This is a genomic window from Nocardia sp. NPDC020380 (assembly GCF_044386975.1).
Lineage (GTDB): Bacteria > Actinomycetota > Actinomycetes > Mycobacteriales > Mycobacteriaceae > Nocardia.
The window spans coordinates 1-57,671 of the sequence record NZ_JBIRVQ010000012.1 but is presented as its reverse complement, the minus strand read 5'-3'; the positions used below and the strand labels follow the sequence as shown (position 1 = coordinate 57,671).

General features: G+C 68.9%; 35 protein-coding genes and 1 pseudogene (1 of these 36 running past the window's edge). 30 read left to right on the top strand and 6 right to left on the bottom strand.

Translation table 11 applies throughout. The features are described 5' to 3' along the window. From ACH438_RS30945 to ACH438_RS30915, 7 genes are all read left to right on the top strand, one after another. On the top strand, positions 1 to 1,993 hold the 3' portion of the coding sequence (locus tag ACH438_RS30945) for a malate synthase G (RefSeq protein ID WP_397011602.1). It extends 209 nt beyond the left edge of the window; 1,993 of the gene's 2,202 nt are visible here — the last part of the coding sequence; its start codon lies beyond the left edge, outside the window; its stop codon occupies positions 1,991 to 1,993. 177 nt (positions 1,994 to 2,170) lie between these two features. Next, entirely contained in the window at positions 2,171 to 3,355 is a 1,185-nt protein-coding gene (locus ACH438_RS30940; protein WP_397011600.1) for an ROK family transcriptional regulator, read from the top strand. A 22-nt stretch (positions 3,356 to 3,377) separates the two neighbouring features. Beyond that, on the top strand, positions 3,378 to 4,724 hold the full coding sequence (locus ACH438_RS30935) for an ABC transporter substrate-binding protein (protein ID WP_397011598.1): 1,347 nt from the start codon (positions 3,378 to 3,380) through the stop codon (positions 4,722 to 4,724). Further along, a complete protein-coding gene (locus tag ACH438_RS30930) occupies positions 4,699 to 5,658 on the top strand; it encodes a carbohydrate ABC transporter permease (RefSeq protein ID WP_397011596.1) in 960 nt (319 codons plus the stop codon). The genes ACH438_RS30935 and ACH438_RS30930 overlap by 26 nt, the downstream gene beginning before the upstream one ends. 2 nt (positions 5,659 to 5,660) lie before the next feature. Next, positions 5,661 to 6,557, top strand: coding sequence for a carbohydrate ABC transporter permease (locus tag ACH438_RS30925; RefSeq protein ID WP_397011594.1), 897 nt, complete (start codon positions 5,661 to 5,663; stop codon positions 6,555 to 6,557). Then, positions 6,557 to 7,843 (top strand): 6-phospho-beta-glucosidase, encoded by a 1,287-nt coding sequence (locus ACH438_RS30920; RefSeq protein ID WP_397011592.1) that lies wholly within the window; start codon positions 6,557 to 6,559, stop codon positions 7,841 to 7,843. The genes ACH438_RS30925 and ACH438_RS30920 overlap by 1 nt, the downstream gene beginning before the upstream one ends. A 2-nt stretch (positions 7,844 to 7,845) precedes the next feature. Beyond that, complete coding sequence (locus tag ACH438_RS30915; protein ID WP_397011590.1) at positions 7,846 to 8,871, top strand: N-acetylglucosamine kinase; 1,026 nt, start codon at positions 7,846 to 7,848, stop codon at positions 8,869 to 8,871. Between the two features lie 4 nt (positions 8,872 to 8,875). On the opposite strand, the gene ACH438_RS30910 is transcribed toward ACH438_RS30915, so the two are convergent. Beyond that, positions 8,876 to 10,081 carry an NADH:flavin oxidoreductase gene (locus ACH438_RS30910; protein WP_397011588.1) on the bottom strand — a complete coding sequence of 402 codons (1,206 nt, stop codon included), beginning with the start codon at positions 10,079 to 10,081 and terminating at the stop codon, positions 8,876 to 8,878. A 94-nt stretch (positions 10,082 to 10,175) separates the two neighbouring features. On the opposite strand from ACH438_RS30910, the gene ACH438_RS30905 reads away from it, so the two are divergent. The 5 genes from ACH438_RS30905 to ACH438_RS30885 all read left to right on the top strand — a co-directional run bounded on the left by ACH438_RS30905 (position 10,176) and on the right by ACH438_RS30885 (position 16,883). Beyond that, the gene (locus ACH438_RS30905) at positions 10,176 to 11,522 is read left to right on the top strand and encodes an FAD-binding oxidoreductase (protein ID WP_397011586.1); all 1,347 of its coding nucleotides are present in this window, start codon (positions 10,176 to 10,178) and stop codon (positions 11,520 to 11,522) included. 132 nt (positions 11,523 to 11,654) lie between these two features. Further along, positions 11,655 to 12,437, top strand: a complete 783-nt coding sequence (locus ACH438_RS30900; protein ID WP_397011584.1) for an ABC transporter ATP-binding protein — start codon at positions 11,655 to 11,657, stop codon at positions 12,435 to 12,437. Then, positions 12,437 to 14,944: an ABC transporter permease gene (locus ACH438_RS30895; protein ID WP_397011582.1), complete on the top strand. Its 2,508-nt coding sequence runs from the start codon at positions 12,437 to 12,439 to the stop codon at positions 14,942 to 14,944. Before ACH438_RS30900 ends, ACH438_RS30895 begins: the two co-directional genes overlap by 1 nt. Beyond that, on the top strand, positions 14,941 to 16,251 hold the full coding sequence (locus ACH438_RS30890) for a sensor histidine kinase (RefSeq protein ID WP_397011580.1): 1,311 nt from the start codon (positions 14,941 to 14,943) through the stop codon (positions 16,249 to 16,251). Before ACH438_RS30895 ends, ACH438_RS30890 begins: the two co-directional genes overlap by 4 nt. Next, a complete protein-coding gene (locus ACH438_RS30885; protein ID WP_397011578.1) occupies positions 16,236 to 16,883 on the top strand; it encodes a LuxR C-terminal-related transcriptional regulator in 648 nt (215 codons plus the stop codon). Before ACH438_RS30890 ends, ACH438_RS30885 begins: the two co-directional genes overlap by 16 nt. On the opposite strand, the gene ACH438_RS30880 is transcribed toward ACH438_RS30885, so the two are convergent. Further along, on the bottom strand, positions 16,870 to 17,916 hold the full coding sequence (locus ACH438_RS30880) for an ABC transporter permease (protein WP_397011576.1): 1,047 nt from the start codon (positions 17,914 to 17,916) through the stop codon (positions 16,870 to 16,872). The genes ACH438_RS30885 and ACH438_RS30880 overlap by 14 nt on opposite strands. 193 nt (positions 17,917 to 18,109) lie before the next feature. Between ACH438_RS30880 and ACH438_RS30875 the strand changes: the two genes are divergently transcribed. Continuing rightward, positions 18,110 to 21,313, top strand: coding sequence for an arabinosyltransferase domain-containing protein (locus ACH438_RS30875; RefSeq protein ID WP_397011574.1), 3,204 nt, complete (start codon positions 18,110 to 18,112; stop codon positions 21,311 to 21,313). 9 nt (positions 21,314 to 21,322) lie between these two features. On the opposite strand, the gene ACH438_RS30870 is transcribed toward ACH438_RS30875, so the two are convergent. The 3 genes from ACH438_RS30870 to ACH438_RS30860 are packed head-to-tail and all read right to left on the bottom strand — an operon-like array spanning position 21,323 to position 24,507. Further along, on the bottom strand, positions 21,323 to 22,846 hold the full coding sequence (locus tag ACH438_RS30870; RefSeq protein WP_397011572.1) for a sensor histidine kinase: 1,524 nt from the start codon (positions 22,844 to 22,846) through the stop codon (positions 21,323 to 21,325). Then, positions 22,843 to 23,550 carry a response regulator transcription factor gene (locus ACH438_RS30865; protein ID WP_397011569.1) on the bottom strand — a complete coding sequence of 236 codons (708 nt, stop codon included), beginning with the start codon at positions 23,548 to 23,550 and terminating at the stop codon, positions 22,843 to 22,845. The genes ACH438_RS30870 and ACH438_RS30865 overlap by 4 nt, the downstream gene beginning before the upstream one ends. Positions 23,551 to 23,571: 21 nt before the next feature. Next, positions 23,572 to 24,507 (bottom strand): UTP--glucose-1-phosphate uridylyltransferase, encoded by a 936-nt coding sequence (locus tag ACH438_RS30860; protein WP_397011567.1) that lies wholly within the window; start codon positions 24,505 to 24,507, stop codon positions 23,572 to 23,574. 257 nt (positions 24,508 to 24,764) lie between these two features. Here ACH438_RS30860 and ACH438_RS30855 point away from each other — a divergent pair, with 257 nt between their 5' ends. Together ACH438_RS30855 and ACH438_RS30850 are read left to right on the top strand one after the other, a co-directional pair. Then, a complete protein-coding gene (locus ACH438_RS30855) occupies positions 24,765 to 26,654 on the top strand; it encodes a glycosyltransferase family 39 protein (RefSeq protein ID WP_397011565.1) in 1,890 nt (629 codons plus the stop codon). A 122-nt stretch (positions 26,655 to 26,776) separates the two neighbouring features. Then, positions 26,777 to 27,373 (top strand): annotated as a pseudogene (locus ACH438_RS30850) (phosphatase PAP2 family protein); the annotation flags it as partial. Between the two features lie 195 nt (positions 27,374 to 27,568). Here ACH438_RS30850 and ACH438_RS30845 read toward each other — a convergent pair. Then, positions 27,569 to 28,123 (bottom strand): GtrA family protein, encoded by a 555-nt coding sequence (locus ACH438_RS30845; RefSeq protein ID WP_397011563.1) that lies wholly within the window; start codon positions 28,121 to 28,123, stop codon positions 27,569 to 27,571. Between the two features lie 396 nt (positions 28,124 to 28,519). Here ACH438_RS30845 and ACH438_RS30840 point away from each other — a divergent pair, with 396 nt between their 5' ends. The 15 genes from ACH438_RS30840 to ACH438_RS30770 all read left to right on the top strand — a co-directional run. Continuing rightward, the gene (locus ACH438_RS30840) at positions 28,520 to 29,347 is read left to right on the top strand and encodes a type II CAAX prenyl endopeptidase Rce1 family protein (RefSeq protein ID WP_397011561.1); all 828 of its coding nucleotides are present in this window, start codon (positions 28,520 to 28,522) and stop codon (positions 29,345 to 29,347) included. A 12-nt stretch (positions 29,348 to 29,359) separates the two neighbouring features. Beyond that, positions 29,360 to 32,620, top strand: a complete 3,261-nt coding sequence (locus ACH438_RS30835) for a type I polyketide synthase (protein WP_397011559.1) — start codon at positions 29,360 to 29,362, stop codon at positions 32,618 to 32,620. After that, positions 32,604 to 38,030: a condensation domain-containing protein gene (locus ACH438_RS30830; protein ID WP_397011557.1), complete on the top strand. Its 5,427-nt coding sequence runs from the start codon at positions 32,604 to 32,606 to the stop codon at positions 38,028 to 38,030. The genes ACH438_RS30835 and ACH438_RS30830 overlap by 17 nt, the downstream gene beginning before the upstream one ends. Next, positions 38,027 to 41,020, top strand: a complete 2,994-nt coding sequence (locus ACH438_RS30825) for a type I polyketide synthase (RefSeq protein WP_397011555.1) — start codon at positions 38,027 to 38,029, stop codon at positions 41,018 to 41,020. The genes ACH438_RS30830 and ACH438_RS30825 overlap by 4 nt, the downstream gene beginning before the upstream one ends. Continuing rightward, positions 41,013 to 46,691, top strand: coding sequence for an amino acid adenylation domain-containing protein (locus ACH438_RS30820; RefSeq protein ID WP_397011554.1), 5,679 nt, complete (start codon positions 41,013 to 41,015; stop codon positions 46,689 to 46,691). The genes ACH438_RS30825 and ACH438_RS30820 overlap by 8 nt, the downstream gene beginning before the upstream one ends. After that, the gene (locus tag ACH438_RS30815; protein WP_397011552.1) at positions 46,688 to 48,508 is read left to right on the top strand and encodes a fatty acyl-AMP ligase; all 1,821 of its coding nucleotides are present in this window, start codon (positions 46,688 to 46,690) and stop codon (positions 48,506 to 48,508) included. The genes ACH438_RS30820 and ACH438_RS30815 overlap by 4 nt, the downstream gene beginning before the upstream one ends. Next, positions 48,505 to 49,626: a hypothetical protein gene (locus ACH438_RS30810; RefSeq protein ID WP_397011550.1), complete on the top strand. Its 1,122-nt coding sequence runs from the start codon at positions 48,505 to 48,507 to the stop codon at positions 49,624 to 49,626. The genes ACH438_RS30815 and ACH438_RS30810 overlap by 4 nt, the downstream gene beginning before the upstream one ends. Then, the gene (locus ACH438_RS30805) at positions 49,623 to 51,368 is read left to right on the top strand and encodes an HAD-IIIC family phosphatase (protein ID WP_397011548.1); all 1,746 of its coding nucleotides are present in this window, start codon (positions 49,623 to 49,625) and stop codon (positions 51,366 to 51,368) included. The genes ACH438_RS30810 and ACH438_RS30805 overlap by 4 nt, the downstream gene beginning before the upstream one ends. 7 nt (positions 51,369 to 51,375) lie before the next feature. After that, positions 51,376 to 51,609: a hypothetical protein gene (locus ACH438_RS30800; RefSeq protein WP_397011546.1), complete on the top strand. Its 234-nt coding sequence runs from the start codon at positions 51,376 to 51,378 to the stop codon at positions 51,607 to 51,609. 50 nt (positions 51,610 to 51,659) lie between these two features. Then, complete coding sequence (locus tag ACH438_RS30795) at positions 51,660 to 53,270, top strand: SDR family NAD(P)-dependent oxidoreductase (protein ID WP_397011544.1); 1,611 nt, start codon at positions 51,660 to 51,662, stop codon at positions 53,268 to 53,270. Further along, positions 53,233 to 54,207 carry an ABC transporter ATP-binding protein gene (locus tag ACH438_RS30790; protein WP_397011542.1) on the top strand — a complete coding sequence of 325 codons (975 nt, stop codon included), beginning with the start codon at positions 53,233 to 53,235 and terminating at the stop codon, positions 54,205 to 54,207. The genes ACH438_RS30795 and ACH438_RS30790 overlap by 38 nt, the downstream gene beginning before the upstream one ends. Next, positions 54,194 to 54,985 (top strand): ABC transporter permease, encoded by a 792-nt coding sequence (locus ACH438_RS30785; RefSeq protein WP_397011540.1) that lies wholly within the window; start codon positions 54,194 to 54,196, stop codon positions 54,983 to 54,985. The genes ACH438_RS30790 and ACH438_RS30785 overlap by 14 nt, the downstream gene beginning before the upstream one ends. A gap of 57 nt (positions 54,986 to 55,042) precedes the next feature. Continuing rightward, complete coding sequence (locus ACH438_RS30780) at positions 55,043 to 56,173, top strand: AbrB family transcriptional regulator (RefSeq protein ID WP_397011538.1); 1,131 nt, start codon at positions 55,043 to 55,045, stop codon at positions 56,171 to 56,173. Further along, positions 56,170 to 56,805 carry a LysR family transcriptional regulator gene (locus ACH438_RS30775; RefSeq protein WP_397011536.1) on the top strand — a complete coding sequence of 212 codons (636 nt, stop codon included), beginning with the start codon at positions 56,170 to 56,172 and terminating at the stop codon, positions 56,803 to 56,805. Before ACH438_RS30780 ends, ACH438_RS30775 begins: the two co-directional genes overlap by 4 nt. Positions 56,806 to 56,943: 138 nt before the next feature. Beyond that, positions 56,944 to 57,671, top strand: a 728-nt coding sequence (locus ACH438_RS30770) for a DUF222 domain-containing protein (RefSeq protein WP_397011534.1), incomplete at its 3' end; no start/stop codon positions are given.

Sequence of the window (57,671 nt, the reverse complement as noted above, 5' to 3'; positions counted from 1 at the left end):
CGCGGTGTCCGATTCGCGGCCCGCCGCAGCCGGCTACGACAAGGCTGCCTACAAGCAGTTCCTCACCGAGATCGGCTACCTGCGCCCCGAACCGGCCGATTTCCAGATCGGTACCGAGAACGTGGACGCCGAAATCGCCACCCAGGCCGGCCCGCAGCTGGTCGTGCCGGTGATGAACGCCCGCTTCGCCATCAATGCGGCGAACGCGCGCTGGGGCTCGCTCTACGACGCCCTGTACGGCACGGACGCCATCTCCGAGGAGAACGGCGCGGAGAAGGGCACCGGCTACAACAAGGTCCGCGGTGACAAGGTCATCGAGTGGGCCCGCAACTTCCTCGATGACGCGGTGCCGCTGATCACCGGTTCGCACATCGGTTCCACCAAGTACTCGATCGAGGACGGCGAGCTCGTGGTCGGCCTCGAGGACGGCACCGATATCGGCCTGGCCGATGCCGAGGCGCTCGTCGGCTACCTGGGCGATCCGGCGAACCCGACCTCGATCCTGTTGAAGCACAACGGCCTGCACATCGAGATCCAGATCGACCCGTCCTCCCCCGTCGGTTCCACCGACACCGCCGGTGTCAAGGACCTGGTGCTGGAGTCCGCAGTCACCACCATCATGGACTTCGAGGACTCGGTCGCCGCGGTGGACGCCGAGGACAAGGTGCTCTGCTACCACAACTGGCTGGGCCTGATGAAGGGCGATCTGGCCGAGCAGGTCAGCAAGGGCGGCAAGACCTTCACCCGCACCATGAACCCGGACCGCGTGTACACCGCGCTGGACGGCAGTGAGCTTGTGCTGCACGGTCGTTCGCTGCTGTTCGTGCGGAACGTGGGTCACCTCATGACCTCCGACGCCATCATCGACGCGCAGGGCAACGAGATCCCCGAGGGCATCCTGGACGGCCTGATCACCGTCCTGATCGCCAAGCACGCCCTCAACGGCGACACCAAGCTGAAGAACACCCGCACGGGTTCGGTGTACATCGTGAAGCCGAAGATGCACGGCCCGGACGAAGTGGCCTTCGCCAACGACCTGTTCGCGGCCATCGAAGGCGTCGTGGACCTGCCGGTCAACACCCTCAAGGTCGGCATCATGGACGAGGAGCGCCGCACCACGGTGAACCTGAAGGCGTCCATCTTCGCCGCCAAGGACCGCGTGGTCTTCATCAACACCGGCTTCCTGGACCGCACCGGCGACGAGATCCACACCTCCATGGAGGCCGGGCCGATGGTCCGCAAGGCCGAGATGAAGGCCCAGCAGTGGATCAAGTCCTACGAGGACTTCAATGTCGACACCGGCATCGCCACCGGCCTGCCCGGCAAGGCGCAGATCGGTAAGGGCATGTGGGCCATGCCCGATCTGATGGCCGACATGCTGGTGCAGAAGATCGCCCAGCCCAAGGCCGGCGCCAACACCGCGTGGGTGCCGTCGCCGACCGCCGCCACCCTGCACGCCACCCACTACCACCTGGTGGATGTGTTCAAGCGGCAGGCCGAGATCGCCAAGGGCGGCCCGCGCGCCACCGTCGACGAGATCCTGGAGATCCCGCTGGCGCAGCACACCGACTGGACCGCCGAGGAGAAGCAGCAGGAGCTGGACAACAACTCCCAGGGCATCCTCGGTTACGTGGTGCGCTGGATCGATCAGGGCGTGGGCTGCTCGAAGGTGCCGGACATCAAGGATGTCGGCCTCATGGAGGACCGCGCGACCCTGCGCATCTCGAGCCAGCTGGTGGCCAACTGGCTGCGCCACGGCATCGTGTCCGAGGCGGATGTCATTGCCTCACTGGAGCGGATGGCCCCGGTGGTGGACCGGCAGAACGCCGGTGACGCGAGCTACTTCGCCATGGCGCCGGACTTCAACGCCTCCATCGCCTTCCAGGCCGCGAAGGAGCTCGTGCTGGAGGGCACCAAGCAGCCCAACGGCTACACGGAACCCATCCTCCACCGTCGCCGCCGCGAGGCGAAGGCTGCCGCCAAGTGCGTGTAGTTCGCGCGGCCGAATAGGCTGAGCTGCAAAGAAATCCCCCGGTCGAGGTATCGATCGGGGGATTTCTTCGTTCCGGGGCGGAACCGTCGCGACGCTGCTACATTCCTCTGCAATGAACTGGAAACTTTCCTAACAGTTCATGACGAGATCACCCGGATGCGAAGTGAGAGTCGGTCTTTGACCTCCAGTCGACGCCCCCTGGCGGGCACCCCCAGCCTGTTACGCGCCATCAACGATCGCGCCGCACTCGAGCTGCTGCTCGCCGAAGGACCACTGTCCCGCACCCAGATCGGCGCGCGCACCGGACTGTCCAAGCCGACCGCCTCCCAGCTGCTGGCCCGCCTCGAGGAGAGCGGCCTGGTCGTCGTGGTGGGCACGTCGGCGGGCGGGCCGGGACCGAATGCGCAGCTCTACCAGGTGAATCCGGCCGCCGGGTATGTGGCGGGACTGGATGTGACCGCCGCCGCGGTACGGGTCGCCGTCGCCGATATCACCGGGACCACGCTCGCCGAGCAGGAGGTGAGCACCCGCGGCTGGGCCGCCGCCGGCACCATCGCGAAGGTGGCCGAAGCGGTCGCCGCGACGGCCGATCGCGCGGGCCTCACCCTGACCATGCTGCGCCGGGTCGTGATCGGAATAGGCGGTGCGCTGGACCCGGTCACCGGCCGGCTGCGCTACGCCACGCACCTGCCCGGCTGGCACTCCCCCCGGCTGATCGGCGAACTCGAAGATGCGCTCGGCGTACCGGTGTCGATCGAGAACGATGTCAATCTCGCCGCCCTGGCCGAGCAGACGCACGGCGTGGCGCAGGATTCCGAGGATTTCGTGCTGCTCTGGGTGGGCGAGGGCATCGGCGCGGCCATTGTCATCGGCGGCCGGCTGCATCGCGGATTCACCGGTGGCGCAGGCGAAGTCGGGTACATGCCGCTGCCCGGCGCGCCGATCGTGCACAATGTGCGGCGCAAGAACTCCGGCGGCTTCCAGGAGCTCGCGGGCGCCCCGGCGGTCCGCGCCCTGGCCCGGCAGCACGGCCTCACCGCACCCACGGCCGCCGAGGCCGTCGCCGCGGCGGTCGGAACACCCGGAGCGGGTGCGGCTTTCCTGTCCGAGTTCGCGGGGCGTTTGGCCCTCGGGCTCGCCGCCATCGTGTCCGTGGTCGATCCGCAATTGCTCATTCTGGCCGGTGCGGTACCGCGCGCCGGCGGCGAACCCCTGCGTGCCCTCGTCGAGGAGGCCCTCGCCGAGCTCGCCATACCCCGGCCGGTGATCCGGTCCAGTTCCATTGCCGGCGCGCCGATTCTGCGGGGTGCGCTCGAACGCGCCCTGGCGGCCGTCCGGGACGACGTCTTCTCAACACACTGATAGTCACCTCAGGAGAACACCCATGCGCGCCATGATCCGCCGCCGTACCAGCGCCGCCCTCATCGCCAGTGCCACCGTCGCCCTCATCGCCACCGCCTGTACCGGGCAGAGCGCCGGCGGTGGTGACGACGGCTCGGATGCCGGGAAGGACGTGACCATCACCTTCTGGCACGGCTGGTCGCAGGACAACGAGGTGAAGGGCATCAATGACAATGTGGCCGCGTTCGAGAAGGCGCACCCCAATATCCATGTGAACGTGGTCGGCAATATCACCGATGACAAGAGCCAGCAGGCGCTGCGCGCGGGCGGGCCGGACGCACCGGATGTGGTGTCCTCCTTCAGTACCGATCAGGTCGGCAAGTTCTGCTCGTCGAATGTGTGGACCGATCTCAATCCGCTGCTGCAGAAGTCCGGCATCGATCCGGCGAAGACGTTCCCGACGGCAATGCTGAAATACAGCCAGTTCCAGGGCAATCAGTGCTCGCTGCCGCTGCTGGGCGACACCTACGGGCTCTACTACAACAAGGCCGCTTTCGCCGCCGCGGGAATCAGTGCGCCGCCGAAGACCTTCAGTGAATTCGAGGCCGATGCGGTCAAACTGACCGTTCCGGCCGGCGACGGGTACAAGCAGCTCGGGTTCATGCCGAACTTCCACGGCTACGAGACGCTGCCGAGCCATTACCTGGGCCAGTACGGCGCAACGTATTTCGATGCCGACGGCAAGTCGACCATTGCCTCCGATCCGACGGTGGCGGCCATGTACACCTGGCAGAAGGACCTGGTGGGCAAGCTCGGCGGCTACGACAAGCTGGAGAAGTTCCGCACTACCTTCGGTGACGAGTTCAGCGCCAAGAATCCGTTCGAGACCGGCCAGGTGGCCATGTCCCTCGATGGTGAATGGCGCACCGCCTCCATCGCCCAGGACGGCGCGAACCTGGATTGGGCGACCGCGCCGTTCCCGGTGCCGGACGATCAGGCGGCCACCTACGGCCGTGGTTATCAGACCGGCACCATCATCGGTATCGCCAAGTCCAGCCGCAAACAAACGGCCGCCTGGGAATTCGTGAAGTTCCTGACCACCGACACCGATGCGGTGGTGAGTTTCGCCAATGCCATTCACAATGTGCCCTCCACCAATGCGGCACTGAATTCGCCGAAGCTGGTGGCGGATCCGAACTTCAAGACGTTCATCGATATCGCCAAGAACCCGAACTCCTCGACCACGCCCTCCAGCATCAATGGCGGCGCCTACATTCTGTCGCTGCAGAACTTCGGCTACGACTTCGAGTCCGGGCGCAAGACCGATCTGCAGGCGGGCCTGAAGGCGACCGCCAAGGAGATCGATGACGCTGTCGCGCAGGCGAAGTGAGCCCGCGATGCTGCGCCGCAAACGGCTGCGAGGCGCCGCCCGGAATGTGATGTTCCTGTCGCCGTGGCTGATCGGGTTCAGTGTCTTCTTCGTCTATCCGCTGGTGTCGACCGTCTATTTCTCCTTCATGAAATACGACGGCTTCACCACGCCCACCTTCACCGGACTCAAGAACTGGAAGTACGTGCTCACCGAGTACCCGCCGTTCTGGCAGGGCCTGGGGAACACGGTCTGGCTGGTGCTGGTCATGGTGTCGCTGCGGGTGGTGTTCGGGCTGGGCATCGGCATGCTGGTGACGAAGATCAAGATCGGGACCGGGTTCTTCCGGGCCGCGTTCTATCTGCCGTATCTCGCACCGCCGGTCGCCGCCACCATGGCCTTCGCGTTCCTGCTCAATCCCGGCACCGGTCCGGTGAATCATCTGCTCGGCGAGATCGGGCTGCCGCAGCCGGGCTGGTTCACCGATCCGACCTGGTCCAAGCCGGCGCTGACCATGCTCGGGCTGTGGGGCATCGGCGATCTCATGGTGATCTTCATGGCGGCGCTGCTGGATGTGCCGCGCGATCAGTACGAGGCGGCGCAGCTGGACGGGGCCGGAGCATGGAATCGCTTCCGCTACATCACCTTTCCGAACATCACGCCGATCATCCTGTTCGCCATCGTGACCGGGGTGATCCAGACCATGCAGTACTACACGCAGGCCATCGTGGCCGGGAAGGTCGCCAGCGGCAAGATCGGCGGCGCCGGTGAGGCATTCGAACCCGGATATCCGCACGGTTCCACCTGGACGCTGCCGCAGCTGATCTACAACCTGGGCTTCCAGCGCTTCGATACCGGCTCGGCGTGTGTGGTCGCGGTGATCCTGTTCGCCATGGCCATGGCCTTCACCTCGCTGCTGTTGCGACGCCGGTCCGGCTTCATGCGGGAGGACTGATCATGACCCTGACTTCGACTGCGCCGGTGCTGGTGACGGCTTCCGAACCGGCGGCGCGACCGCGCAGGTTCCGGCGCGCGGCCGTGCTGGATTTCGTAGCGGTGCACGCGCTGGCCATCGCGGCGGCGCTGGTGTTCGTGCTGCCGTTCGTGTTCGTCTTCCTGACCTCGGTCATGACCGATCAGCAGGCGCTGACCACGAATCTGTGGCCCGCGCACTGGAAATGGGGCAACTACGCCGAGGTCTGGCGCACCCCGGGATTCCTGACCTGGTGGCGCAATACGCTGGTGTACGCCTTCGCCGGTACCGCGCTCAGCATGGTGTCCAGTTTCCCGGTCGCCTACGCACTGGCCAAGTTCCGCTTCCGGGGCCGCCATCTCGCGCTCATGGCGGTTATCTCGATGATGATGCTGCCGCCACAGGTGACCGTGATCCCCATGTATCTGTTCTGGGCCAAGCAGTTGCATCTGTCGGGGTCGCTGTGGCCGTTGATCAGTCCCATGGCCTTCGGCGACGCCTTCACCATCTTCCTGCTGCGCCAGTTCCTGCTCACCATTCCCGACGACTATCTCGAAGCCGCCCGCATCGACGGCTGCGGGCACTTCCGCACCATGCTGCGAATCGTGCTGCCCATGGCGCGCCCGGCCCTGGCCGCGGCGGCCTTGTTCCAGTTCTTCTATTGCTGGAACGACTATTTCGGCCCGCAGATCTATGCCAGCGAGAATCCGGCGGCCTGGACGCTCAGCTACGGGCTGGAGTCCTTCAAGGGCGCACACCACACCAATTGGAATCTCACCATGGCCGCCACCGTGCTGGTGCTGGCTCCGGTGCTCGTCCTGTTCTTCTTCGCACAGAGGGCCTTCGTGGAAGGCGTGACATTGACAGGGGTCAAAGGCTGATGCCCGCACTGAAACTGGCCATCGTCGGCGGTGGCTCCACCTATACGCCCGAACTGATCGACGGGTTCGCCCGCCTGCGCGACACCTTGCCGATCGGCGAGCTGGTGCTGGTCGATCCGGACAGCGAACGACTCGAACTGGTCGAGGGCCTCACCCGGCGGATATTCGCCAAACAGGGCCACAACGCCCGGGTTTCGACCGCCGCCACCATTGCCGACGGGGCCCAGGACGTCGACGCGGTCCTGCTGCAACTGCGTGTGGGCGGGCAGGCCGCACGCGCCCAGGACGAATCCTGGCCGCTCGAATGCGGATGCATCGGACAGGAAACCACCGGGGCGGGCGGACTGGCCAAGGCGCTGCGGACCGTGCCGGTGGTGCTGGACATCGCCGAGCAGGTCCGCCGCGCCAACCCCGACGCCTGGATCGTGGACTTCACCAATCCGGTGGGCATCGTGACCCGTGCGCTGCTGGCGGGCGGGCACAAGGCCGTCGGGTTGTGCAATGTGGCAATCGGGTTCCAGCGCAAGTTCGCCGGGCATCTGGGCGTGGATCCGGAGCGGATCCGCCTCGACCACGTCGGGCTCAATCACCTGACCTGGGAACGCGGCGTCACGCTGCTCGATCATCCGGGCGCGGAGACCGGGCGCGAGGTACTGCCCGAACTACTCACCGATTTCGGCGACGCGATCGCCGGCGATCTGGGCATGCCACTGTCGCTGATCCGCCATCTCGGCGTGGTGCCCTCGTACTACCTGCGCTACTTCTATCAGCACGATGTGATGGTGGAGGAGCTGCTCGCCAAGGGCACCCGCGCCGAAGAGGTGGCGGCCATCGAGCGGCGGCTGCTGACCATGTACGCCGACCCGACCCTGGACACCAAGCCGGAACTGCTCGAAAAACGCGGTGGCGCTTACTATTCCGAAGCTGCCGTGCAGTTGCTCGCGGCGCTGCTCGGCACCGCGGGCGGCAGCGTCCAGGTGGTGAACACCCGCAATGACGGCATCCTGCCGTTCCTGCCCGAGGACGCCGTGATCGAGGTACCCGCCTGCGTCGACGCCGCCGGCCTGCACCCGCTCCCCCAGCGGCCGGTCGAACCGCTCTACCGCGGCTTGATCGCGCATGTCACGACCTACGAACAGCTCGCCCTCGACGCGGCCCTGCACGGCGGTCGCGACCGGGTCTTCGACGCGTTGCTGGCGCATCCGCTGGTGAGTCAGGTCGAACTCGCCGACGAGCTGACCGATCTGCTGCTCGCGCACAATCACGAACACCTGAGCTGGGCGTGAGCGTGAGCCTGACCGCACGCGAACAACTCTCGGGTGTACTCGCCATCGACGCCGGCAACAGCAAAACGGATGTGGCGGTGGTCGCGCTCGACGGGACGGTGCTCGGCAGCGCGCGCGGTGAAGGCTTCCGGCCCTATCGCGACGGCTCCGAGCAGGCGATCGAGAAGCTCGCGCCCACGGTGGCGGCCGCGGCCACGCAGGCCGGGCTCACCCCCGGCGCGGTGCTGACCAACCGGGTCAGCGCCTGCATGGCCAATGTCGATCTGCCCGTGGAGGAACAGCGTTACCGCGCGGCCATCGCGGCCCGCGGCTGGGGTGCGAGCGTCGCCGTCACCAACGACACCTTCGGCCTGCTGCGGGCGGGCACCGACGGCCCGCGCGGCATCGCCGTGGTGTGCGGCGCCGGAATCAACTGCGTCGGTTTGCTTCCCGACGGGCGGACCGCCCGCTTCCCGGCCCTGGGCAAGCTCACCGGTGACTGGGGTGGCGGCGGCAGCATGTCCTCGGAGGCCATGTGGCACGCGGCCCGCGCCGAGGACGGTCGCGGCGAGCCGACCGCGCTCTCGGCCGCTATTGCCGCGCATTTCGGTATGTCGGGCGCGAATGCGGTGGCCGAGGCCATCCATTTGGGCCGGTTGCCCGAACAGCGGCTGCACGAACTGGTCGCGGTCCTGTTCGCCACCGCCGAGGCGGGCGATCCCACCGCCCTGCAGCTGATCGACCGCCAGGCCGACGAGATCACCCGCCTGGCCGTGGTGGCCCTGGGCCGCCTGGATCTGCTGGCCGAGCCGGTCCCGATCGTGCTGGGCGGCGGGGTGATCGCGGCCCGCCACCCGCTGCTCATCGACAACCTGCTGACCCGTCTCGCCGCGGCGGCCCCGCATGCCGAGCCCCGAATCGTCGTCGCCCCACCGGTTCTCGGCGCGGCCCTGCTCGGCCTCGATCACCTGGCCGCGGGCCGCGCCGCGGAACGCCGCCTGCGCGCACACTATCCGACGGCCACCACCGAACCCGAGGCGGCCTGGTAACCCGCTAGGTCGTCCGATACGTGCGGGACAGGGCCTCGGCCTGAGGCACTTCGAGACGGTAGACGCAGCGCGTACCGCTGTAGATGGTGGGCATGCATTCGTTGCAGTGGATACAGGCCGATCGGAAGCCCGCGTCGGCCTGTATGCGCCGCAGCAGATTCGGCTCCCGCAGCAGGGCGCGGCCCATGGCGACGAAGTCGAAGCCTTCGGCCATGGCCCGCTGCATGGTGTCCAGATTCGTGATGCCGCCCAGCAGGATCAGCGGCATGGTGAGCTCGCGGCGGAACTGCCGGGCTCGTTCGAGCAGGTAGGCCTCCTGATACGGGTACTCCTTCAGGAAGATCCGGCCCATGGCGCGAAAACCCAAGCGCGCCGGGGTCGGCAGCGTCTTGGCGAAGGAACGGCGCGGGGCGCTGCCGTGGAACAGCAGCATGGGGTTCAGCAGGGAGCTGCCCGCGGTGAGTTCGAGTGCGTCCAGGTGGCCGTCGTCCTGCAGCCAGGCCGCCACCTGCAGGGATTCCGGCACGGTCAGCCCGCCCCGGACGCCGTCTTCCATGTTCAGTTTGGCCGTGACGGCCAGCCGCCCGCCCACGGCTTCGGCTACCGCGGCGGCGATTTCGCGGGCGAGGCGGGCGCGGTTCTCCAGGGCGCCGCCGTAGCGGTCCTTGCGGCGGTTGAGCAGTGGGCTCAGGAAGGAGCTCGTCAGATAGTTGTGCCCGAAGTGGATCTCCACCGCGTCGAAGCCGGACTGTTCGGCCAGGCGCGCCGCATTCGCGTGCGCCGCAATGAGTTCGCGGATCTGCGCCTCGTCGGGCACCTGCATTTTCTGCATGCCGAGCGGGCTGAACAGGGGGCTGGGCGCGAGGGCGGGCAGGCGATTGGAGGCCGCGTTCGCGACCGGTCCCGCATGCCCGATCTGGGCGCAGGCCGCCGCGCCTTCGGCGTGCACGGCCTCGGTGAGCCGGCGCAGGCCGGGCACGGCTTCGGGGCGCAGCCAGATCTGGTGCCGGTCGGTGCGCCCGCCGGGGGCGACCGCGCAGTAGGCGACCGTCGTCATGCCCACGCCGCCGGCCGCGACCTCGCGGTGGAAGGCGATGAGTTCATCGGTGACCAGCGCATCCGGTGTGCGTCCCTCGAATGTCGCCGCCTTGATCACCCTGTTCCGCAGCGTGATCGGACCCAGTCGCGCCGGCGTGAATACCTCCGTCATGGGCACAGCAAACCACCCGCCGGGCCAGAATTCAATCAATGATTGAAACATCGTCACAAAATGCGAATCGACTCCCCGAACTATCATGGCGACGGTGACCATCGCTTTCGACGGGCTGCCGCTCGAGATCGACACGCGGCCCGCGGTACTCGACCAGTTCACCGTCGACGAGACCGGCCGGCCCGGCGGCAGACCGCGCGGCGTGGTGTATCCCGCCGATCACGACCAGGTGCTCGCCGTGCTGCGCTGGGCCCGCGACACCAAGACGCCGCTCATCGCCCGCGGCGCGGGCACCAGCCTCGAAGGCCATCTACTGGCCCGCGGCGACGAGGTGGTCCTGGATCTGTCGCAGGCGAATTCGATCCTCGACATCTCCCCCACCGACTTCACCGCCACCGTGCAGCCCGGCGTCACCCGCACCCAGTTGAATACGGCCGCCGCCGAATTCGGCCTGCAGTTCACCGTCGACCCCGGCGCGGACGCCTCCCTGGGCGGTATGGCGGCCACCAATGCCAGCGGCACCACCACCGTGCGCTACGGCGGCATGCGCGCCAATGTGCTTGCGCTGCAGGCGGTCTTCGCCGACGGCACCGAGGCCCGGCTGGGTCGCGCCGTGCGCAAGTCCTCCAGCGGCTACGACCTCAAGGACCTGCTGATCGGTTCCGCGGGCACCCTCGGCATCATCACCGAGCTCACGGTGCGTCTGCATCCGATCCCGGAATTGATTCACTCCCTGCGCATCTCGTTCCCGACGGTGGCCGAGACCGTGGACGCGGCGGTCGAGATCCTGGGCATGTCATTGCCGGTGAGCCGGCTCGAACTCGTCGACGCGCCGAGCATGGCCGCCATCAATGCCTTCCGCGGCACCTCCTACCCCGAATCGCCGGCGCTGTTCATCGATACCGAATCCTCCTCGGCCGCGGCCGTGACCGCCGACGAGCAGGAGATCCAGCGCATCGCCCTGACCCACGGCGCCGTCGACATCGCGACGGCCCGCAGCTTCGGCGAACGGCACGCGCTCTGGGAGGACCGCCACAACCTCTACTTCGCGGTCAAATCCTGTAATCCGGGCCGCCGGTTCCTGATCACCGATACCGCGGTCCCCTTCTCCCAGATCGCCACCACGGTCGACACCACCGCCCGCCTCGGCGAGGAATACGGTCTGCACGTCACCATCGCGGGCCATATCGGCGACGGCAATGTGCACACCATCGTCCCCTACGCCGAGTCCGAAACCGAAGCGGCGGCGCAGTTCTCCGATCGCGTGGTGCGCCACGCCCTCGGCGTCGGCGGCACCGCGACCGGTGAGCACGGCATCGGGCTGACCAAGAAGAAGTACCTGCGCGCCGAACACGGATCGGCCGTGGACCTGATGACCGCCATCAAACACACCCTGGACCCGAACGGCCTGCTCAACCCGGACAAGATCCTCGACGCCTGAACACGAGGTAGAGAAAACTACACCCGGGATTCGCCACGCAGCGCCATATCCGGCGCCCGGGCAACTCCATAGCGTCGTACTCATCAGCATTTCCCGCGCCCGCGGGGACCATCCACTGATGAGGAGCGCACGATGCCAGCCAGAGCCGACGGCACCAACCGGTACGCGGTCCGCCTCGACGCCGTCACGAAAACCTATGGCACCGGCGAGAATACGGTCGCCGCGCTGCGCGGGGTGAGCCTGGGCTTCGCCACCGGGACCTTCACCGCCGTCATGGGACCCTCCGGGTCGGGCAAGAGCACCATGATGCACTGCGCGGCCGGACTGGATCGCCCGGACACCGGCGCGGTGTGGATCGGCGACCAGGAACTGGGCGAACTCGACGAGACCCAGCTGACCGAAATGCGCAGGGCCCGCATCGGATTCATCTTCCAGCAGTTCAATCTGCTGCCCGCGCTGACCGCGCGCCAGAACATCGAACTGCCACTGCGGCTGGCAGGGGCACGGGTCGATCGGGATCTGGTCGCGCGCGTGATCGACCGGGTCGGGCTGACGGCGCGGGCGGGGCATCTGCCCGGGGAGCTGTCGGGCGGGCAGCAGCAGCGGGTGGCCATCGCGCGAGCGCTGGTGACGCGGCCCGAGGTGGTGTTCGCCGATGAGCCGACCGGGGCGCTGGATACCCGCACCGCGGCGGAAGTGCTCACCCTGCTGCGGGAATCGGTGACGACGCTGGGGCAGACCATCGTCATGGTGACCCACGACCCGATCGCCGCCTCCTATGCCGACCGGGTGATCTTCCTCGCCGACGGGCAGCTCGCCGATGAGATCCGCCACCCGGACGCCCACACCATCGCCACCCGGATGACCCGCCTCGACTCGCGCGTGGCCGCCGCGACTCCGGCGGGGGTGCGCTGATGTTGCGCTTGTCGCTGCGCCTGCTGCGCTACCGCAAGACCGGTATCGCCGCCACCTTCCTGGCCCTGTTCTTCGGTTCGGCGATCGTCATGGCGTGCGGCGGGCTGCTGGAAACCGGAGTCCGCCTGTCGATTCCCCCGCAGCGGCTGTCCGGCGTGCCCATCGTGGTCACCGGGAACCAGAGCTACGACGGCGAATCGCTGACCGAGCGCCGGCGCCTCGACGCCGCCCTGGTCGACCGGGTGCGCGCGATTCCCGGTGTCGCCGAGGCGGTCCCGGATCTCTCGGTGCCCGCCGCTGTCCTGGTGGGCGGGAAGGTCGTCGGCGACGCCCAGGCCTACGGCCGTAATTGGTCGGCCGCGGCGCTGACCCCGTACACCCTCGCCGCAGGGACACCGCCGGTTGACCCGGCTGACGTCGTGCTCGACGCGCGCCTGGCCGCCGCGGCTCAGGTGCGAGTGGGCGACCACATCGGTGCCGTGGCGCGCGGGCAGTCCCTGCGCGTACACGTAACCGGTATCGCCGCAACAAATTCCGTGCCGTCGTCCGCGTTGTTCTTCTCCGATGCGGAGACCGCGCGGCTGACGGACGATGGCGGGCAGCTCGATGCCATCGGCGTGCGTCCGGCGCCCGGCGCGGATACCGCGACAGTCGCCGCGGCCGTGCGGCAGGTGGTCGGCGCCGACGGTGCGGTGTTCACCGGTGACGAGCGCGGCCGCGCCGAGTTCCCGGCGGCGGCCGGAGGTGGGAAGACGCTCACGATCCTGGCTTCGATCTTCGGCAGCTGGGCGGTGCTCATCGCCTTGTTCGGCGTCACGTCGATGCTCGGATTGTCCTTGCAGCAAAGGCAATTGGAGATCGCGCAGCTGCGGGCCATCGGGGCCACTCCGGGCCAGGTGCGCCGGATGATCCTCATCGAGACGCTGGTGCTGTCGGTGGTGGCCACCGCCCTCGCCGTGGCACCCGCCTACATGCTCGGCCGGGTCCTGCTCGATCAGCTCACCGGTAGTGGCGTGGTGTCCGCCACGATCGCCTTCCATCAAGGCGTGATTCCCGCTGTCACGGGTGCGGTCATCGCGGCGGTCGCGGCGCTGGGCGCGACCCTGGTGGCGGCGCGGCGTGCGGTGCGCACGAAACCGACGGCGGCGCTGAGTGAAGCGGTCGTGGAACGGCATTGGCTGACCCGGCCCCGGCTGTTGCTGGCTCTGCTGTTCCTGGCCGCGGGGATCAGCATGTCGGTGGTCACGGTGACCGTCATGACCGACGGACCGGCCTTGGCCAGCACCGCCGGGCCCGCCTCGGTACTGGTCGGCGTCGGCTTCGCACTGCTCGCCCCCGGGATCGTCGCCGCGCTGGCCCGGATCCTGCAGTGGCCGGTGCGTGCGCTCACCGCGTCGCCCGGTTTCCTCGCCGTACGTAATGCCAAGGTCCGCAATATCCGCATGGCCGGTGCCGTCGCGCCCATCGTGCTGCTGGTCGGCATCGCGGCGGGCACCCTCTACATGCAGTCGACCGAGAATGCCGTCAAGACCGGCACGTACGCCAAGAGCATGCTGGCCGATTTCGTCCTCGATTCCGGGACCGGCGGCTTCACGCCCGATGTCGTGTCGCGGGTGCAGGCGCTGCCCGGCGTGCGAGCGGCCTCGGAGCTGGTGACCACCTCCGGGTTCGTGGACGGGCACGGGTCGGACTTCACCTTCCGGGGCGTCTCCGCGGCGGGTGCGGCGCAGACGGTGTTCTTCCCTCAGGTCGCGGGTTCACTCGCGGATCTGCGCGGGGCCGCCGTCGCGATCTCGGTCAAGCAGGCGACCAGCTTCGGCGTCGGTATCGGCGACACCTTGCCGATTCATCTGGGCGACGGGACGGCGATCCGCGCGAATATCGTTGCCGTGCACGCCGATATCCCCAATGACGATGCCCTGTTCCTGCCCGCCGACCTGCTCGCGCGGCACACCACCGCGGGGCTGGCGACGCAGATCCTGGTGCGTGCGGCCGATGCGCGCGGACCGGATCAGCTCCGGCACGTCCTCGACGGTTTCGCCGCCACCATCCCGGGTGCGGCCGTATCGGATCGGGAGGGCCTGATCAGCAATAACTCCCGCGTCCAGCAAATCCTTGTTTCAGCGAACTATACAATTGTCGCCATGATCGTCGGATACGCTGCGATCACTGTCGTCAACTCCCTGGTGTCGGCAACCCGCACGCGCCGCAGGGAATTCGCGCTGCAACGACTGACCGGCTTCCGGCCCGGGCAGGTGCTGCGCATGCTCGGGGTGGAATCCGCCCTGGTCTGCTTGATCGCCATCGCGCTGGGCACGCTCGCCGCCGCGGCCACCGCGGTTCCCTACAGCTGGGTCAAGAGCGGATCGTTGATCCCCTCCGGCACTTTCGGCATCTACCTGGCGATTGTCGCCGGTGCGGTGGTGCTCACCCTCGCCGCCACCCTGCTCCCGGCCGCACAGGGTATGCGTCGGCCGCCGATCGAGACGGTGGGCGCCCCGGAATGACTTCCGGGCGACCCGACCCCGCGCCGCGCCGGGGTACCCGGTGGGGTGCGCTGCGCGCGCGGGCCGCGAGCGCGGGGATCGCCACCCTGTTCGGGGTGGTGATCGCCGGCGCGTCGGAACTGGGCCTGCTGCTGTTCGTAATCGGCGGATACACCCTCGCGCTCATGGTCGTCGGCATCGGCCTGGTGCTGCTGCCGGTCACCATGGCGGCGGTGCGCTGGCTGTGCGCGGCCGCGCGCTCGATCGCCGGACAGTACGGGGTGCGTATCGACGAGCCCTATCGGCCCGCGCCCGAGCCCTTCGGGGACGGCTTCGCCGGGCTGATCGCGCGCTGCCGCTGGCTGCTCACCGATCCGGCGACCTGGCGAGATCTCTTGTGGCTGCTGCTCAATGCGGTCGTCGGGCTGCTCTGCCTGCTGCCGGCGGCGCTGCTCTATTACGTGGGCGAGGGTCTGGTGCTCGCCGCCGGATTCTGGCGGCATCTCACCGCACGCGGTCATTCCCGCTGGTACGGACCGATTCTCGTGCACAGCCCAGCTACAGCGTTCGCCGCTGCCTGCTTCGCGCTCGTCCTGCTGGCGGTGTGGCTGTGGTTCGCGCCGCTGGTGTTGCGGCTGCACGCCCGCTTCACCGCTGTGCTGCTGCGGCCCACCGAGGCCGCCGAGATGGCCGCGCGCGTGCGGCATCTCACCGACACCCGCCGCGATGCCCTCGAGAGCCAGGCCGCCGAATTGCGCCGCATCGAACGGGATCTGCACGATGGCGCCCAGGCCCGCCTCGTCGCCATGGGACTCGCGCTCGGGGCCGCGGAACGACAGCTCGACAAGAACCCGGAAGCCACCCGGCGGCTCATCGCCGACACCCGCGCGGCCTCCGCGGCCGCCCTGGCCGAACTGCGAGATCTGGTGCGCGGCATACATCCCCCTGTACTCGCGGAGCGCGGATTGGCCGATGCGCTGCGCGCGCTCGCGCTGGCCAGCCCGCTCAGCACCCAAGTGCGAGTGGACCTGCCCGGCGAACCCTCACCTGCCATCGCGGCCGCGGTGTATTTCGCCGTCTCGGAGCTGCTGGCCAATGTGCTCAAACATGCTGCCGCCGAACACCTCGAGCTCGATGTCCGCCACCGCGAGGGAGTGCTGCGCGTGCGTGTCACCGATGACGGGCGCGGTGGTGCGGACACCGCCGGCGGCAGCGGGCTCGGGGGTATCCGGCGCCGCCTGGCCACCTTCGACGGAACCCTCACCGTGACCAGCCCATCCGGCGGCCCCACCGCCATCGATCTGGAGGTGCCATGCGTGTTGTCCTAGCCGAGGATCTGTTCCTGTTGCGGCAGGGGCTGATCACGCTGCTGGAGGCCTACGACTTCGAGGTCGCCGCCGCCACGGACACCGGCGACGGGCTGACCGGCATCCTGCTGGAACAGCGCCCGGACATCGCCATCCTCGATGTGCGGCTGCCGCCGACCTTCACCGCGGAGGGACTCACCGCGGCCCTCGCGGCCCGCCGGGAGCTGCCCGGACTGCCGGTGCTCATGCTGTCCCAGCACGTCGAACAGCTCTACGCGCGAGAGCTGCTCGCCGACGGGCGCGGCGGGGTGGGCTATCTGCTCAAGGAGAGCGTGTTCGAGTCCGAGCAGTTCATCGACGCAGTACGACGGGTCGCGGCGGGCGGCACCGCCATGGATCCGGGCGTGATCGCCCAACTGCTGCAGAGCAATTCGCGCCGCAGTCCCATCGATTCGCTCAGTGCGCGCGAACGCGAAGTGCTGGAGCTGGTGGCCGAGGGCTGGTCCAACAATGCCATCGCCGGACGGCTGGTGGTCACCGAAGGCGCGGTGGCCAAACACATCAGCAGCATCTTCACCAAACTCGACCTGACCGCCGATACCGATACCAACCGCCGCGTGCGCGCGGTCCTGGCCTACCTCAACTCGGACTGACCGCGGCCTCGGCGGCAGCGGCGGCGACGGACCTGCGGTGCTGCACCCACAGAAACACCGTGCAGGACAGCACGATCCACCCGGCCAGCACCAGGAACGGTTCTCGATGCTGGTGACCGCGGAAGTACACGGCGGTGTGCTGGGCGTTCATCGACGCACCCGGCGGCAGCCAGCGCCCGAGCACCCCGAGCACGGTGGGCAGCAGCGGCCACGACACCGCGCCACCGGAGGACGGATTACCCAGCACCACGATGAGCAACCACGTGGGAATCATCGCCCACCGCCCGAACAACGTGTTGAACATGGTGAACACCATGCCCGCGCAGAACATGGTGAGCGACAGGATGATCAGCGACTCCGGGAACCGCAGCCGGATCACGTGCAGCCCCCAGTCCACCACCGCGATCACCGCCAGCCCGCCCACTATCGCGTAGGCGGCGGTGAAGGCTATGCGCTCCAACGGTTTCAGCGCGGCCGCGTGCACCGTGAGCTGCACCCCGCCCATCATGCCGACGACTCCGGCGGCCAGCGTGATGTAGAACAGCCCGAGCCCGCGAGGGTCGCCCGATTGCAGGGGAATCAAATCCTGTACCCGCACCGGGCCCGCCGTGGTCGCGGGAATCTCCTGGGCGGTCTGGGCGAGCAATTCCGCGACGGAGGCCCCGGACGCGCTCGCGGTCGACACCTCGATACCGGCCGAATCCTTGTCGACGATCGTGAAGATCTCCTGCGCTTCGAGTGCGTCGCGCGCCTGGGCCGCGGTGGCGTAGTGCCGCATGGTCAGCGCGTCGTTCAGCGCATGATCCATATCCGCGAGAAATGTCCGCACCGGCGGATCGGTCAGTGGATCGACCACTCCGATCGGCAGATCACGCGGTGTCGGTTTGGCCATGGTGTAGGTATAGGAGCCCGCGAAAAGCGCCGCCGCGGCCGCGATGATGAAAACCAGAACGGTGGCCGGGAGATAGGGGCCGGACCGGAAACGCGCGAACCATTCCGATATCGAATGCCGCTGTTCATGCCTGCCGCGCATGCGCCTCCTGAGTGCCGCCCCGCGTGCTCCGGAATCACGACCCCAGCGAGCATACCGAAGAACGGAATTCGGGTATTCGAGCCCGGGATTCGAGCCTGGCAGACCCACTCAGGTTCGATTGCTACGATGCGCAACCGTGACCTTGCTGCTCAGCCGTCGAAAGCCATCCGACGATCAACCGGCGGATTCGAGCGTGCGACAGCCCGAGTCCGCCCGGCTCTGGCGGCTCATCGCGATCCTGGCGGGAATCCTCGGCGCACTGCTCGCCGTGGCGGTCCCCTTCCTCCCGGTCCAGCAGCAGCAGGCCTCCTACAGCTGGCCGCAGCACGGGCAGGCCACCAGCGTGACCTCGCCGCTGGTGTCCTATTCGCCGGTGAGCATGGACATCGATATCCCGTGCTCCACGATCACCGGACTCGGCGACAAGGGCGGCAACCTGCTCTCGACCGTGCCGCCCAATTCCAGTCAGGCCTGGCACTACGGCCTGAATGTGGTTGTGGCAGCGGCGGACAGCGGTCCGCGACTACGGGTCGTGCTGCGCGACCAGACGCTGCTCGACACCCCGGTATCGAGCCTGCCCGCCGGCTGCGGGCTGGCCATCGCCTCCGACGGCACCCGCACCACCGTGGACGCCGCCGGATCCGCCCCGATCGCCCTGGACGGCGACTTCCGCCCGCAGGTCGTGGGCCTGTTCACCGATCTGAAGGGCGCCGCGCCCACCGGCATGACCGCCGATGTGACGATCGACTCCCGCTTCACCACCGGGCCGAGTGCACTCAAGCTGATCGCCATCATCGGCACCCTCCTCGCCGCCGCCGTGGCCCTGTTCGCCCTGCACCGGCTCGACTGCCTGGACGGGCGCCGCAATCGCCGGGTGCTGCCGCGGCGCTGGTGGCGCCCGCGCTGGGTGGACGGCGTGGTCGTCGGCGTGCTCGTGCTCTGGTATTTCATCGGCGCCGGCACCGCCGATGACGGCTATATCTTCGGCATGGCCCGCACCGCCGGGCACGCGGGCTATCTCGCGAACTACTTCGCCTACTTCGGGGTGCCCGAGACGCCCATCGGCATCCCCTACGACAGCACCTTCGAACTGTTCTCCCGGCTCTCGACCGCGAGCATCGTGGTGCGCCTGCCCGAACTGATCTTCGGCATCCTGTGCTGGCTGCTCATCAGCCGCGAAGTGGTGCCGCGACTGGGCATGGCCGCACGCCGGCAGCAGGCCGCCATCTGGGCGGGCGGACTGGTGTTCCTGTCGTTCTGGCTGCCCTACAACAACGGCCTGCGACCGGAACCGGCTGTGGCGCTGGGTGTTCTGCTCACCTGGGTCTCGATGGAACGGGCACTGGCCACGCGCCGGCTGGCCCCCGCGGCGCTCGCGCTGGTACCTGCGGCGCTCGCGGTGGTCGCGAACCCCGAGGGGCTCATCTGCTTCGCGGCCCTGCTGGCCGGCGCGCGACCGCTGGTGCAGATCATCGTCGAACGCGCATGCAGGGTGGGCTACCTCGCCCTGATCGCGCCCGCGGCGGCGGCCGGCCTGGCGATCCTGGCGGTCGTGTTCGCCGGACAGCCGTTCGCCGAGATCCACGCCATGCAGCAGGCGCACAAGGTGGTCGGCCCGGATATGCCCTGGTACGACGAATCACTGGTCTACCAGGACCTGTTCCAGCCCACGCCCGACGGTTCCATGGCCCGGCGCTTCGCCATGCTGGTCATGTTCCTGGCTCTGGCGGTCTCGGTGCTGGCATTGCTGCGCCGCAACGGGCGGATCCCGGGCCTGGCGGGCGGACCCACGCGCCGCATCCTCGGCACCACCATCGCCGCGATTCCGCTGATGGCGCTCTCGCCGACCAAGTTCACCCACCACCTCGGCGTGTTCGCCGGGCTCGCCGGTGCGGTGACCGTGGTGGCGGCTGTGGCCGCGGGACCGGCGGTGTTGCGCTCGGCGCGGAATCGCGCCCTGTTCGCGGCCGCGGCCCTGGCCGTGCTGGCGGTGTCGTTCTCCAGTTCCAACGGCTGGTGGTACGTGGCCAGCTATCGAGTGTCCTGGTGGGACAAGCCGATTTCGGTGCACGGCATCGGGGCGGGCACGGTGCTGCTGGCCCTGGCGGTGCTGATGGTCGGTGTGGCCGGATGGCTGCACATCCGGGAACCGTTCCGCGGCAAGGAAACCGCGCCGCGCCGCACGATTCCGGTGCTGACCATCGCCGCCGCGTTCGTGGTGCTGTTCGAGGTGCTGTCGTTCGTGAAGGCCGGCGTCGAGCAGTACCCGGCGTATTCGCTGGCCAAGGGCAACTTCCGGGCGCTCACCGGCAATACCTGCGGCTTGGCGAACGACGTCCTCGTCGAACCCGACCCGAACGCCGGGCTGCTGCAACCGTTGTCGGGTGATCCGGCGACCGCGCTGGGCGCCGCCAGTACCGGCTTCACCCCGGACGGCATCAACTACAACGACCTCACCCCCGACGCCTCCGACACCGCCTCCGCCTCGGTCGGCCAGTCGCTGGGCAGCGCCGGCACCACCACCAAGGCCGGCTCCACCAGCACCGGCGGCACGGGGGATACGACTGTGCCGCACGGCATCAACGGCAGCACCATTCCGCTGCCGTTCGGCCTGAACCCGGCCACCACGCCGGTGCTCGGCAGCTACGGCAGCCAGGGAGCAAAGAAGACCCTCGTCTCCGGCTGGTACAAGCTGCCCGCGCGGGACGCGCAGCACAGCATCATCTCCATTGCCGCCGCCGGGCGCATCGCCTCGACCGATATCGACAATCTGCCGGTGCCGGGTCAGAGCGTGCAGATCGAATACGGTGTCGCGGGCGGCGCCGACGCGCAGGCCCTGGGCCGTGTCACCCCCGATGACGTGAGCGAGCTGCAGCCCTCGTGGCGCAACCTGCGGGTGCCCTTGCAGCAGTTACCGCCCCAGGCCGATGTGGTCCGCATCGTGGCCACCGTGGACAGCTCCGATCCGCTGCAGTGGATCGCGCTGACCCCGCCGCGCGTACCGCAGTTGCAGACCCTCGACGCGCTGGTCGGGCACACCACGCCGGTGCTGCTGGATTGGCTGGTCGGCCTGCAGTTCCCGTGCCAGCAGCCGATGCAGCACCGCTACGGCGTCGCCGACGTGCCGAAATACCGCATCCTGCCGGACCTTTCGGGCTCGGTCATGACCAGCAACTGGGAGAGCCACGCCTCCGGCGGGCCGCTCGGCTACACCGATCTGGTGACGCGCTCGGAGGTCATGCCCTCGTATCTGAAGGACGACTGGAAGCGCAACTGGGGTGAGATCGAGCGTCTCGTACCGCTCGACCCGACCGCCACCGCGGCCCAGCTCGACGTCTCCACCGAGAAGCGTTCCGGGCTGTGGACGCCGGGACCGCTCAACTTCGGGATCCGCTGACCCGCGAACTCAGCCGGCGGTGTGCGCCGAACGCACATCGCCGGCCTCGCCCGCGGGGAACACCATGCGGAAGATCGCGCCGCGCCCGGGCCCGGTGACCAGCTGGATGCGCGCGCCGTGCGCGGTCAGGATCGCGGACACGATCGCCAGGCCCAGGCCGGAACCGCGCGAGCGCGAACGTGATTCGTCGACGCGATAGAAGCGGTCGAAGACGTGCGACGCCTTCTCCAGCGGAATCCCGGGGCCGGTGTCGGCCACCTCCAGGATCACGAACGACTCGGCCGCGGGCAGTTCGGTGCCGGATTCGGCGACCGCATCGGCAGGTACACCGCGCACCCGCCCGACCCGCACCTCCACCGCCGCGGTCGCGGGCGTGTGGGTCAGCGCATTGGTCACCAGATTCGACAGGGCCTGCCGCAGTTTGCCCTCATCGGCGAGGATGCGCTGCGGCTCCGCCGGAACATGCAGGCCGACACGGCGTTCCGGATAGCGGACCCGCGCGTCCTGCACCACCTCCGCGGCCAGTGCGGCCGGATCCACCTCACCCAGATCCAGGGGCCGCTGCTCGTCGAGCCCGGCCAGCAGCAGCAGATCGTCGACCAGCACGCCCATCCGGGTGGCCTGCTCCTCGATGCGGCCCATCATGCGGGCGACATCGGCGTCGGTGGCCGCGCCGCCGTGGCGGTAGAGCTCGGCGTAGCCGCGAATCGAGGTCAGCGGGGTGCGCAGTTCGTGCGAGGCGTCCGCCACGAAGATCCGCAATCGGGATTCGGACTCCTCGAGCCGGCGCAACGTCGAAGACAATTGGGCCAGCATGAGATTGAAGGCGCCGCCGAGGCGGCCGACCTCGGTGCGCGAATCCGTATCCGCCACACGGCGATCCAGATCACCCGCCGTGATCGCCTGCGCGGTCTGCTCGATGCGGGTCAACGGCCGCAACCCGACCCGCACCAGCCAGGCCGCGATACCGCCGATCACCACCAGCAGCCCGATGCCGGCGATGAGCTCGATGGCGCGCAGCCCGTGGGTGGTGGCGTAGTAGGTGTCGAGCGACATGACCACCGCCGCGGTGCCGCCCTGCGGGTCGGCCCGGTTCGGATGCCGCACGACACTGCGCACCCGCCAATGCGCGCCGCTCTCGTCCGGCACGGTCAGGATCTTGGTCCCGCGCGCCCGCACGGCGCCCGCGTCCATCGGGGGCAGCGCCAATCGTGAAGCGCCGATACCGATCTGGCCCAGCGGCGCGCCGGAATTGTCGAAGAACAACACCCGGAAGGTGGACGGCAGGCGGGGATCGTTGCTTTCCGTGACCGGCGGCGGGGGCGGCCGATTCCCGGTGGTCAGGTCACTGGCGACCGCGTTCAGCTGGCCGTCGATGCGGGACAGCTGCGAACGGCTCAGCAGCGAGGCGGTGAGCAGGCCGAAGGCCAGCAGCCCGACCGCGGTGATGGTCAGCACCGCCGCCAGCAGCCGAGCCCGCAAGGTCCAGCGGCGCAAGGCCCGGACGCGGACGGCGAAGGCCGGACGCCTCACGAAGACTGTCCGGGGGCGCGCAGCGAGTAGCCCACGCCGCGCACGGTCCGGATCAGCGACGGGCCCTGGGTGTCGATCTTCGCGCGCAGCTGGCTGATGAAGGTCTCCACGATGCGGTCGCTGCGACCGTCGGCCTCGGACCAGACCCGATCCAGGATCTGCCGTTTGCTGAGCACCTTGCCCTCGTTGAGCATCAGGTAGTGCAGCAGGTTGAACTCGGTGGCCGACAACCAGATCTGCTCGCCGCCGCGTTGCGCGGCATGGGCGTCGACATCCAATTCCAGATCCGCGCAGCGCAATCGCCCGGTCCGCTCCTCCGCGTCGGCGCCGGCGCGGCGCAGGATGGCGCGCATGCGCAGGATCACCTCTTCGAGGCTGAACGGCTTGGTCACGTAGTCGTCGCCGCCGGCCTGCAGTCCGGCGATGCGGTCCTGCACCGCATCGCGCGCGGTCAGGAACAGCACCGGGACGTCATTGCCGGCTTCGCGCAGCCGCCGGGCGACGGTGTAGCCGTCCATATCGGGCAGCATCACGTCCAGGACGACGATGTCGGGGGTGCGTTTCGCCGCCGCGGCCAGCGCCGCGGCGCCGCTGTCGGCCGAGAGCACATCGAACCCGCTCAACCGCAGGGCGGAGCTGAGCAGATCCAGGATGTCGGGCTCGTCGTCGACCACCAGCACGGTCGTGCCGCTATCGTCGTTCACGGTTCATACCGTACCCAGCGGTTATTCGGCGAGGCGTGCACGCAGCCAGGAGCGCATCGGCGCGGCGTACTCCTCGCGCTCCAGCGCGAAATCGACTGCCGCGCGCAGGTATCCCAGCGGGGTACCGATATCGTGGCGGGTGCCCCGGTGCACAACGACGTGCACGGGGTGTCCTTCGGCGATCAGCAGCGCGACGGCATCGGTCAATTGCAGTTCGCCGCCGGCGCCGGGGGTGATGCGGCGCAGCGCATCGAAGATCGCGCGGTCGAGCAGGTAGCGGCCGGCGGCCGCGAAGGTCGAGGGGGCATCGGCGACGGCGGGCTTCTCCACCATGCCGTGGACCCGCAGCACATCCGGATCGTCCGAATCCGTCACGGGCGCAACATCGAACACGCCGTAGGCGCTGACCTCGTCGGCGGGCACGTCGATCGCGCACAGCACGCTGCCGCCGCGTTCGCGGCGTACCCGGGCCATGGCCTCGAGGGCGCCGTGCGGTAGTACCAGGTCATCGGGCAGCAGCACGGCCACCGCGGTCTCGTCGGGCGTCAGTAGCGATTCCGCCTGCAGCACGGCATGTCCCAGGCCCAGCGGCTGCTGCTGGACGGCGGTCTCGACCTCCAGGAGTTTGGGTGCGCGGCGCACCTTCTCCAGCAGATCGAACTTGCCGCGCTGGGCGAGCACGCTCTCCAGGGCCGCGTCCTCGGTGAAATGTGCTGCCAAACCCTGTTTTCCGGGTGAGGCGACGATGACCATGCGATCGGCCCCGGCCGCGGCGGCCTCCTCGGCGACCAGTTCGATGCCCGGGGTGTCCACCACCGGGAGCAGTTCCTTGGCCACCGTCTTGGTCGCGGGCAGGAAGCGGGTGCCCAGCCCGGCCGCGGGGACGACCGCGGTGCGGAACTGCCGCGGGGTGTTCGAGATGCTGTCGGCCACGCCGGTCTCCGTGCTTTCGATCATGCCGGGCTCCTTCGTTTGCGGCGGACACCTTCCACATGCCGGTCGTCCGCATCACGATCATTGGGGCCGAGACTAGGAATCGAAGCTGCGGCGAACTTGGGAACAACCTTGGATTCGCCCGGGGGCTGATCTTGATCCGCCCAGCTAGCCACTGGCCCGCTCACAGCAAGTTGGCAGGTTCGACCGAGGTTGGCAGGAGATGCCGGTCGTATGCTCCCGTGAGTTCATGACGACAAACACCCCAGGGAAGGCAGGACATGGCTTCGACGCCCGCAGTGCTGGAAGCGGCACCGGACACACCGGCCGAGGCGACGCCCCGGCGCTGGGAGCGACCGGCGTTACTGCTCCTGCTGCTCGGCACCGGCCTGCTCTACCTGTGGAATCTGTCGGTCTCCGGCTGGGGCAACGAGTTCTACGCGGCGGCCGTGCAGGCGGGCACCCAGAGCTACAAGGCCTGGCTGTTCGGCTCGCTCGATCCCGGCAATGCGATCACCGTGGACAAACCGCCCGCCTCGCTGTGGGTGATGGCGCTCTCGGGCCGGATCTTCGGATTCAACTCATGGTCGCTGCTGGTGCCGCAGGCGCTGATGGGCGTCGGCTCGGTGGCCCTGCTGTACGCGACCGTGCGCCGCTGCGCCGGATCCGCAGCCGGGCTGCTGGCCGGGCTCGCGCTCGCGCTCACGCCGGTGGCGGCGATGATGTTCCGCTACGACAACCCGGACGCGCTGCTCACCCTGCTGCTCATCGGCGCCGCGTATTTCACGGTGCGCGCGATCGAATCGCCGAACCCGCGCTGGTATTCGGCGGGCACCGGCTGGCTGGCGCTGGCGGGCACCGCGATCGGATTCGCCTTCCTCACCAAGCTCATGCAGGCCGTGCTCGTGCTGCCGGGATTGGGTCTGGCGTTCCTGATCGCCGGGGCCGGTGGAATCGCCGCGCGGATAAGCAAATTGGCCACCGCGTGCGCCGCGATCATCGTCAGCGCCGGCTGGTACCTGTTGCTGGTGGAGTTGTGGCCGGCCGATTCCCGCCCCTACATCGGTGGCTCGACCACCAACAGCCTGTGGCAGCTGGCCGTCGGCTACAACGGCATGTCGCGACTGCTCGGCGGGCACGGCGGTCCGGGTGGCGGGCACGGCGGCGGCCCAAGCGAGGAAGCGCCGCGAAACTTCTTCGCGAACGCCGCATTCGGCGGTAAGCCCGGCATCACCCGCCTGTTCCGCGATCTCATCGGCACCGAGGCGTCCTGGCTGCTGCCCGCGGCCCTCATCGGGCTGATCGCGGGACTGTGGCTGTATCGCCGCGCCTCCCGCACCGATCCGGTGCTCACCGGGCTGATCCTGTGGGGCGGCTGGATGGTCGGCACGGGCCTCGTCTTCAGCTACATGAGCGGCACCATCCACCCCTACTACACCGTCGCCCTGGCCCCCGGCGTCGCGGCGACGGCCGCCATCGGCCTCACCCAATTGTGGAGCCGCCGAGCCCATCTCGCGGCCCGGGCAACCCTGGCGGTCACGGTCGCGGTGACCGGCGTATGGGCCTTCGTGCTGCTGCACCGCACGCCGGACTGGCTGCCCGCGCTGCGCTGGATCGTGCTGATCGGCGCGATCGCCGCCGCACTGGCGCTCCTGACCGCCGCGAACCGCACCCGCTGGACCGCGCTGACCGCCGCCACCGCACTGGTTTTCGGTTTGCTCGGCACCGGCGCCTACGCCATCGAGACGGCATCCCAGGCGCACGCGGGCGGCATCCCCTCCTCGGGCCCCGCCCGGCAGAACGCCTTCATGGGCCCCGGCGGCTTCGCCCAGATCGACAGCCCCGAGTTGCAGCAGATGCTCACCTCCGCCGGAACCCGCTGGTCCGCAGCCATGATCGGCTCCTTCGACGTGAGCTCCATCGAATTGCGCACCGGCACTTCCCTGATGGCGATCGGCGGCTTCGGCGGCGGCGACAACTACCCCAGCCTCACCCAATTCCAGCAATACGTCGCCGACCACCAGGTCAAATACCTCGTCCTCGGCACCCAGCAACGCGCCTTCCACTGGTCCTCGGGCACCACCACCGCCGCCGATCAGATCCAAACCTGGGTCAAGGCGAACCACCAACCCGAGAAGATCGGCAACGCCCTGGTCTACGAGTTGTACTGACGCGGTCCGCTCGGCTGCTCGACACCGGGTTCGGCCCCGGCCGGGCTGAACGGGAGTCGCGGGCGATAGCGAATATCATCGCCTGCGACTGTGCCGTCGACCGTTCGGAGGCGAATCCGCAGATGGGGTTTCCGGGGAAGTATCAGACCGCTCGGCGCTGGCCGGTGATCGCCGGGGTGAGTGCGGTTCTCGTGCTCGTCGTGTATCTGGTCGCGGTGCAGACGGTGGATGGGCAGTTGGTGGAGAACGCCGCGTTGCGCGGGGCCAAGGAGGCGGGGCGGCGGAATATCGTGCAGGCCACCGATGCGCTGGATCGGATCACGGTGTATTCGCTGGCCGCGGCGGTGTTGCTGGTGGCGGGCGCGGCATTGGTGCGGCGGCGGTGGGATCTCGCGGTGGCGGGGGTGGGGGTGATCGTGGGCGGGCAGGTGATCGTGCAGGGGTCGCAGCGGGTGCTGCCGCGGCCGGAGCTGGTGCCGGTGTCGAAGGCGGACCTGGGCAACAGTTTTCCGAGCGGGCATACCGCGGTGGCCATGACGGTGTTGTTCGCGACGTTGATCGTGGTGCCGTATCGGTGGCGGGGTGTGGCGTTGCTGATCGTGATGACCTGGGCGGTGGGGATCGGTCATTACACCTTGACCGCGCAGTGGCATCGGCTCAGTGACACGCTCGCGGCCGATGCGATCGCGCTGGGGCTGGCGGCGCTCGCGTCGTGGTGGCTGGATCGCCGCGGGGCACTGCATCGGTACGCCGGGCCGCCGCGGGTGCTGGCGGTGGTCTGCACGGTTGTGGTTGCGGCGGTCGGTTGTACCGTCATCGGGTTCGGCAGTGTGCTGTGGGCGGTGCCGTTGTCGCGGGAGGGTGTGCGGGCCGCCGCGCATCAGGATGCGTGGCTGATCTATCTGGGCGCAACGTCATTCGCGACGGCCGGGTCCATTCTCGCTGCGCTGGTCTTCCTCTGGAGCTGGCGGCGCATCGACACCGACGCTGGTCCGGCGGAACACGAAGCGGCGCATCGCCGTATAGAGGAACAGCGCCTCGCCTAGGCCGCCGAGGATCCGGGCGATGCGATAGTCGAGGCCGAGCGCGGCCAAACCGCTTGTCACGCCGAGGATGAACAGCAGATAGTTCAGCACGACCGCGACGATGTAGATCGCCAGCTGTGGTCCGACGGGTGCGTGCGAGGCGAAGTTGAGTGTGCGATTGAGCAGGTAGCTCAGGGCGAATGCGGTGACGTAGCCGGCGGTGACCGCGATCGGCAGCGGCAGGCCGAGGCCGCCGTGCACGCCGGTGAGGATCAGCAGATCGACGGTGAAGGTGCAGCCGCTCACCAGCAGGTAGCCCACGAAGGTCGGCGCCACCAGGCGCGCCAGCCCGAACGGCAGTCGCTCGGTGACGCTCACGCAGGCCTGGTGGAACCATCGCACCGGCCGCGAGCGATCGGTCCGGGTGACTGTCTCTGTCCGCACGTGATCACCGTGCCATCGGCACATGGCGCGCAGGTGAGCACGAGGCCAACTCCGGTCTCGCAATAAAACGCGCTATGATCCGAATGGGTCTAGCAAATATCGAGCAACAATGCCGACAGCTAACCAGACAAATCGGGCGAGCAATTCGTTTTTAATGTGCTGAATAAATAATAGCTGGTGACCGATGTCATACGCCTACGTTTGGACAGTAATTCCATTCGGTAGTACCGTCTCCGGCATGCTCAGCAAATCTTCAGCGGATGCGTGAATACGGAATTCCCACGCCGCACCGCAACGAAACGTAGCTGGCATACAAATGAACGTAAGGTGAACCGTTCCAACGTTGTCAACTGGATCACCTCCACTCCCTCGAATCACCTGTGGACGGATTCAGCCATGAAGTTGTTCTGCTTGTTGTTTCTTTTATATCTGGTCCTGGCGGAGCCGTACTTCGAGATAAGTTCGGTGCGGAAGTTCACGCAGCGTTTCGGTCGCCGTGACGACGCCAGAATCCGCCTGTATCAGGGCGGCGTATTCCGTACCTGGCTGGCGCTGGCGGTCGTGTTCATCGCGTTCCTGGCCGGGAACGTGCCCCTGGACCGGCTGGGCCTGGGCGGCTTCGACGGCTCGGTGTTCCGGGCGCTGACCCCGGCCGAGAAGGTCATCGGCCTGGCCATCATCGTGGTCTACGTGGGCTATCTGCTGATTCCCGCGCTGCTGCCGCTGACCGGACGGGCCGGGCGCGACTTCATCGCCCGCAAGATCGAGTACGTCGTGTTCATCACCCCGGCGAATCCCTCCGAGCGATTCTGGTGGTTGGCGAATTCGTTCAGCACACCGGCCGAGGAAATCGTGTATCGCGGATTCACGATCTACGCCGTGGATCTATTGTTCCCGAATTTGCCGTTCTGGGTGCTCATCGTGATCGCCGGTGGCGTCATCGACGGATTGCGGCACGCTTTCCGGCCGGCCGTCGCGGCCCAGGTGATATTCGGCGGCACCGCGCTCGCACTGCTCTATCAATTCACCGGATCGCTGTGGCTGACAATTGCGGTGAAGCTGTTCCACGATCTCCGGGTACTCGCCTTTCCGCTCGAACTCGCGCGGCAGAATCTCGCGGCCCGCGGCGTCTCCGAAATTCCGGGTGGCGAGTCCGCTCGCGGAGATTCCGATCCGCACGTGACGCCACTCCGATCCGCCGATAAATCGGTGAGCGCGCAGTAGGGATCCGAGTTCATGTCGACCGAATCGGTTCGTCGTAGCGCCGACGAGATCAGTGACTTCCTGGTGCGCAATCTGGCAGAGCTGCTGGACACCGGGACTACCGAGATAGCCCTGACCGAGCCCTTCGCGAACTTCGGCCTCACCTCCGCGGTCGCGGTGGTCCTGGTCGGCCGGATGTCCACCTGGCTCGGGCGATCGCTCCCCCCGGACCTGCCGTGGCAGTACCCGACCGTGCGAGCCATGGCCGACGGCCTCGCCGGCGAGACCGCAGCGACCGCGCCCGCAACGGATCCCGTACAGGAACCCGCGCGACCGCAGCGCGCGCAGGAACCGATCGCCATCATCGGCATCGGGTGCGTGGCCGCCGATCGGCGCGGACCCGAACAGCTGTGGGAAACGCTGTGGCGCGGTGAGGAACTGGTGGGCAAGACCCCCGATCACCGCTGTGATCAGGCGGGTCCGCGGTTCGGTTCGTTCGTGCCCGACCCGTACGCCTTCGACGCCGGCTACTTCGGCATCGCCGCCGATGAAGCCGCCTATATGGATCCGCAGCATCGCCTGCTCGCCGAGACGGTCGCCGACGCCTTCGCCGATGCGGGCGTCCCGACCGCGGGACTCGCCGGCACCGCCGCCGGTGTGTTCGTGGGCATCAGTTCCGGTGAGAACGCCCGCGATCTGGACCCGGCCGGGCGCGGCGGACTACCGATCGCGGCCGTGACCGGCAATGCCGCCAGTCTGGCCGCCAACCGGCTGTCGTATCTGTTCGATCTGCGCGGCCCGAGCCTCAGCGTCGACACCGCCTGCTCGTCCTCGCTGGTCGCGGTGCATCTGGCCCTGCGCAGCCTGCACGACGGGGACTGCGAACTGGCCGTGGCCGGTGGCGTGAACCTGACCCTCGAACCCGGCATCACCGACGCGCTGGCCGAAGCCGGGATGCTTGCCGCGGACGGGCGCTGCAAGACCTTCGACGATCGCGCCGACGGCTATGTCCGCGGCGAAGGATGCGGCGCGGTGGTGCTGAAACCCCTGGCGCTGGCCGAACGCGACGGCGATCACGTGTACGCGGTGCTGCTGGGCAGCGCCGTGAACCAGGACGGCCGCACCAATGGACTCACCGCGCCGAGCTTCGGCGCACAGGTGGACGTACTGCGCCGGGCACACCGGCGCGCGGGGGTCGGCGCCGCCGATCTCCACTACATCGAATCGCACGGCACGGGAACCGCGCTGGGCGATGCCATGGAGGCGCGGGCACTGCACACAGTGCTCGCCGACCGGCACGACGAGTCGGGGGCCGACCCCAGCACCACCGTGGTGGGGTCGGTCAAGACCGTGCTCGGCCACCTCGAAGCCGCGGCGGGCATCATGGGCCTGATCAAGACCGCGCTCGCCCTGCAGCATCGGCGGGTCCCGGGCAATCTCAACTTCGAAACCCCCAGCAGCCATGTCGATTTCGAGCAGCTGGCCTTCAGCGTGGCCGCCGCGAACGCGGAATGGCCCGCGCACGAGGGTCCGGCGCTGGCCGGGGTCAGTTCCTTCGGGTTCGGCGGCACCAACGCACATGTCGTCCTGACCGGGGCTCCGGCCGCCGCCGAGCCCGCACCGGCAGCCGAAACACCGAGCGTATTCCTGGTTTCCGGCCGCAGCGAGCACGCGGCGCTGGCACAGGTCGGCAATTGGCTGAACCTGCTCGACGGTCCGCAACCGCCCGAGCTGGCCGCGCTGTCGTACGCATCGACCAGGCGCAGCGCGCATCACCCGTTCCGGGTCGGCATCGTCGCCACACAGCGCGAGGAATTGCGCGAACGGCTCAGCGCCGTGGCATCGGGTACCTTGCCGTGGGGTGCGGCGGCCGCGAAGACACCGCGAGGCGCCGCGGGCCCGATCGGCTTCGTGTTCAGCGGCCAGGGCAATCAGTGGATCGGCATGGGCCGCAGCCTGATTCGACGGCAGCCGGTCTTCCGGGACGCCCTGATGGCGGTGGACCGGGAACTGCGCCCGCTGCTGGGCTGGTCGCCGTTCGCGGTGCTCGAGCGCGGCCGCGACGCCGAGGCGCTCTCCGATACCGGTGTGGCGCAACCCGTCCTCTTCGCCGTTCAGGTGGCGATTGCCGAGCTGTGGCGGTCATGGGGTGTCGTTCCGGCAGCCGTGGCCGGGCACAGCGTCGGCGAGATCGCCGCGGCACACCTGGCCGGTGTGCTGGATCTGGCCACGGCCTCGGGCATCATCGCCGCACGGGCACGCGCTACCGCCCGGGTCCGCGGCAATGGCTCCATGGCGGTGGTGAATCTGCCGGTCGCGGAGGCGGAAACCGCGCTGCCGCCGGGCGTGCACATCGCCGGTCGCAATGCACCGCGCTGGACGCTGATCTCCGGTGACACCACGGCCGTGGAGACCGCCCTCGCCCGCTGGGAGCGCGAGGCGGTGCTGACCCGGCGGCTGCCCGGCGACTACGCCTTCCACTCCCCCGCCATGCGGGACTCCCTCCCCGAATTCGCCTCGGGCCTCACGGCATTCGCACCGTCCGGCGGCGATATCCCGTTCTATTCGACGGTGACCGGCGGCCGCGTCGACGGCGGCCTGCTGGATGTGGACTACTGGGTGGATCAGGTGGTCCGGCCGGTGGCCTTCGCCGAGGCCGTGAGCGCCATGATCGAGGCGGGTGTGCACGATTTCGTCGAGATCGGCCCGCATCCGGTGCTCGGTGGCATGGTGAAGAGCCTGCTCCGCCACCATGAGCGGGCGGGTATCGCGGTCCCCTCGCTGGCCCGCGATCTCGACGATCTCACCGTGCTGCTGTCCTCGGTCGCCGAGCTGCACGTGCACGGTCACGACATCGATTGGGCCGCTGTCGATCCGGCGCCGCGCCCGCCGATCCGGCTGCCGCTCTATCCCTTCGATCGCGGCTCGTACCGGATCATCGACGGTCTGCCGCGCATCGAGGCGCCCGAGCCCTCGCCGCCGACCGGATTGTTCGCCGAGGACGCCGATTACGTGGCTCCGCGCACCGAATACGAGCAGTTCGTGGCCGAGCAGTGGGCGGAGCTGCTCGGGGTCGAGCGGGTCGGCGTCTTCGAGAACTTCTTCCGTATCGGCGGGCATTCCCTGCTGGCCACCCGGTTCGCGCATCGGGTCCGAGAGCTGTTCGACATCGAGTTCCCGCTGCGGCTGGTCTTCACCGAACCGACGGTGGCGTCCGTGGCCGCGGCGCTGGAGCGACTGCTGATCGAACAGGCGAACGCAGTGTTGGAGAAAGATCATGAACTCACCAGCTAGCAATCTGGCCCTCGAACGCCTGCGCGCCAAGCGCGATGCGGGCGCCACCGCCTACGGCATCCCCGTGCGCACCGGCACCGGATCGTTTCCGGCGACGCCCGCCCAGCGCGGCATCCGGCTGCACGAGCAGCTGGCGAACAATGCCGCCGTCTATCACGTCCCCTTGGGATTGCGCCTGACCGGAGCACTGGATGCGAACGCGCTGCGGGAGGCCGCGGTCGCGGTGGCCGCGCATCAACACGCGTTGCGTACAGTGTTCGGCGAAGACGCGCAGGGGCTCTCGGCCCGGGTGCGCGACGATCTCGGTATCGACTGGCGCACCGAGGATCTGCGGTTGCTGCCGGACGGGGCCCGCGCGGACGCGGCCGATGAACTGCTGTCCGCCTTCGCCACCGCAACCTTCGACTTGACCTCTGGACCGCCGGTGCGCTGGCTACTGCTGCGCCTGGCGGACACCGATTGGATACTCGCGGTCAACGCACACCACTTGGTACTCGACGGTGTGTCGATCCCGCTGCTGATCGATCAGCTGTGGGCCGCCTACGGCGCGCGCACCGGCGGTCTCCCGCCGGCGCCGCCGCAACGCCAGTACGCCGATTACGCGGAATGGCTGCAACGGCAGGCACCGCGCGCGGCCGCCATCCAACGGCGCGCCCGCCTGCTGGATGGCACACCGCCCCTGGATGTCTCGATCGGACTGCCCCGCCCGCACCGGGTGACGAATGACGGTACCCGCATCCATCAGCCGATCTCGCCGGAGCTCAGCGCGGCCATCCGTGAAGCCGCTGCGGCACAGGGTGTTCCGACCTTCGTGTGGTTGCTGGCCTGCTATCAGGTGGCGCTGGCGGCGCACACCGGGCAGGACGATTTCGCCATCGGCATCCCCATGGCCGCCCGCCCGCACGACGAATTGTCCGGCACCGTGGGTCATTTCGTGAACACCGTGCCGGTGCGCTCCGATGTCGCGGCCTGGCAGGCGTTCACGGATCTGCTGCGGCTGGTCCGCGACAGCGCCTTGTCGGCCTACGAGGACGAGACGGTCCCGTTCGAATCGGTGGTCGAGCAGATCGGCGGGCCGTGGGATCCGCGGTTCAGTCCGGTGTTCCAGGTGTTGTTCGTGCAGCAGCGGCTGCATCGTCCGGATCTGGGCCGGTTCGGGCTGAGCGTGGAATGGCATTCGATCGACACCGGCGCGACGCTGTACGACCTGGTGCTGCATGTCGCCGAGGCCGATGCCGAGCTGGTCTGCGAACTGACCTACAACACGGCCCTGCTGGACCGTGCCGCAGCGCACGCGCTGACCCGCGATTTCCTCGCCATCGTGGCGGCCTCCACCAACGATCCGGGCATCGCCGTCGCGGAGTTGCTGAGCGAGCGACGGCATCTCGCGGTCGCGGTGGCCGGACCGGACGCGGAGGAGATCACGCGGGGACTGGCCGCGGCCCTGCATCGCGGCGGGATCCCGGCCCGGGTGACGGCCGAGACGAGAACCGAAGCGGCACAGAGCAGTATCGACATCCAGGGCCGGATCGATCTGCTCGTCACCACGGCCGGTTTCGATGGCGGGGACGCGGAGTCCACGTCGAGTCCGGCCGGGCCGTACGTCCCGGTCGGGGCGACCCTGCTGACGGTCGTGCCCACCGGATACGTTCCCGACCAGGCCTTGTCGACCCGAGCGGTCGTCACCGAGGTGGACCCGCAGGCAAACGAAGATGCCTACGGCCTCGGCTGGCAGCTGGGCCGCACGCTCTCGTCCTGGACTCGGGATACCGCACCCGCACAGGCGACCGAGCCCGTGCTGGACCGTCTCGCGCGACCGTCCACGACGCCGATTCCGGCCGTCCCGGATCGCACCGCGGCGCGAACGGAAATGCCCAGCACGGTCGCGGAGTTCGAAGCTCCCGCCGGCCCGCTGGAGATCCGGCTCGCCGAGCTGTGGGCGCAGGCACTGGGTGTGCCGGCGGTCGGCCGCCACGACGATTTCTTCCTGCTCGGCGGCACCTCCCTGGCCGCGACCCGATTGCTGTCCCAGTTGCTCGACGAGTTCGGCGTCGCCGTCTCCTTGCGTGAGCTGTTCGAACGGCCCACCCTGGCGCGCGCGGCACAGCTACTGGAATCCGCTGCGACGGACGAAAACTCACTACGCCCCGCGGACCGCGTCGCGAACGATCTGCTGCCGGTCTCCTATGCCCAGGAGCGTCTGTGGTTCCTGGAGAACCTGGACCCGGGCAACAGCACCTACATCATGCCGGGCGGCCTGCGCCTGCACGGCAGCATCGATGCCGGCGCCCTGCAAGCGGCACTCGGCCGCGTCGAACAGCGGCACGAGGTGCTGCGGACCGTCTACCTGACGACCGACGAGGGCGAACTGCGCCAGCAGGTCCGCCCGTACACACCCCGCCCGCTGCCGGTCACGGATCTGACGGAGCACTCACCCACCGAGCGGGAATCGGCCGAAAACAGCATCACCGCAGCCGTTTCCGGAGCGCCGTTCGATCTGGCAGCAGGCCCGCTGTGGCGGTATCACCTGATCGCGACCGGTCCGGACGAGCACCTGCTCCTGATCGCCCTGCATCACATCGTGTGCGACGGCTGGTCCATCGCCGTACTGAGCCAGGAGATCTCCGCCCACTACCAGGCCGAGCTGGCTGCCAAGACCTCCGAATCATCCGGTGCAACAGCCGAATTGCCGCCGCTCACCGTGCAATACGCCGACTACGCGATCTGGCAGCGCGACAATGCGGCCCGCCTCGACGATCAGCTCGAGCACTGGCGCACCGCGCTGGCCGACGCTCCCGTCACCGAGATTCCCGGCGACCGCCCGCGACCGGCACGCCGCACCTCCCACGGCGCGGTCGAGCGAGCCACCGTGGACCCGGATGTCCTTGCCGCCGTGCGCAAGATCGCCGCCGACCAGGGCGTCACGGTCTTCGCGGTCCTGCTGGCCACGTTCTATGTGGTGCTGCATCGCCACATCCGCCAGCGGGATCTGGTCGTGGCCTCACCCATCGCGGGCCGGACCCGCGCGGCGACCGAACCGTTGATCGGTTGCTTCCTCAACACCTTGGCCCTGCGCGTGGAGCTGGACCCGAAACAGCCCTTCACCGATCTGACCGCCGATGTCGGCCGAATCCTGCTGTCGGCGTACGCGAATCAGGACTGCCCGTTCGAGCGGGTCATCTCGGCCGTGGCGCCGGATCGGGATCTGAGCCGGACACCGGTAGCGCAGATCATGTTCAACTACCTCAACACGCCCCCACCGGTCCTCGACATGGCCGGACTGCACGCCGAACTCGTGGACGCCCCGCGCCGGACCGCCAAACTCGACCTGGATCTCACCGTCGACGAAACCGGCGACGAACCCCGGCTGTCCCTCGAATACAGCACCGACCTCTACGATGCCGACACCGCACACCGCCTGCTGCGGCACTACGCGGGCGCGCTCGCGAGCGTCGCCGCCCGGCCCGACAGCGCATTGCACGAGCTCTCGCTCGGCGATCCGCTCGAACGGGACGCCTCCACCGGCTGGGAACTGCCCGGCACGCCCGCCACCCCGGAGGCGGAATCCGGTGAGACGCTGGGCGAACGACTCGCCCAGGTCGCCGTCGCCCGCGGCCACGCCACCGCGCTCAGCAACGACGAGCACAGCATCACCTACGCCGAGCTCGACATGCTGGCCGAGGACACCGCACGACTACTGCTGCGCACCGGCGTGGCCGGTGGCCGGGTCGGGCTGCTCTATCGCCACACCCCCGAGAGCTTCGTCGCGGTCTGGGCGGCCCTGCGGGCCGGTGTCACCTACGTACCCCTGGATCCGCGGGCGCCGCTCGACCGCCTGCTCACCATTGTCGAAGAGGCGAAAATCGCTGCGCTGCTCTGCGATCCGTCACTGGTCGACACCGCCCGCAAGATCGCGGGACCGGCACGCATCCTGCCGGTGTGCGATCAGCCGGGCGAAGCGCACTTCCGGCCGGTGCCGGTCGATCATCTGATCCCGGCCTCGATCGCCGGCGGCCCCGCCTACATCACCTACACCTCCGGTTCCACCGGCCGCCCGAAAGGCGTGGCGCAGAGTTCGGAATCCGCCCTCGCCCACGCCGTGCGCTATGCGCGCCGGCTGCGGATCGGACCGGGCGATGTGGTCGCCGCACCCGCGCGCTACACCTTCGACGCGGGCATCCTGAACTCCTTCGGCGCCGCGGTGGCGGGCGCGGAATTGCATGTCATCGATCCGCACCTGTTCGGTCCCGCCGCCCTGCGCACCGAGCTCGACAGCGCCGGTGTCACCGTCCTGCACTGCACGCCGACGCTGTTCCGCTATCTGCTCAGCGATACCGAGGAGCCGTGGCTGCCCTCGAAGATCCGGGTCGTCGGGCTCGGTGGTGAGCAGGTGGTGCGCGGCGATGTGCTGGACTTCCAGCGGCATTTCGGCCCCGACTGCCGGTTGGTGAGCCTGTACGGGCCCACGGAATGCTCGGTGGCGCTGCAGCATGCGGTGACCGCGGCCGATGCCGACCGCGCCGGTGTGCCGATCGGCCGCCCGGTCGCGGGCGTCGAGGCCGGGCTCATCGACGAAAACGGCTTCCCCACCGAGGTTTTCGGTGAACTGGTCCTGCACAGTCCGCACGTGGCCCTGGGTTATTGGGAACGAGCGGAGCTGACCGGCAAGGTCTTCGGTACCGATCACGAAGGCCCCTTCTATCGCACCGGCGATCTGGCGCGGCGGCTCACCGACGGCCGCCTGGTCTACGCCGGACGCGTCGACCGCCAAGTCAAGATTCGCGGGCACCGGGTCGAACCCGGCGAGGCCGAAACCGTGCTGCGCGCGCATCCGACGGTCGGCGAAGCCGCTGTCGTGCTGGATCCCTCGGCGCACGAGCCCCGCCTGGTCGCCTACGTCACCCAGGACGGCCCGCTGCGTCCCGATGCCGACGAGCTGACTGCCTTCATGCGAACTCGCCTGCCCGACTACATGATTCCCTCCGCCCTCGCCGTGCTCGCCGAACTGCCGCGCGGACTCACCGGCAAGCTCGACGAGCGCCGCCTGCCCCGCATCCTCCCGGTCGCCGAACCGGCCTGGACACCACCGCGCACCGAGCTGGAACGCGTGGTCGCCGAGGTGTGGGCGCAGGTGCTCGAGCGCGAAGTCGGGCTGGGACAGAACTTCTTCGATCTCGGCGGGCATTCCCTGGCCCTCGCCCGCGCCCGCGGACTGCTGGAGCGCCGCCTGGGCGTGCAGCTGGCGATGACCGACCTGTTCGCGGCGCCGACGGTGGAGGACCTGGCCCGGCTGCTGGAAGGCCGCACCGCACCGGCCGCCGACGCCGATCGCGGACTGCAACGCCGGGCCGCCGCGGCACGCACCCGTCACCGGGCCGGCGCCCGGGAAACCGAGGAGAGAATCCGATGACCCCCGTGGACAATGATTTCCGCATCGCGGTGGTCGGCATGGCCTGCCGCTTCCCCGACGCCGACACCGTCGGCGCGTACTGGCGCAACCTGTGCGACGGTCACGAATCCATCCGGCCGCTACCGGAGGAGACCGGACCCGCCGATCCGCCCGCGGGTTACGTGCACGCCGGATCCACGCTGCGCGATCACGACCGCTTCGACGCGGAGTTCTTCGAGATGACCGCGCGCGAAGCGCAACTGACCGACCCGCAGCACCGGCTGTTCCTGCTGTGCGCGTGGGAAGCATTCGAGGACGCGGGCATCGTGCCGTCGGAAAACCCTGCCCCGGTCGGTGTTTTCGCAGGCGCCAGCCTGAGCACCTATCTGCTGCGCAATCTGATCGGCCACGCGCGCCTGTTCGACAGCCCGTCCGCCCAGTTGCATGCCTTGCACGGCAATGCGTCCGACTATCTGGCCAGCAAGGTGTCCTACAAGCTCAATCTCACCGGCCCGAGCGTGGCGGTGCAGTCGGCCTGCTCGACCTCGCTGGTGGCAGTGCACCAGGCGGTGCAGGCGCTGCTGGACTTCGAATGCGACGTCGCACTCGCGGGTGGAGCGAGCGTGCAGGTGCCGCAGGAGTCGGGCTACATCTACGAGGAAGGTTCCATCCTCTCCCCCGACGGCCACTGCCGGGTATTCGATGCCGACGCCGCGGGGACCATATTCGGCTCCGGCACCGGCGCGGTGGTGCTGAAGCGCCTCGGTGACGCACTCGCCGACGGCAATCGCATTCACGCGGTGATCATCGGTTCGGCGGTCAACAATGACGGCGCCCGCAAGGTCGGCTACACCGCCCCCGGCATTGCCGGGCAGCGCGCGGTGATCCGGGATGCGCTCTCGGTGGCGGGCATCGGCGCGGACAGCATCGGCTATGTCGAGGCGCACGGCACCGGCACCAAGCTGGGTGATCCCATCGAAGTGGCCGCGCTCACCGACGCCTACCGCGAACACACGCAGGAGCGTGGCTATTGCGCGCTGGGATCCGCGAAATCGGCTGTGGGACATCTCAATGCCGCCGCGGGCGTGGCCGGATTCATCAAGGCCGTGCTCACGGTGCGCGAGGGCGTACTGCCGCCGACCCTGCATTTCAGCCGGCCCAATCCGGAGATCGATTTCGCGGCGAGCCCGTTCTTCGTCAATACCGAACTGCGCTCGTGGACCGATGAACCGCGCCGCGCCGCGGTGAGCGCCTTCGGGATCGGCGGCACCAACGCCCACGTGATCGTCGAACAGCCACCCGAAGCCACCGCGACCGAGTCCGCGAACGGCCCACGCGCACTGCTGATTTCGGCACGCACCGAGGCCGACGCCGACCGCCTCGCCGAACGCCTGGCCACCCATCTCGGCCAGACGCCCGACGCGCTCGCCGACATCGCCCGCACACTGGGTGCCGGGCGGCGCAGGTTCGCGCACCGCCGGGTGGTGGTCGCCCGCGACACCGCCGAGGCCGCCACCGCGCTGCGCACTCCGCTCTCCGGGCACGCGTCACCGTCGCCGGTCCTGGCCTGGTTGTTCCCCGGGCAGGGCAGTGCGGTCGGGCCGGTGTTCACCGAGATCGCCGCGGCAGTGCCCGCTTTCGGTGACCGGCTGCGCCACTGCGCACAACTGCTGCGCTCACACAGCGGATTCGACCTGGACGCGGCCCTGCGCGATCCGGAAGGCACCGCCCACGCCCAGGTCGCGCTCTTCAGCGTGGAGTACGCGCTGGCCGAGATGTGGCGTGAATTCGGAGCCGAGCCACGAGAACTGCTCGGCCACAGCCTCGGCGAGCTGGTGTGCGCGACCCTGGCCGGGGTCTTCGAACTCCCCGACGCACTGCGCCTGGTGGTGGCGCGCGGGCGGCTCATGGCGGCGGCCCCGCCCGGCGCCATGCTCGCCGCATCGACCGGTGCCGAGCAGCTGGCCGAACGACTGCCCGAGGATGTGTGGCTCGCGGCCGACAATTCCGCCACCCGCAGTGTCGTGGCCGGATCCGCGGCGGCGGTCCAGCGGCTGGCCGCAGCACTGGTACAGGACCAGATCGCGACCTCGGTGCTACCGGTCAACCATGCCTTCCACACACCCCTCATGGACGAGGCGGCGGCCCGGTTCGCCCACGAGGTGGCCGCGGTCACGCGCCACACCCCACGAGAACCGTTCTGGTCCAACCTCACCGGCGCCCCGATCACCGCCGCACAGGCCACCGACCCCGACTACTGGGCCAGGCAGATGACGAGCACGGTCCGGTTCCGTGAGGCCGCCGAACAACTGACCCGCACGCACCCGGCCCTCGTCGGGCTGGAGGTGGGCCCCGGCAGATCGCTGGTGTCCTTCCTGCGCACCGCCGATCGCGCCGTATCGACCGTCACGACCGAGGGCGCCACCGGCGAGCCCGCCGATGCCGCCACCCGCATCGTCACCGCGGCCGGCCGACTCTGGCTCACCGGCCTGGAACCGAACTTCGCGGCCGTACACGGCGACGACGACACCCAGCTCGTCAACCTGCCGACCTATCCGTTTGCCCTGCAACGCTATTGGGTCGACCCACCGGAGGCCACAGCGGCGCGCGGCACCACCCCGGCCACCGCCGCTGCCGCCACTGCGAGCGCGCAATCAACCGGCGAGTCCGACCCGGCCGACGACACCGGCGATGAATTCCTCGCCGCGATCCGTGCGCAGGTCGCCGAGGTGTGGTGTGAGGCGCTGGGTGTGGAGCACGTCGGCGTCGACGTGAATTTCTTCGAGGCGGGCGGGGATTCGCTGCTGGCCGTGCATATAGCCACCCGGCTGCGAGCGGTGTTCCCCGTGCGCGTCGTGCTCTCCGACCTGTTCGCCCGGCCGACCATCGCGGGCGTCGCCGACGCCATCGCGGCCGACCTGATCGACCGGCTCGACGAGCTCTCCGACAGCGAGGTCGCCCTGCTCTTGGACGACCGCGAAACCATCGAGGAGCACACCGAAAATGCCTGAGCTCATTGATATCCGCGCCTCCCGGCGCGAACTGCTGCACCGCTGGGCCACCGGACGCGCCGAACGGCACACCATTCCCCGCCGTGAGCGTTCCGGCGCGGTGCCCTTGTCGGCGGCGCAGCAGCGACTGTGGTTCCTGGAGCAACTGTTCCCCGGCCGCGCCACCTACACCATGCCGCTGGCGCTGCGGCTCTCCGGCCCGCTCGAGGTCCAGGCCCTGCGCCGGGCGCTGGCCGCGGTCGTCGACCGGCACGATGCCCTGCGCACCAGTATCGAACTGCGCGAAGGACTCCCGGTCCAGGTCGTACAGCCGGCCGGTGAGATCCGCATGACGGTCGTGGAGAGCGCCGAACTGGATCCGCAGCGCCCCGAACAGGATGCGGTGGCGCGCGCCGAAACCTTCGCCCGCACCGTCTTCGATCTGTCCGGACCGCTCTTCCAGGTGCTGCTGGTGCGGCTGTCGCCGACCGAGTCGATCTTCGCGGTCGCCATGCACCACATCGTGTCCGACGGCTGGTCCCTGGGTGTGTTCGCCACCGAGCTCATGACCGCCTACGGCGCCCTCACCACCGGGCGTCCCCTGGCCCTGCCGGAACTGCCGGTGCAGTACGGCGATTACGCGTCCTGGCTGCACGAGCGCAGCACCGGCGACGCCTTCGACCGCGATCTCGGCTACTGGCGCCACATTCTGGGTGATGAGCCGCCGCTGGTCACCTTCCATTCCGATCGGCCGCGCATCCCCAATCCGGAAAACCGCGGGGCCAGGCTGTCGTTCACCATTCCGGCCTCTACGGTCACCGGGCTGAGCGAACTGGCCGCCCAGGTGCGCCGGAGTCAGCGGCCCGCAACGCTTTTCGTCGCACTCATGGCCGGGTTCAAGGCACTGCTGCGCTATTACACCGGAGCCGAGGACATCACCGTCGGCACCCCGGTCGCCAATCGCACCCGCCCCGAGGTGGAGCCGCTGATCGGCTTCTTCGTCAATGCGCTGGCCCTGCGCACGGATCTGTCCGGCGCGCCGACCTTCCGGGAGCTGCTGGCACGCGAGCAGGCCACGATCTTCGATGCCCTCGACCATCAGGAGACGCCGTTCGATGTCGTGGTCGAGCAGTTGCGGCCCGATCGAGAGCTCAGTCATTCACCGCTGTTCCGCACCGCTCTGGTACTGCAGAACACGGCGATGCCGCAGCTCGATATCGCCGGCATCCGCGCGGAGTATCTCGAAGTGCATTCCGGCACCGCGAAATTCGATGTGCTGGTGACGCTGCGGCAGGTCGACGGTCAGCTCATCGGCGGAATCGAATACGACACCGATCTCTACGACGAGACCACCATCGCCGGGATCGCCCGCCATTTCACGGCGCTGCTGGCCGCCGTGGTCGCACAACCGGATACCCCGCTGCCCGAGCTGGATTTCCTCGAGACCGATGAGCGTGAACACGCCTTGGCAGCGGCCCTGCCCGCGGTCACCGAATCGGCCGCGGCGGTGCACAATCTGCCCGGTCTGTTCCACCTGCAAGCGGTCCGGACACCCACGGCCGTGGCTGTCACCGATGGCGACGAGCACCTGACCTACGCCGAATTAGCCGCCGCGGCATCACGATTGGCACGCCGGATCCGGGCTCGAGGCATCGGCCGCGGCGATTTCGTAGGCATCCACCTGGAACGTTCCACGGCCGTCGTGGTCGCGATTCTCGCGGTCCTCGATTCCGGTGCGGCCTATGTCCCGCTGGACCCGATGAATCCGGCCGAGCGGACCGTATTCATGATCACCGATTCCGGTGCGCGGCTGGTGATCACGACCGAGGCGCTCGCGACGGCGCTACCGCAGGGCGACAGCCCGCAACTGCTGCTCGTCGACGACCTCGCCACCGACATCGATCCGGACGCCGGAGCCGCCGGTGAATCGCTGCCCGCCGACCCGCACGACCCGTGCTACATCATCTACACCTCGGGCTCCACCGGTGTCCCGAAGGGCGTGATCATCGAGCACACCAATGTCGTGCGCCTGTTCACCACCAGCGCGAGTCTGTTCGACTTCGGCCCCGATGACGTCTGGACACTGTTCCACTCCTACTCCTTCGACTTCGCGGTGTGGGAGATGTGGGGCGCGCTGTTGTACGGCGGCCGGCTGGTGGTCGTGCCCGGTGAGATCAGCCGCACCACCGAGCAATTCGCCGAGCTGCTGGTGCGCGAACGCGTCACGGTGCTCAATCAGACGCCCTCTGCCTTCCTGCGGCTGATCCCCGCCCTGGACGGCCCGCGCGGTGACGGGACGGCGCTGCGCTGGGTGATCTTCGGTGGCGAGGCCCTCGATCTGCCCGGCCTGCGACCCTGGTACCGGCGCCACGGTGAAGCGGCGCGGCTGGTGAACATGTACGGCATCACCGAGACCACGGTGCACGTCACGTACCGCGAACTGTCCGAAGCCGATGTGGATTCCGCGGCGGGCAGCCTCATCGGCACCCCGCTGCCCGATCTCGGCGTGCTGGTGCTCGACCCGGCCGGTCGCCCGGTGCCCGACGGCGTGGCCGGTGAGATGTTCGTGTGCGGGGCGGGCGTGGGTCGCGGCTATCTGAACCGGGACGACCTGACCGCCGAGCGCTTCTCCACCAGTGCGCTGGTCGGCGGTCAGCGGCTCTACCGCACCGGCGATCTGGCCCGCCGTCGCGCCGACGGCGAGTTGGAATATCTGGGCCGCATCGATCATCAGGTGAAGGTGCGCGGGTTCCGGATCGAGCTCGGCGAGATCGAATCCGTGATCGACGCGCATCCGGGTGTCGAGCAGTCGGTGGTGCTGGCGCGCGAGGACGCCGGCGGCAATGTCGCCCTGGTCGCCTACCTCACGCCGCGACCGGAGGTGTACCGCGACGCCGCGGAATCGGATCAGGTCTCCGATTGGGAGACCGTCTTCGACACCACCTACGGGCAGCAGCGGCCCGGCAGTACCGCCGATTTCGATATCACCGGCTGGAACAGCTCCTACACCAATGCCGCCATCCCCGAGGAGGAGATGCGGGAGTGGGTCGACTCCACGGTGTCCGCGGTCCGGGCGCTCGCACCCCGCCGCATACTCGAAATCGGCTGCGGCACCGGGCTGCTGCTCTCGCGCCTGGCCCCGGGCCGGGAGGTCTACGACGCCACCGATATGTCCTCCACCGCGCTGGAGCGGGTGCGCGGCGATATCGTCGCCGAGGACCCGGCACTCGCCCACGTGCGGTTGCACCTCGGTGATGCGGACCGGCTCCCGGACGAACTCACCGGCCCGTACGACGTCATCCTCGTCAACTCGGTCATCCAGTACTTCCCGAGCGCGGAATACCTGACCCGCGTGCTGGATCGGGCCGCCGAGCTGTTGGCGCCGAACGGTGTCCTCTACCTCGGCGACATCCGCGACCTCACCCTCGCCCAGGCCTTCCACACGACAGTGGAGATGGCTGCCGCACCGTCGGCGGGGGCAACCGAACTCGCGGCCGCGGTACGAACGGCTGCCGACCGCGATGCCGAATTGCTGCTCGCACCACAGTATTTCCTGGACTTCGCGGACTCGCACCCTCGGCTCTCCGGTGCCCGTATCCGATTGCGGCGCGGCGCGCACCTCAATGAGATGTCGCGCTTCCGCTACGACGCGGTGCTCTACGCGGGCGAGGCCGGTCAGCCCGTCACGAGCCGTGTACTGGACACGGCCATCACTCCGGCGCAGCTCGCCGAACTACTGCGGCGCGAGCAGCCCGCAGCGGTCATCGTCGCGGACCTGCTCGACAAGCGCGTATCCGGACCGCTCGCTGTAGCTGCCGAGGCGGCACGCGGCCGAGCCGGTGCCGCGGAGTTGCGGGCGCTGGTGGCAGACTCCGGCGGGGCCGACCCCGAGGCGTATCTCGCACTGTCTGAAGAGCTTTCGTATCGGATCGAAGCATTGCGCCGCCCGGACGGCCGCTTCGATGTGGTTGCGACCCGCTGGGACATCGCGCTGCCCGCGGCTCCGGCCCGGCCCGCCGTCTGGCCCGCCGAACCGGTCGCCTCGGATCCCCTGCGGGTCAAGGCGCACGACGACCTCGCCGTCTCCGTCCGCGCACACCTGGCGCGCCGCCTGCCGCGGCACATGATCCCCGCCGGAGTGCTCGTGCTGGAACGCTTCCCGCTCACCACCAATGGCAAGCTCGATCGCCGCGCCCTGCCCGCGCCCGCGCTGCGCCGCAATCCGGTCGCCTACGAACCACCCCGCACCCCGCTGGAACAGCGCATCGCCGCCGTCTTCACCCAGGTGCTCGGCGTCCCCACGATCGGCCGCACCGACGACTTCTTCGACCTCGGCGGCCACTCCCTGCTCGCTGCCCAGCTGATGCTGCGGCTGAAAGAGACCTTCGGCGAGGACATCCCGCTCGGCTCGCTCTTCACCTCCCCCACCGTGGCCGGGGTCGCGGCTCTCCTCGAAGGTGGCGCCGCGACCGAGGAAGCCATCGACTACGCGGCCGAAGTGCGATCGCACACCGCTGCCTGGCCGCCCGTTCCCTGGACCCGGCCCACCATCGAGCGGCGCGCGGCCACCGGGGCGGTCCTGCTGACGGGAGCGACCGGCTTCGTCGGCGCCTTCCTGCTGCGTGAGCTACTGGAGCGCACCGACTTCCGGGTGCACTGCCTGGTGCGGGCCGACAGCCGGGACGCGGCCATCGACCGGCTGAAGCGCACCTTCGACGGATTCGGGCTGCCACACACGGGCTTCGACCGGATCGCACCCGTGCTCGGTGACCTCGGCACACCGCGGTTCGGGTTGAGCGAGAAGGACTTCCTGCTGCTCGGCCGCGATATCGATGCGATCTACCACAATGGCGCGCACGTGAACTTCGCACTGCCCTACCGGGTATTGCGCGCCGCCAACGTCTCCGGCACCGAGCAGATCATCGAGCTGGCACGAAATGCCGGTGCGCCACTGCATTTCGTGTCTTCTCTCTATGTGCTCGGCCCCGGGGACGGGGTCGAGGGCACGGTGGGCGCGCCCGCACCCGCGCAGGATCCCTCACGCTTATCACTCGGCTATCTGCAGACCAAGTGGGTCGCTGAGCAGCTGGTGTGCGAGGCCGGTACCCGCGGGCTGCCGGTGGATATCGTCCGGCTCGGCCGCATCGGCGGCGACAGCCGGACTGGCGCCTGCCAGACCGGGGACTTCTTCTGGCTGCTGGTCAAGGCCGCGCTCGAGGTCGGGCTCGCGCCGGAGGTCGATGTCACCGTGGATCTCGCACCGGCCGACTACGCCGCCGCCGCCATGGTCGAACTCGCGCAGCGGCGACTGCCGCCGGAGGCCGGCCGGGGCGCGGAGCCCGGCACGCGCATCTATCACCTGCGCAATCCGCAACCGTGCTCCTTCCACGACGTCGTCGGCTGGCTGCGCGAGACCGGCCGGCCGCTGCGCCTCGTCGACGCCGCCGAATGGCAGTCGGCGGTCGCCGCCCACGCGGTCACGGCCGGACCGGAGTCGGCCACCTACCGCGTGCTCGGCCTGCTCGGCTCGGGCGAAGGCCTCGCGCCCGCACTGCGTTTCGATGTCGACGAGGCGGTCCGCGAGTCCGGCGTGCCGTGCCCGCCGGTGTCACGCGAGCTGTTCCTGCGCTACGTGCACTACTTCGAGGCGATCGGATTCCTGACGCCCACCGGACAGGAGGTCCGAGCATGACCGCCACGTCGCCCATCGCGCCGGCCATCGGCCACGACACCATGATCAGCGCCCTGCGGGCCTGTGCCGCACAGCATCCCGACGCGGCGGCCTACAGCGTCGTCGACTACCCAGACCCCCAGGACGCGCACGGCGTCACCACGACGCTGACCTTCGCCGAGATCGACACCGCCGCACGCGCTTTCGCGGCCGGACTGCTGCAGGTCGCACAGCCGGGCGAGCGTGCCGCGCTGCTGCTGCCGCCCGGAGCGGATTACGTGACGGCCTTCTTCGGCTGCCTCTACGCCGGGATCACCGCCGTGCCGCTCTCCCCGCCCGGCACCCACAATGCGGGCGATCGCCTCGGCGCGGTGTGCGCGGACGCCGATCCGGCCTGCCTGATCACCAGCGACGCCGAGACAGCCGGTGTCACAGCATGGTTGGACACCGCACCGTCCGATATCACCCGGATGCTGCTGAGCACCGGTGAGATCGACGCGTCGCTCGCCGGCTCCTGGCAGCCGCCCGACGTGGACGGCGAGTACACCGCGCTGCTGCAGTACACCTCCGGCTCCACCCGCACCCCCGCCGGCGTGATGGTCCCGCACCGCGGCCTGCTCGCCAACGGCCGTCAGGTCTACGACGTGTTCGACCGCGTCGACCTCGGCGCCGATGAGGATCTGGCCTTCGTCAGCTGGCTGCCGCTCTTCCACGATATGGGCCTGATGGTCGGGGTGGTGCTGCCCATCATCCGCGGGCATCGCGTGGTGCAGATGTCGCCCTCGGCCTTCCTGCGCCGCCCGGAGCGCTGGCTGCAGGCCATCAGCGACCTGCCGCAGCAGACCTTCTCCGCCGCACCCAATCTCGGCTACGAACTCTGCGCCCAGCGCATCGCCGCCGACCGCTGCACCGAGCTGGATCTGAGCCGCTGGCGGTACAGCCTGGCCGGCGCGGAACCGGTACGCGCCGAGACCATGCGCAGATTCCAGGCCGCCTTCGGGCCGTACGGGTTGTCGGAGTCCACGCTGTGCGCGGGATACGGGCTGGCGGAGTCGACGCTCATCGTGTCGGTCAATTGGCGCACCCGGGGCGGGATCCAGACCCTCACGGTGGATCGCGACCTGCTCGCGGAAGGCGTTGCCGCGGTGGTCGACAGCACCGGAGACAGCAGCGGCGAGAGCAATACCGCCGAGGTCGTCGGCGCCGGTTCCGCGGTGCCCGGCACCAAGATCACGATCGTCGACCCCGTCTCCTTCGCGCCGCTGCCCGAGGATCGGCTCGGCGAGGTGTGGGTCACCGGACCGGCCATCGCCTCCGGTTACTTCGGCCGGCCCGAGGAGACCACCGAGGTATTCGAAGCTGAACTCTCGCCCTCGGACGGCACCCGGTACCTGCGCACCGGCGATATCGGCTTCCTGCACGACGACGAGCTGTATCTCACCACCCGGCTCAAGGACCTGATCATCGTCGACGGCCGCAACCTGTATCCCCCCGACCTGGAAACCACCGCCGAACAAGCACATTCGCTGGTGATTCCGGGCCGCTGCTCGATCTTCGGCGTCGACGACGGCCGCCGCGAGCAGATCGTGGTGCTGGTGGAGGCCAGGCTGCGACTGGGCACCACCGACGGCGACAGCACCGCCGATCAACTGCGCACCGCGGTGCGGCAGGCCATCTTCGACACGCATTCGGTCGGCGTGCACGAGGTCGTCCTGGTCGCGCCCGGCGCCATCCCCCGCACCTCCAGCGGCAAGATCCAGCGATCCGCCTCCCGCCGAGCCTATCTCGACGCGACCCTGCGGCGGCTCCGCATCAACTCACCCGCGGAGGCGCGATGAGCACGGCACTGCACACCCACGGCGACAAGCTGACCTGCTTCACCGCGGCGCTGGCGAGCGCACTGGCGGCACGCGGCGAAACCCGGTGGTGGCGTCCCCTGCTCGCGGACGGCCCCTTCCTGGCCGTGACACCGGCCGCCGCCCTGCTCCGCTTCGAACACCACGCCACCCCGCCACTACCGGCCCTGGGCCTGCGCGTTACCGGCGACAATGACTGGGACACAGCGCATTCCGCCCTCAGCGCCCAGATCGCCGAGCACGGCGTGGCCGTCATCCTCGCCGACACCTACCGCCTGCCCTGGCAGCGCGGCCACCGCCGCCTGCACGCACCGCACTGGCTGGCCATCGTCGACGACGGCGGCTGGGTCGCCGAGGACCCGCTCGCCATGACCACCGAGTACGGCCCCCAGCCGGGCACCCGCGTGCACATCCCGGACCCGGGCAAACTCCGCACCTGGGCAGTCGGTCTCGGCGCCACCGACCGTGCCCTCACCCTGCGCGAGGAGGCCATGGCCGGCACCACCGACATCGCCGCCCACCGCACCTACCGCTGGCTCGAAGCTGACATCTCAGCAGCCCAGCGCACTCCGCAACACGAACTCGACCGGACACGATCCCAGCTCGGATCCCACCACGACCCGCTGCGCGCTCAGCGCGACCGGCTCCCACCCGATCCAGCGCAACATCAACCCAGCCCGCAGCCATTCGGGCGCGGGTCGGAGGGTCTCAGACCTTCCAGTCATATGTCCGCCGACCGGGACCGCTTGAGCGGGCCGGATGCGCTGCGCGCCCTGGCGGCGCGTTACCGGTTCGCGCGCACCGAAGCCGATTTCGATCAGATCGACGATCTGTGGCAGGCCCTGCGCCAGCGCGAACTGCTGCTGTGGGCGGCCGAACACGATCCGGATCTGCTCGACGAGGCCGGGCGCGCGCATTGGGAGCATGCGGTGGGTCGCTGGCGCACGCTGCCGCCGCTGCTGCTGCACGCCCGGATGCGGGCCGCGTCCGGGACCTCGATCGATACCGGCCGGATTGCCGAAACCCTCTCGGAGCTGGCCGAACTCGAATCAGGACCGCGGGTGCTCGCGACATCCTCACCGACGGGAGACCACCTGTGAACGCTCATCCCGCGACCGAACTCTCCCCCGCCGACGGCTACACCGCCTGGGCAAGCCGGGCGAAGGGTGGGGAAGCGATTGCGGCATCGGGCATTCCGGTGCGCATCGCGCTCTTGGCGACCTACACCACCGATTTCCTCGCCGAGCTGATTCCCGTGGCCGGGGCGCGCGCCGGGATCGCGCCGGAGCTGGTGCCGTTCCCCTTCGGGCAGCTCGAACAGGTGCTGCTGGACCCGCAGACCCCTTTGCGCACAGGTGATTACGCCGTATTGTGCGGCACCCACCACGATGTGCTCGGCAGCGTCGACGAGACCGTTCGCCGCTGGACCGCCCTCTGGGATGCCGCCGACCGGCGCGGCATCAGGGTCGTGCAGCTCGGATTCGTTCCGCCCGCCGTGGATTCCTATGGCGCGGCGGCCTGGCGCACCGAGTCCTCGCGGTCGGGTCTGGTGCGGGCGGTGAACGCCCGGCTGGCCGAATCAGCCGCGGACCGGGTGCGATTCGTGGACACCGAGCAGCTCGCCGCCCAGATCGGATTGCGGAACTGGGATGATCCCCGCGGCTGGTTCCGGGTCCGCCAGCCGTTCGCGGCCGACAGCCTGCCCTGGCTGGCCACCGCCATCGCCGATGCGGTCGCCGCCGACCGCGGACTCTCCGCCCGCTGTGTGGTCGTCGATCTCGACGGCACCCTGTGGGGCGGTGTGCTCGGCGAGGACGGCATCGACGGCATCCGCATCGGAACCGGCCCCGACGGTGAGGCCTTCGCCGCCTTCCAGCACTACCTGCGCGGCCTCACCGAACGCGGCGTCCTCCTCGCGGTGGCCAGCAAGAACGACCTCGACCTGGCGCTGAAGGCCATCACCGAAGCGCCGGGCATGGTGCTCGGCATCGAGGACTTCGCCTGCATCCGCGCCGACTGGCGGCCGAAATCCGAACAGCTGCAGGATATCTCGACCACGCTGCGGCTCGGGCTGGGCAGCCTGATGTTCGTCGACGACAATCCGGCCGAATGCGCGCAGGTCGCCACCGCCCATCCGGAGGTGCGCACACTGTGCCTGCCGCCCGCTCCCGCGCGGTTCCCGGCCGCGCTCGCGGGCCTGCCGTGGCTGCACCCGGGAACGCTGTCGGCGGAGGATTTCACGCGGCAGGAGTCCTATCGGGCGCTGGCCGCGGCGGAGGAACTCGCGGCCGGCCGTTCGCTCGCCGAATTCCTCGACAGCCTCGATATGGAGGCGGCGGTCGAACCGATCGAGGCCGCCACCGTGGATCGGGCCGCCCAGCTGCTGGCCAAGACCAACCAGTTCAATCCGACCACCCGCCGCCACAATCCGGCCCGGGTGCGGCAGCTCGCCGAGGACCCGCAATGGTTCGCCGCGACGCTGCGGCTGCGCGACCGGTTCGCCGATCACGGCATCGTCGGCGTGCTGCTGGTCCGGCAGCACGACGCCGTCGCCGAGATAGACACCCTGCTGCTGAGCTGCCGGGTGATCGGCCGCACCGCCGAGGACGAACTGCTGGCCGCCGCCGCCGAATGGGCGCTCGCACGCGGATGTGCGCGCCTGACCGGCCGTTATCTCCCGACCGCGCGTAATGCGCTGGTGCGTGAGCTGTATCCGAGCCGTGGCTTCGTCCCCGAGGCCGCGTCCACCGCCGAGAACGCGGTGTTCACCTACAAACTGACCACCGGGGCACTGCCGCGCAGTCCCCACATCCGAGAGGCCCGGCTGCACCATGGCCACTGATCACGTCATGCCCCGACTGCTCGAGGTGTTCGCCACCGTCGTCGGCGAACCGGCCGCGCACGGCCCCGGCACCGCGCGCGGCGATATGGATCTCTGGGATTCGCTGGCTCAGGTCCGGCTGGTGTACGCGGTGGAAAACGCCTTCGCGGTGGAACTTCCGGAACGCCTGCTCACCAGCGAATGCTCACTCACCGAAATCGCCGACGCCGTCGCGACCGCACAGACGGCGCGACTGTCATGAACACCAGAACCCGCACGGGTACCCAGGCTGTCACGAGTAACGAGGCCGTCATGAACACCAGAACTCTCCCCCACCTCAAGGCCGCCTCGAAGAACGGCAGGCCTGCACCGTTGTGCAACAGGGCATTCCGGCTCGCCGACCGCGATGTCGGCATCTACTCCGACGCGGTGGGCGACCGGAACCCACTGCACGTCGACGAGGATTTCGCCCGCCGCTCCCCCTACGGCCGGCCCATCGCGCACGGCACGCTGGTCCTCACCCTCGCGCTGGCCGTACTGTTCGAGACCACCGATCCGCGTGCGCTGGAACAGATCCGGGTCACCTTCCGCCAGCCGGTGCTGCCCGGCCGCCGCTACGAGATCAACTGGACGCGCGGCGACGGCGGCGTGGTGCGCGGGCGGGTCAGCTTCGGCGGTGTCGAGGTCGTGGGCATCCACTGCACCTTCGGCCTGGGCCTGCGGTTCTCCGAGCACACGGTGCGTCCCCGGCCGCACCGGCCGCGGCCGCGCCTGTTCGACCCCGCCGATCCGCCCGGCCTGGAACAGGGGTCGTATGCCGCCGATCACCGGTTCATCGCGAAGCTGACCGAACGGCTGGTCGGCGGGCGGGTGCCCGAGCACATCGCCACCCTGCTCGGCTGGGTGAGCTACTGGACCGGTATGAGCACTCCCGGCCGCGACGCTCTGCTGGTGGCCTGCACCATCGACCTCCAGCAGGCCGGGTTCGGTGCCCTCGAATTCCATACCGACGCAACCGAAGTCGATCGCCGGTCTGGGCTGGTGACACTGCGGGCGCACACTCGCTGCGGCGTGAACGCCGATGTCACCGTGCAGAGCCTGGTCCGAGAACAGGTCCCGGCGCCCAATCCCGATGCGCTCGCCGAATTCGTTCCGCCCTCGAACGTATTGGCCGACCGCACCATCCTGGTCGTCGGCGGTAGTCGCGGCCTCGGCGCGGCGGTATCACTCGGCCTGGCCGCGCAGGGCGCGACCGTGCTGGTCAGCTGCAGCCGGCCACCCACCCAGCTGCTCGCCGCCGCGGGACCGTACCGGGATCGGCTGAAGCTGGTGCTGGCCGATGCCCGCAACCCGCACGCCCTGGCCGCGGCACTGCCCGCGATTCCGCTCGACGGTGTGGTCGTGCCCGCCGCACCGGCCATTCCGAGCCTGCCGCTGGCTCCCGACGCGGTGGACTGCGCGGCCGACTTCATCGGTGACAGTGCGCGATTGGTGCTCGCCCCATTGTCGGTGTGCGCCACCCGGCTGCGGCCCTACGCGACCGTGGTGCTCGTTTCCTCGGCCGCGGTGGATGATCCACCACGCTGGTGGGCGCACTACACCGCGGCGAAATGCGCGACCGAGGCCCTCGCCCGCTACGCGGCCGAACATCATCCGTGGCAGGTCGCGGTGGTCCGACCGCCACGGCTGTGGACCGATCTCACCAATACGCCCGGCGGCCGTGCCGCGAGCGCGCCGATGGGTCCGGTCGCCGCCGCCATCGTCGGCGCCTTCACCACACCGGATTTCGCGCCCGGCGAGGTGGCCGTGCTGGAGAGCCGCGCCACGGAGCCGGTGGATCTGGACGACGTGACCTCGCCGACGACACCGGTAGAGGAGGTGCGTCATGCTGGAAATCCAGGGGCTGAACAAGTCCTACGGTGACAAGCGGGTGCTGACCGGAATCGATCTCACCGTCGCGCCCGGCGAAGTGCTCGGCCTGCTCGGGCCCAACGGGGCCGGGAAGACCACCATGGCCGAGATCACCGCGGGCCTGATCCGGCCCGACTCGGGCACGGTACGCGTCGCCGGGATCGACATGGGCGCCCAGCCTCGGGTAGCGCGCCGCCAATTGGGTTTGGCGCCACAGGAACTCGGCGTCTATCCCACCCTCACCGCACGCGAGAACATGGAGTTCTTCGGCCGGCTCATGGGTGTGGGACGCACCGAACTGCCCGGGCGGATCGCGGAAGTGGCTGCACGCCTGGGGATCACACCCTTCCTGAACACGCGGGCGCATCACCTGTCCGGTGGTCAGCAGCGCCGGCTGCACACCGCGGTCGCCCTGCTGCACCGGCCGCAGGTGCTGTGGCTGGACGAACCCACCGTCGGCGCGGACGTGTCCGCGCGCCAGGATCTGCTCGGCGAGGTCCGCGACCTGGCCGACCAGGGTGCGGCGGTGGTGTACGCGACCCACTATCTACCGGAACTCGAAGTGCTCGGGGCACGTGTGGTGGTCCTGCATCACGGGCGGATTCTTGCCGCCGGACTCGCCTCCGATCTCATCCGGCGCTATGCGAAATCCGCTGTGAGCCTGGAGTTCTCCGGGCCGGTGCCGGACCGGCTCAGCGCGTACCGCGTCAATGCCGAGGCCCGGCAGTTGCGTATACCGACCGATGCACCCGGGCAGCTGCTGGCTCAGCTGTTCACCGCACTCGGCGGCGAGACGGAACGCCTGCTGTCGGCGGAAATCCACCACCCAGACCTGGAGAACGCCTACCTGGCGATCGTCGCGGAGGCCGACGCCGAAGCCGATGGGCGCACAGCGGATTCAGCGGAGATCGCCGACTCGGCACAGAGGAGTTCCGATGCTCTTGCATGATTCCGCACTGGACCGCGTCCGCGCCCTGTCCTGGGCCGACTTCCATCGCATCCGCTCCGATCCCGCGCAGCTGGTCGTGATCACCCTGCTGCCCATCGGCATGATGGCCTTCCTGACTCCGATCGACAAGGCGCAGTTGCGTTTCTCGGCCGGGTATCCGCACGCCAATGGCGTGGAGCAGGCCGGGCCCGGCTCGATCGTGTTGTTCGCCTTCTTCATCACCACCCTGCTGGGCGCCTCGTTCTTCCGGGAACACGAATGGGGTACCTGGGATCGGCTGCGGGCCGCACCGGTGCGGGCGGCGGAGATCATCGTCGGGAAATCGCTACCGCTGCTGGCCTTCTCGGCGGTGCAGCTCACCCTGCTGTGGGTGGTGGCGTTCAAGGTGTTCGACCTGCACAGCAAGGGCCCCATCGCGGCGATCGGCCTGCTGACCGCCGCCCTGGCGGTGGCCACCTGGGGGTTCGGCATCGCACTGGTGTCGTTGTGCCGCACCATCGATCAGCTCGCCATCATGGCGCAGCTCGGCTCGCTCGCCCTGGGCGGGCTCGGCGGCACCATCGCCCCGCGGGACACGCTGCCGCACTGGGCACAGACGCTCTCGCCGCTCACACCGCAGTACTGGGCGCTGCGCGGTTTCAAGGACGTCATTCTCGACGGCGCCGGATTCGGAGCCGTCATCGCCCCGTGCCTGGTGCTGCTCGGTGTCGGCGGCGCGGGAGCCCTGCTCGCCGTCTTCCGATTCAGATTGAGCCACGCCAAGGTTGGACGGAGTTGAGCGGTGAACGTGCAAGCAACAGTGGAGCTCGCCCGAGCCCCCCGAGTATGGAGACAGGTGATCGGCTGGATACTGCTGCTGACCGGACTGCTCGCCACCTCCGAAGTACTGGACCGGCTGCAATTCCCGGCCTCCCAGATGATTCTGGGCCTGGCCGCCGGCGCCGTGCTGGCGATCACGGGACGACTGCCCGCACCACTGCCGCGACCGGTGTCGATCGGCGTGCAGGCCATGATGGGCGTGCTGATGGGCAGCTATCTGGAACCGTCGCTGCTGTCGTCGATCGGCGTCGCCTTGCTTCCGGTACTGGGGATCACCGTCGCGACCCTGGTGGTGAGTGTGCTGGTCGCCATGGTGTTCGCGCGCTGCACGCGAATCCCGTTGCCCACCGCCGTACTCGGGCTACTGGCCGGCGGGTCGGCGGCGGTGGTGTCCTGTGCCGACGAACTCGACGCCGATTCCCGGCAGGTGGCGTTCATGCAGTACCTGCGCGTCATGCTGGTCGCGCTCAGCGCCCCGCTGGTGACCCATCTGCTCGGCCGTGGCAGCGCCGCCGAAGAGGCCGCCCCCGTACTGAGCCGGGTCACCAATCCTGATCTGCCGCACTGGATGATCGTCGGCCGTGGCGATCAGATCGCCGGCCTGTGTATCGCGATCATGCTCGGCCTCATCGGACTTCGCCTGGCGCACCTGCTCCGCATCCCCAGCCCCGCCCTCATCGGCCCCATGCTGCTCACCGCCGCCATCACCGCCATGGGCATCAGCCACGGCTACGCCCCCACCAACCTCTTCCGCGAATTACTGTTCGTACTAATAGGTTTCGATGTCGGCGCCCGCTTCACCAGATCCACGGTGGTGGCCATGGCCCGCATGATCCCCGGCATGACCCTCGCCATCGCCGTCCTCTCCGCCGCCATCGCCGCCCTCGCCTACCTCCTCTCCCGCTGCGTAGCCCTCAACCTCTCCGACCTCTACCTGGCCACCACCCCCGGCGGCATCAACGCGGTACTGGCCACCGCCCAGGACATGGACGCCAATATGCCCCTGATAACCAGCGTCCAAAGCATCCGCCTGGTCCTCATGGTCGCCATGGTCCCGATAGTCGCCCGCCTCTTCCGCCGCCGAGCCCCCACCCCGGCAGCGGCCACCCCGGTACCGGCAACAGCCAGTTGGGACACCCCACGATGATCACCACCTCACTACCCCGCCAGCGCACCACCACCCGCCCACCCCGCCCGCTGGACGACCTCCGAAACATCGAACTCCGCCACCTGAATCTCCTGGCCGTGATCGCCGAAACCGGCACGATCACCGCCGCCGCCCGCCGCCTGGGCATCTCCCAACCCAGCCTCAGCCAGCAACTCAAACTCCTGGAACGACGCATAGGCACCCCCCTCTTCGACCGCACCACCACGGGCATGCGCCTGACCCCCAGCGGCGAAGTCCTCCTGGCCAGCGTCACCCGAGCCACCGAAGAACTCCGCACCGGCCTGGCCCTGGCCCGCAACACCCCTCTCCAGGTCCGCATAGGCCTCCCCCCGAACATCCCCCAGGCAGCCCTCTCCGAAATCAACCACCACCTGACCACCCACCACCCCGTAACCCCCACCTACATCCCCGCCGACCCCACCACCCAAACCACCCAATTACGCACCGGCCGACTGGATTTCGCCGTCCTGCACCTCCCCACGAACCTCCGAGGCCTGGTAGCCCACCCCCTGACCCAACACCCACCCCACCAACCCCTGGCCCTCACCACCCGAGCCAACAGCACCTGGAGCCGGCTACTGGAGAGCTGGCTCGAAGATCCAAATGTCTGAAACGCCTTATATCACAACAGAATTAGACTTGTTCGAACTAATGTTCGATAGTAGAATGGGAGCATGGACACCGGGGGGAACCAGTTCACAGCAGACGCCACAGCAGCTTTCGCTGCCGCGGTCGACGCGCTGACCGAGTTGAACCCGACCCCGTTCACCGACGACCAGATCACCGAAATCCTGCGCGAAATCGAAACCAGCAAAAGGCGTCTGACTGCCGTAGAGCATCGACTGCTGGTCGAGGTCGACGAACGCCATATCCCCGAACGAGTGGGAGCCAAAAGCACCGCCCAATTCCTGAGCACGATCCTGCGCCTCTCTCACGCCGAAGCCGCCGCGCGCGTGAACGCAGCCAAACTGCTGGGCCCGCGCCTGATCAGCGGCGAAGAACTCGAACCACTGTTGCCACACACCGCTGCCGCACAAGCGGCCGGAGAAATCTCCGTCGATCACGCCTGGCGTATCGCGAAGATTTTGAAGCGGCTGCCGGTGAATGTCGATGCGGTACAAGCCGAAGCAGTCGAACAACAACTCGCCGAGTACGCGCGCACCGGCTGGCCCGACGACCTGCCCAAGATCGGTGACCGCATCCTGGCCCACCTCGACCCCGACGGAACCCTGGTCGAGGACAAAGATCGTCAACGCATGCGTGAACTGATCATCGGTAAACAGCGCGTGGATGGGATGTCCACGATCCGTGGTGAGATCACTCCGGAACTGCGAGCACTCCTCGATCCGGTGCTGGCGAAGCTGGCACGGCCGGGCATGTGTAACCCCGAGGACCCGCAAAGCCCCTGGACCACAGGAGATTCCGCAGGTGACACCATCGATGCGGAAGTGATGCAGGCATGCGCGAAACGCGACCT

Coding starts and splice junctions, on each gene's coding strand:
- ACH438_RS30815 (WP_397011552.1), top strand. CDS start 46,688: ATGACCGCCACGTCGCCCATCGCGCCGGCCATCGGCCACGACACCATG.
- ACH438_RS30775 (WP_397011536.1), top strand. CDS start 56,170: ATGATCACCACCTCACTACCCCGCCAGCGCACCACCACCCGCCCACCC.
- ACH438_RS30810 (WP_397011550.1), top strand. CDS start 48,505: ATGAGCACGGCACTGCACACCCACGGCGACAAGCTGACCTGCTTCACC.
- ACH438_RS30830 (WP_397011557.1), top strand. CDS start 32,604: ATGAACTCACCAGCTAGCAATCTGGCCCTCGAACGCCTGCGCGCCAAG.
- ACH438_RS30860 (WP_397011567.1), bottom strand. CDS start 24,507: ATGATCGAAAGCACGGAGACCGGCGTGGCCGACAGCATCTCGAACACC.
- ACH438_RS30790 (WP_397011542.1), top strand. CDS start 53,233: ATGCTGGAAATCCAGGGGCTGAACAAGTCCTACGGTGACAAGCGGGTG.
- ACH438_RS30885 (WP_397011578.1), top strand. CDS start 16,236: ATGCGTGTTGTCCTAGCCGAGGATCTGTTCCTGTTGCGGCAGGGGCTG.
- ACH438_RS30920 (WP_397011592.1), top strand. CDS start 6,557: ATGCCCGCACTGAAACTGGCCATCGTCGGCGGTGGCTCCACCTATACG.
- ACH438_RS30840 (WP_397011561.1), top strand. CDS start 28,520: ATGAAGTTGTTCTGCTTGTTGTTTCTTTTATATCTGGTCCTGGCGGAG.
- ACH438_RS30925 (WP_397011594.1), top strand. CDS start 5,661: ATGACCCTGACTTCGACTGCGCCGGTGCTGGTGACGGCTTCCGAACCG.
- ACH438_RS30820 (WP_397011554.1), top strand. CDS start 41,013: ATGCCTGAGCTCATTGATATCCGCGCCTCCCGGCGCGAACTGCTGCAC.
- ACH438_RS30855 (WP_397011565.1), top strand. CDS start 24,765: ATGGCTTCGACGCCCGCAGTGCTGGAAGCGGCACCGGACACACCGGCC.
- ACH438_RS30835 (WP_397011559.1), top strand. CDS start 29,360: ATGTCGACCGAATCGGTTCGTCGTAGCGCCGACGAGATCAGTGACTTC.
- ACH438_RS30800 (WP_397011546.1), top strand. CDS start 51,376: ATGCCCCGACTGCTCGAGGTGTTCGCCACCGTCGTCGGCGAACCGGCC.
- ACH438_RS30910 (WP_397011588.1), bottom strand. CDS start 10,081: ATGACGGAGGTATTCACGCCGGCGCGACTGGGTCCGATCACGCTGCGG.
- ACH438_RS30900 (WP_397011584.1), top strand. CDS start 11,655: ATGCCAGCCAGAGCCGACGGCACCAACCGGTACGCGGTCCGCCTCGAC.
- ACH438_RS30930 (WP_397011596.1), top strand. CDS start 4,699: ATGACGCTGTCGCGCAGGCGAAGTGAGCCCGCGATGCTGCGCCGCAAA.
- ACH438_RS30895 (WP_397011582.1), top strand. CDS start 12,437: ATGTTGCGCTTGTCGCTGCGCCTGCTGCGCTACCGCAAGACCGGTATC.
- ACH438_RS30890 (WP_397011580.1), top strand. CDS start 14,941: ATGACTTCCGGGCGACCCGACCCCGCGCCGCGCCGGGGTACCCGGTGG.
- ACH438_RS30785 (WP_397011540.1), top strand. CDS start 54,194: ATGCTCTTGCATGATTCCGCACTGGACCGCGTCCGCGCCCTGTCCTGG.
- ACH438_RS30935 (WP_397011598.1), top strand. CDS start 3,378: ATGCGCGCCATGATCCGCCGCCGTACCAGCGCCGCCCTCATCGCCAGT.
- ACH438_RS30880 (WP_397011576.1), bottom strand. CDS start 17,916: ATGCGCGGCAGGCATGAACAGCGGCATTCGATATCGGAATGGTTCGCG.
- ACH438_RS30795 (WP_397011544.1), top strand. CDS start 51,660: ATGAACACCAGAACTCTCCCCCACCTCAAGGCCGCCTCGAAGAACGGC.
- ACH438_RS30825 (WP_397011555.1), top strand. CDS start 38,027: ATGACCCCCGTGGACAATGATTTCCGCATCGCGGTGGTCGGCATGGCC.